The following is a 57187-nucleotide window of genomic DNA, read 5'->3' as shown; positions in this document are numbered from 1 at the left end:
GATGCGGCCCGGTGCCGCGAGCGGCAGCACGTCGGCCTCGTTGCGCAGCAGGACGATGGACTCCTCGGCCACGCGCCGGGCGAGATCGCGGTTCTCCGCGGGGTCCAGGTCGATGGCCTCGCCGGTGGTGGCGGGGTCGAACTCGGGGTCCAGCAGGCCCAGCTCGACCTTCTGGCGCAGCACACGGCGCACGGCGGTGTCGAGCACCTCGACCTCGAGCTCGCCGGCCTCGATGGCGTCCAGCAGCTCGGGGAAGGTGTTGGTCTCGGGCAGCTCGACGTCCATCCCGGCGCGCAGGGTGGTCACGGCGGCGTCGCGGGTGGTCTCCACGACGCGGTGCATGGACTGCAGGAAGTTCACGGCCCAGTAGTCGGAGACCACGGTGCCCTCGAAGCCCCAGGTGTCCCGCAGCAGCTCGGTCATCAGCCAGCGGCTGGCGGCGGGGGCGATGCCGTCGATGTCGGCATAGGAGTTCATCACGGAGCGGACCTCGCCCAGGCGCACGGCCATCTCGAAGGGCACCAGGTCGATCTCGTGCAGCTCGCGCAGGCCGATCGAGACGGGCGCATGGTTGCGGCCCGCGCGGGAGGCGGCATGGCCGGCGAAGTGCTTCAGGGTCGCGATGACCCCGGAGTTCTGCAGACCCTTCACGTACTCGGTGGCCAGGATGCCGGTGAGATACGGGTCCTCGCCCATCGTCTCCTCGATGCGGCCCCAGCGGTAGTCGCGCACGATGTCCAGCACAGGGGACAGGCCGTGATGGGTGCCGATCGCGCGCATGTCCGACCCGATCCGTGCGGCCATCTCGCCGATCAGCTCGGGGGCGAAGGAGGCTCCCCAGGCGATCGCGGCGGGGTAGGTGGTGGCCTCATGGGCCATGACGCCGGTCAGGCATTCCTCGTGCGCGATCGCCGGGATGCCGTGCGGGGAGCCGGCGGTGACGGCGCTCTGCAGGCGGCGCAGGTTCTCCACGCCCTCCTGCGAGGTGAGGGGTGCGCTGCCGTAGGCACGGGTGATGTGCCCGAGGCCGTTCTGGACGGCGTCCTCGAAGGGATCACGGCCTTCGTCGAAGGTGGACTGCATGGGCGCGAAGCCCTCGGCGTCCCCGATCTCGGGCCGCTTCCAGTAGCTGCCGAGCTGGGCGATCTTCTCCTCGGGGCTGAGATCGGCCAGCAGCGACTCCACGCGCTGCTCGACGCTCACAGAGGGGTCTCTCCACGGGGCAACGGTCATGAGGTGCTCCTTCGCACGGCCGACGAGGTGGCGGACATCCGCACATCTCGAGTTTCAGGCAGTTTTTGAAAGCTTTCTGTCCACTTTCGGTTCTCCTCAGGCTAGAGCAGGCACCAGGGCGTGGTCAATGCCCGGTCACCGGGCGTTGTCGTGACTGTACGACGAAGCACCCCACCTGAAAGTTTCAGATGGGGTGCTCTGCATCGTGTCGTCGTCTCGGCGCGCTGTCGCTCCTTTGGGCAACCGCCGGACCGCGTGGACGGGGCCCGCGATGGAGGACCGGCGGCGCCTTCTCGGGATCAGCCCTTGGCGGCCCAGTCCGCGGTGCGCTCCTTGAGCTCGCGGTAGGCGCCGAGCACCTCGGGGGTGGGCTCCGCCTCGACGGTGCGGCTGCCGGTGAGCTCCCAGGCCGGCGGCTCCTGCTCGCCGGAGAGGGCCCAGGCGGCCTGGCGGGCGGCCCCGAGGGCCACATATTCCGCGGCCGGGGCGATGGTCACCGCACGCCCGAAGATGGCCGGGGCGATCTGCTGCACGGCCTGGCTGCGGGCCGCGCCGCCGATCAGGGTGATCCCAGCGGCGGCGGTGCCGGTGATGTCCTCGAGCGCCGAGATGCCGTCGGCCAGGGAGCACAGCAGACCCTCGACGTAGGCGCGGGCCACGTCCTCCCGGGTGGTGGCGGTGCTCATGCCGGTGAGGGTCGCGCGGGCCTCGGGACGGTTCGGGGTGCGCTCGCCGTCGAAGTAGGGCAGCAGCGTCACTCCGTGCGCACCGGGTGCGCTGGCCAGGGCGAGCTCGGCCATCTCCTCGTGGCTCACGCCGAGCAGAGCGCGGCCGGCCTCGAGGATGCGGGCGGCGTTGATCGTGGTGGCCATCGGCAGGAAGCGACCGGTGGCGTCCGCGAAGCCGGTGACCGAGCCGGTGGCGTCGTTCGGGCGGGTGGGGCTGACCATCGCGCACACGCCGGAGGTCCCGATCGAGACGGAGACGTCGCCCTCGCTCTGCGAGAGGCCCAGTGCCGCCCCCATGTTGTCGCCGGTGCCGGCGGCGATCGCGGCGCCCGCGGGCGTGCGGGCCATGATCTCCTGCGGCGAGCCGGGCAGGCGCGGCAGCTCGAGGGAGCGGCCCAGGGCCAGCTCGACCAGCTCGGGCTTCCACTCCTCCGTGCGGGTGGAGTAGTACGCGGTGCCGGAGGCGTCGCCGCGGTCGGTGAAGGCCTCTCCCCCGCCGGCCAGATGACGGGAGACGTAGTCGTGGGGCAGCAGCACGCTCGCGGCCCGCTGCGCGTTCTCGCTCTCGTGATCGCGCACCCAGCGCAGCTTGGAGGCGGTGAAGGAGGCGACCATCAGGCTGCCGATCTCCTCGACCGACGCCTCGGCGCCGCCCATCTCCTCGATCAGGGCCTCGGCCTGCGGGGCGGAGCGGGTGTCGTTCCACAGCAGCGCGTCACGCACCACCTCGCCCTGCGCATCCAGCAGCACCATGCCGTGCTGCTGGCCGCCCACGGACACGGCGTCGGCCCGCTCGAGCAGCGGCCCGGCCGCCTCGTCGACCGCCGCGAGCCAGGCGCGCGGATCCACCTCGGTGCCGTCGGGATGCGCGGCGCGGCGCTCCTCGAGCACCTGCCCCGTCTCCGCGTCGACGAGGAGGGCCTTCGTGGCCTGGGTGGAGGAGTCGATTCCGAGAACCGTGGGTGCCATCAGGAGGTCCTTTGCGTCGGGAGCGGGTGGGCCGTGCGGGCGAGTGGCGTCGTGGATACCGGGTGCGCCGTGCGTGCACGCGGTGTCATGGTTGCCGAGTGGTCGTCTGCGTCGTGGTCATGCGGAAGGTCGCGGGTGCTGGGCCGTCCGACGGCGGACGACGTTTTCGGGAGGCGCATTGCGGCTGCCCCACCAGGCTATGACACCCGCCGCGCGCCACTCGAGGAACGACAGGATCGGCGGGAACTGCGGGAACTGTGTGCCGGGTGGACAGGCCAGGTGGGCTGGCCACGCGCAGGCCGAGCGGGCAGGCCACCCTCGCATCGACTGGCGGCATCCGCGCAAGCAGTCCCCTGTACGGGCAGCGTGCACACATACCGCCACCGGATGCGACGGCCACGCCACGCGGGCCACGCGGAGCCAGGACCGCGCGCGCCCGAACGGAACGGGCACGAGCGGAGCGCGGCCGAGCGGGATAGCAGAGCGGGTCGGGGCTGGCCAGGCTGATGCGCCCGACCGGCCCCGCCCCCACCGGATCAGGCGCGGAAGCCGAGCAGGTGCTGCATGGCCAGCTGCTGCAGGCGCACGAAGCCGAAGTTGCGCTCGCCGGCCTTATCCGCGTCGAACTCCTCGAAGGTGGAGCGATCCGCGAGCAGGTCCGCGAGGGACTCGCCCTCGGCGAGGGTCGGCTGCGCGAGCTCGTCGATGCCGGAGTACGACAGCGCCTCCTGGACCTCGGAGTCCTGACGGAACGCGAGGGCGCGCTCCTTGAGCATCAGGTACATCTCCATGTTGGCCGCGGCGGAGTCGTACTGACCCGTCTCGTGCTCGGTGCGCGAGGGCTTGAAGTCGAAGTGACGGGCACCCACGTAGGCGCCGGGCTTGGACGGGAAGCCGTTCTCGAGCAGGTCGACGGTGAAGAAGGCGCTGATCAGGTCGCCGTGGCCGAACACGAGGTCCTGGTCGTACATCGGGCCGTGCTGGCCGTTGAGGTCGATGTGGAAGAGCTTCTCGCTCCACAGCGCCTGGGCGAGGCCGTGGGTGTAGTTCAGGGTCGCCATCTGCTCGTGGCCGGTCTCGGGGTTGATGCCCACGATGTCGCCGTGCTCGAGCTGCTCGATGAAGGCCAGCGCGTGGCCCACGGTGGGCAGGAAGATGTTGCCGCGGGGCTCGTTCGGCTTCGGCTCGAGGCCGATGCGCATGTCGTAGCCCTTGTCCTTGATGTAGCCGGCCACGGTGTCCAGGCCTTCGCGGTAGCGCTCGAGCGCGGCGAAGAGGTCCTTCGACCCGTCGTACTCCGCGCCCTCACGGCCGCCCCACATGACGAAGGTGGTCGCGCCGAGCTCGGCGGCGAGGTCCACGTTGGCCAGGACCTTGCGCAGGCCGAAGCGGCGCACGTCGCGGTCGTTGGAGGTGAACGCGCCGTCCTTGAACACGGGGTGGGCGAAGGTGTCGGTGGTGACCATCTCGATGACCAGGCCGGTCTCGTCGGTGACGGACTTCAGCTGGTCGATGATCTTCTGGCGCTCCGCGGGGGTCGCGTCGAAGGGCACCACGTCGTTGTCGTGGAAGGTGAAGCCCCAGGCGCCGAGCTCGGAGAGCTTGCGGATGTGCGCGCTCAGCTCGAGCGGCGGGCGGGTGGCGGAGCCGAACTGGTCCTGAGCCTGCCAGCCCGTGGTCCACAGGCCGAAGGAGAACTTGTCGTCGCGGGTGGGGGTGGGTGCAGTCATGGTCGAACTCCTCTGTACGGACAGCAGTCTGTGATCCCTCGCGGTACGAGATGACGCACTACGATGCCCTGAACCGATCCAGCAGTTCTGCGGAACGGGCATCCTCGAGCCGCTTAGTATGTTTGAGTTACTAACATACGACGATTCGCCGCCCGATCACAAGGCGGCACCGCGGATTCGTCCGACGGAAGGGCCTTCTCCATGCAATCGACGCACCTGCGCGAGCACAACCTCTCGCTCGTCATGCGCGCCGTCATGAACGCGGCCGATCCCGTCTCCCGAGCCACCCTCGCCCGCTCCACGCAGCTCACCAAGCCCACCGTCTCCAAGCTCGTGGAGGAGCTGATCACGGCCGGTCTCGTGGAGGAGCATGCCCCGGTCTCCCAGGGCAGCGGCCGACCGATGGTGCCCCTGCAGCCCGCCCAGCACACGGTGCTCGGCATCGGGCTCGAGATCGCCGCCGAGCACATCTCCTGCCTCGGCATCGATCTGGCCGGCGGCGAGCTCAGCTCCCGCACCGAGTACCTTGAGGTCACGGCCGACAACGTCCCCGAGGCCGTCCAGGCCTGCGCGCGACTGCTCGACCAGGTCCGCGCCGAAGCGGGCGAGGCGACGCTGGTCGGGGTCTGCGTCGCCGTGCCCGGGCGCATCTCGCCCGACGGGGAGAGCGTGCTCTCCGCCCCCAACCTGGACTGGGACGACGTCCCCCTCATGCGTGAGCTCCAGGCCATGCCCGCCCTCGAGGGCGTGCCGGTCCTGGTGCAGAACGACATCCGGCTGTCGGTCCTCACCGAGATCGCCCGTCGGCCCGACGAATCGTTCATGTACGTGCGCGGAAGCACCGGCGTGGGCGGGGCGATCGTGCTGGAGGGCAAGGTGCTCGAGGGCGTCCACGGCTGGGCCGGGGAGTTCGGGCACACCGTGGTCGAGCCGGGCGGCGCGCTCTGCCGCTGCGGCCGTCGCGGCTGCCTCGAGGCGTACGTCTCGTACCACGCGCTGCGAGAGCGCGCCGGGCTGCGCCGGGACGTGCTCATCGACGAGCTGGTCGAGGAGCTCTCCCGCAGCACCGACCGAGCAGAGGTGATCGGCACGATCGGCCGCTCCCTGGGCCTCGCGGTCGCGAACGCCCTGAACATCCTGGATCTGTCCACGGTGGTGCTCTCGGGCTACCTGGGCCCGATCGCCGAGGAGATCGCCCCGTTCATCCGCGAGACCGTGGACCTCCACGCCCTGGCCGCCGAGGTCGACGAGATCGTCATCGAACGCTCGGACGACCTCGCGGCACCCGCCCTGTGGGGTGCGGCGCGGGCAGCGGTCTCCCCGCTCCTGGATCACCCCGGCGACTGGATCGCCCGGTCGGCGAGCCTGTCCGACTGACCGGGCCACCCGAGGCCCGTCGGCCCACGGGTCGCCGACACGCATATCGATTGCGCATCCTGTCTTGACCCGACGCACCCCGGTTTGTAAGTTAACGACACTTACCCGGGTGAGTTCCGTCACACCCACTGGCCGCTGCACCCCGTCACCGTCGACATCAGGAGTAGGTCATGAAGAACATCCAGCTTTCTCGCCGGTCCGCCTTGGGCGCCGCCGCCGGGCTCTCCGCGCTCAGCCTCGCCGCCTGCGGGACCTCCGGCCCCGGAGGCTCCGGAAGCGGGGGCGCCGACTCCGCCGGCTACTGGGCTCTCAGCGGTGAGCCGAACGAGACCATCACCGAGGACACCGTCACCGCGTTCAACGAGCTCGGCAAGGGCTCGATCGAGCTGACGTTCTTCCAGAACGACGCCTACAAGCAGAAGATCCGCACCGCCATCGGCGCCGGCGAGGCGCCCGCCGTCATCACCGGCTGGGGCGGCGGCGGCCTGCGCACCTATGCCGAGGAGGAGCAGGTCGACGATCTCACCGACTGGCTCGGCGAGAACACCGACGTCAAGGACAGGTTCATCGAGTCGGTCTGGGCCGCGGCCACCGTCGACGAGCAGGTCTACGCGATGCCCACGGGCGCCGCCCAGCCGATCATCCTGTTCCACAACAAGACCGTGCCCGAGAACATCGGCGCCGAGGCCCCCGAGAGCTGGGAGGATCTCCTGGGCGCCATCGAGAAGGCGCACTCCGCAGGCGTCGCCCCCATCTCGCTGGCCGGCCAGTCGCGGTGGACCTCGATGATGTGGCTCGAGTACCTCCTGGACCGCGTGGGCGGCCCGGACGTGTTCGCGAGGATCGCCGCCGGGGAGCCGGATTCCTGGCTCGACGACGCCGTGGTCGAGATGGGCAAGAAGGTCGAGGAGCTCCTGGAGGCGAAGGCCTTCGTGGAGGGCTTCGAGTCCATGGCCGCCGACTCCAACACCGACCAGGCGCTCATGTGGTCCGACAAGGCCGCGCTGATGCTCCATGGCGGCTGGACCTACGGCGGCATGAAGTCCGGGGGCGGCTCGTTCGTCCAGGACGGCCGTCTCGGCTACGGGCCCTTCCCCACCATCGAGGGCGGCAAGGGCGAGCTCGCGAACCTCGTGGGCAACCCCGCCGGCTACGTCTCGCTGTCCGCCTCCGCGAGCGACGAGCAGAAGACGGTCGCGAAGGCCTTCTTCGCCGAGGGGCTCATGACCGACGCCGTCTCGGAGGCGCTCATCGAGTCCGGCTCGGTGCCCATCGTGAAGGGCCAGGACGAGGCCCTCGCCGCGAGCGACGACGCCGACTACCTGCAGTGGGTCTACACCTCGATGCAGGACGCCCCGTCCTTCACCCAGTCCTGGGACCAGGCCCTGCAGCCCACCGCGGCCGAGGAGCTCCTGGTCAACACCGAACAGCTGTTCCTCGGAAAGCTCAGTCCCGAGCAGTTCGCCGAGAACATGAACGCCACCCTGGAGGCCTGAGCATGGTGTCCTCCGTCGACCCGACGGCGGTCACGTCGATGCCCGGGCGCCGCCGCGCGCCCGGGCAGGACGCCGCCGAGAGCTCCCCGGGAGCCGTGCGATCGCAGCGGGAGCGGCTGATGACCTCCCACGTGCTCTTCGCCCTCCCCGCCCTGCTCTTCTTCCTGGTCTTCGCGGTGCTGCCGCTGCTGGGCGTGGTGGTGCTGTCCTTCACGTCATGGAACGGCATCGGGGCGATCGAGTTCACGGGGCTCGTCAGCTGGAAGGACGCGCTGACGCGAGAGACCACCTGGCACGGCCTGCTGCTGGTGCTCTTCATGATCGCGGCCACCTGGTTGCTGCAGACCCCGCTGAGCATCCTGCTGGGCACCTTCCTCGCCGGGCAGCAGAAGTACCGCAACGTCCTCGCGGTGATGTACTTCCTGCCCATGCTGCTCTCCTCCGCAGCCATCGCGATCACCTTCAAATCGCTGCTGGACCCGAACTTCGGCATCCCCAGCGGACTGAACCTGGCCTTCCTCAAGCAGAACTGGCTCGGCGACTCCTTCCTCGTCTGGGTGGTGCTCCTGGCGATCATCGCGTGGCAGTTCATCCCCTTCCACACGCTGATCTACCAGGGCGCCGTGCGACAGATCCCGCAGACGATGTACGAGGCGGCGCAGATCGACGGCGCCGGCCGGGTGCGGCAGTTCTTCTCGATCACCCTGCCCCAGCTCAAGTACACGCTGATCACCAGCTCGACGCTGATGGTGGTGGGCGCCCTGACCTACTTCGACATCATCTTCGTGCTCACCCAGGGCGGGCCCGGCAAGTCCACCCGGATCCTGCCGCTGGACATGTACCTCACCGGATTCCGCGGCAACGAGATGGGCGTCGCGAGCAGCCTGGCCGTGATCCTCGTGGTCCTCGGGCTGGGCCTGGCGCTCGCGGTGCAGCGGCTCGGCGGCAAGGATGCCTCCGCGAGCCAGATGGAAGGAGCCTGAGATGAGAAGGAACTGGATCGGAGGCGCCTTCGGCTGGGTCTGGCTGGTCATCGCCATCCTGCCGCTCTACTTCGTCGCGATCACGAGCCTGAAGTCGATCAACACGTACTTCGGCTCGAACCCGGTGATGCCCTCCCCGAAGCTCGCGTTCGAGAACTTCACCGCGGTGCTCGAAGCCGACTTCGCGATGTACCTGCTCAACAGCGTGCTCGTCGCGCTCGGCACGGTGATCCCCCTGGTCGGGATGGCGTTCATGGCGTCGTTCTCGATCGTGCGCAGCGGGCATCGCTTCTTCAGCCCCGTGCGCAGCCTGTTCCTGCTGGGTCTGGCGATCCCGGTGCAGGCCACGATCGTCCCGATCTATCTGCTGATCATCCGGATGCACATGTACGACTCCCTCGTCGCGCTCATGCTGCCGGGCATCGCCTTCGGCCTGCCGCTGAGCGTCCTGATCATCTCCAACGCGCTCCGGGACGTGCCGCGCGAGCTGTTCGAGGCGATGGACATCGACGGCTGCACCGAATGGCAGAAGATGTGGCGCCTCGCGCTGCCCATCTGCCAGCCGGCGATCGTCACGGTGGCCGTCTACCAGGCGCTCATGTCGTGGAACGGCTTCCTGTTCCCCCTGATCCTCACCCAGAGCCCCGACAAGCGCACGCTGCCCCTGGCGCTGTGGAGCTTCCAGGGCGAGTACGCCACGAACGTCCCGGTGGTCATGGCCGCCGTGATCCTCTCGTCCATTCCGATCATCCTGCTCTACGCCTTCGGTCGCCGGTACCTGGTCAGCGGCATGACGGCCGGCTCCAGCAAATGACCTGACTCCCGCCGACGACGGGCCCGGTCCCGGCCGCGCCATGGCGCGAGCCGCTCTTGACCCGCCGCCGTTCCCTTTATAAGTTAAAGACCCTTACCAGGGCCGGTCCGCCTCGTCCCGAGGCCTCTCCGAGTCACCGTCGACACCGAGCGCAGACCACCACCACGACCCTGCGCCACCTGCTCGTCGGCCGCCAGGAGTGCCCGGAGCACCCGTTCCGGACGGCCCCGGTCCCGCCCCACCATCCGCTCTTCGAGGAGTCGTGACACCAGCAGTGACCGCCCCATCCCCTTCCCCCCGACCGCTGCGCGTCGGCATGGTCGGCTACGGCTTCATGGGTGCCGCCCATTCCCACGCCTGGCGCACCGCCCACCGTTTCTTCGACCTCCCGCTGACCCCCGTGCTGCGCACCCTCGCCGGGCGCACCGAGAGCGCCCTGGTCGCAGCGGCCGAGCGCTACGGCTTCGAGCAGACCACCACCCGGTGGCAGGACCTCGTCGAGGATCCCGAGATCGACGTCATCGACATCTGCACCCCTGGTGACACGCACTTCGAGATCGCGATGGCCGCGCTCGCCGCCGGCAAGCACGTGCTGTGCGAGAAGCCGCTCGCGAACTCGGTCGAGGAATCGGCGGAGATGGCCGCCGCCGCGAGCGAGGCGAGCAACCGCGGCGTCCGCAGCATCTGCGGCTTCTCCTACCGCCGCACCCCGGCGCTGGCCTACGCGCGCCAGCTCGTCGACGAGGGCGCGGTGGGCGAGATCCGCCAGGTCCGTGCCCAGTACCTGCAGGACTGGCTCTCCGACGCCGACGCGCCGATGACCTGGCGCCTGGACAAGGACAAGGCCGGCTCCGGCGCTCTCGGCGACATCGGTGCCCACATCATCGACCTCGCCCAGTGGATCTCCGGGCAGGACATCACCGCGGTCTCCGGCATCCTCGAGACCGTCGTCCCCACCCGTCCCGCGGCCGGGGACATGCAGGGCCTCGGCGGCAAGGGCGACCTCTCCGGCGAGCGTCAGCAGGTCACCGTCGACGACGTCGCCCTGTTCACCGCCCGCTTCGACAGCGGGGTGCTCGGCTCCTTCGAGGCGACCCGCATGGCGCAGGGCCGCAAGAACGCCATGCGCGTGGAGATCAACGGCTCGACGGGATCGATCGCCTTCGACTTCGAGCGCATGAACGAGCTGGAGATCTACGACGCCACGGCCGGCGCCGGCCGGCAGGGCTTCACCCGCGTGCTCACCACCGAGCCGGAGCATCCCTATGCCGCGGCCTGGTGGCCCACGGGCCACGGCCTGGGCTACGAGCACACCTTCACGCACGAGATCGCGGACCTCGTGCGGGCGATCGGCGAGGGCACCGACCCCTCCCCCTCCTTCCAGGAGGCGCTGCAGGTGCAGCGCGTCCTCGCCGCCGTCGAGGCCAGCTCGGCCGACGGCTCCCGCTGGCGGGGTGTCGACCCGTCGGCCCCCGACACCACCGCACAGACCTCACAGACCTCACAGACCTCACAGACCTCACAGACCACCACGTCGCAGGAGCGCACCCGATGACAGACCCCCAGACGACCGCCTCGACCAGCACCTTCGTCGTCGCCCCGCCGAGCGACCGCACGGCCCTCGTGGTCCGCGGCGGCTGGGACGGGCACCAGCCGGTCGAGGCGACCGACCTGTTCATCCCCTTCCTCGAGGAGAACGGCTTCACAGTGCGGATCGAGGACTCCCCCGCGATCTACGCCGACGCCGAGTACATGGCCACGGTCGATCTCATCCTCCAGTGCAACACCATGAACACCATCGAGAAGGAGGAGTTCGAGGGGCTGCGCGCGGCCGTCGAGGCGGGCACGGGCCTGGCCGGCTGGCACGGCGGCATCGCCGACAGCTACCGCAACAACTCCGACTACCTCACCCTGATCGGCGGCCAGTTCGGCTGCCACCCCGGCAAGCACCCCGATGAGCGCACGGGCGAGCAGGCCGACAACTACGTGCCCTACACGGTGAACATGCTGCCGGCCGCCGCCGAGCACCCGATCACCCGGGGCATCAGCGACTTCGACCTGGTCACCGAGCAGTACTGGGTGCTCAGCGACGACTACATCGACGTGCTCGCGACCACCACGCAGAAGGTGCGCGAGTGGGACCCGTGGGACCGCCCGCTCACCTCCCCGGCGCTCTGGACGCGCCAGTGGGGCGAGGGCCGGATCTTCGTCTCCACCCCCGGGCACCGGGTCGAGGTGCTCGAGGACGAGAACGTGCGCACGGTGATCGAGCGCGGCCTGCTGTGGGCGGCGCGCGGCAGCGAGCAGCCCTATGGCGAGCACCGCACCGGCGGACACGCCGCGACCGCACAGGGCGGCGAGCGCTCGGACGATGCGCACGGAGCCACCCGATGAGCGCGGCGGCAGCGCCGATGCGGATCGGCATGATCGGCTGCGGGGTCATCTCGCGGCAGTACCTGGCGAGCTTCGACGAGCTGCCGGACGTGCAGCTCGTCGCGGTCGCGGATCTCGATCCCGCCCGCGCCGAGGCCGCCGCCGAGGGGCGGGAGGGTGTGCGCGTGCTGAGCGTCGATGAGCTCCTCGCCGACCCCGAGGTGGACACCGTCCTGAACCTCACCATCCCCGCGGCGCACGCCGACGTGGACCTGCGGGCGATCGCCGGCGGGAAGAACGTCTACTCGGAGAAGCCGTTCGCGGTGACCACCGAGGAGGGCGCCGAGGTTCTCGCTGCGGCGCGCCAGGCCGGGGTGCTCACCGGGAGCGCGCCGGACACCGTGCTCGGCACCGGCACCCAGACCGCCCGGGTCGCGATCGACGCCGGCGAGATTGGCACCCCGATCGCGGCCGTGGCCACCATGGTCACGCCGGGCCACGAGCGCTGGCACCCTCAGCCGGACTTCTACTACGTGCCCGGCGGCGGCCCCCTGCTGGACATGGGTCCGTACTACATCCACTCCCTGGTCACCCTGCTGGGTCCGGTCGCCGAGGTGATCGGGGCGGGCAGCCGCCTGCGCACCGAGCGCACCATCGGCTCGGGCCCCCGCGAGGGCGAGATCATCCCCGTCACCACGGAAACGCACGTCACCGGCGTGCTGGTCCATGAGAGCGGCGCGCTCACCACGCTCATCATGAGCTTCGACGGCGTCGCGACCGCGGCCCATCCGATCGAGGTCCACGGCACCACCGGGACGCTCGCCGTGCCGGATCCCAACCGCTTCGACGGCGACGTCGAGGTCAAGCGGCTGGGCGGCGAGGACTGGGAGACCCTGCCCGTAGCTGGCGGCTACCAGGGCGTCGCACGCGGCATCGGCCTGCAGGACATGGCCGTGCGCGGCGAGGCGCTGCGGGCCAGCGGCGAGCTCGGCCAGCACGTGCTCGAGGTGATGAACGCGGTGCTCGAATCCGCTCGCAACGGCACCCGCGTCGAGGTGGCCAGCACCGTGGCCCGCCCCGAGGCGGTCGAGCTGCAGGACGTCCGCGTCACCGCCTGAGCACCTGGTCCATCAGCGGCACGGCCTGTGTGCCAGGCCGTGCCGCTGCGACCGCTCAGAGGTTCCAGATCACCGGGACCAGCACGATCTTCACCACGATGGAGAAGGCGAAGAGCGTGGCGTAGGCCGTCTCGATGCGCTCGTCGGCCCTCTTGGAGTTCGCGGCATCGAGCACCGCAGGCTGGCCGAGGAAGCCGGCGACGGCGCCGGCCGCACGCGGGGCGGAGAGGTCCAGGATCCAGCGGGCAGCGACCAGCAGCACCACACAGCTCAGCACGGCGACGATCGCCGAGAGCACGGCGGCCCGCCACGCATCGGGCGAGGTGAGCACCGCGGCGACGTCGGGCCCCGCGGTCAGGCCCAGGCCGGCGAGGAAGAGCAGCAGGCCCAGCTGACGCAGCGTGATGTTGGCGCTGCCCGGCAGGGCCCACACCACGGGGCCGGTGCGGCGCAGGGCGCCCAGCACCATGCCCACCAGGAGCGGCCCGGCAGCGGGCCCCAGGGAGAAGCTGCCCCCGCCGGGCATCGGCAAGGTGACCAGGCCCAGTGCGAAGCCGAGCACCAGGCCGAGGCCCAGGGAGAGCACGTCGAGCTCGCTGGCCTTGCGGTCGGAGTCCCCGAGCAGTGCGTGGACGTCGTCGAGCTTGGAGCGGTCCACGACCACGGCAATGCGGTCCCCGGGCTCGAGCACCAGGTCGTCGCGGGCCAGCAGCTCGAGGTCGCCGCGCCGCACCCGGGTGACCACGGCCCCGAAGCGCACCGGCAGGTTCAACTCGGCGATCGACCGCGAGGCCAGATCGGGGTTGGAGACGGTGAGGCGGGTGAACTCCACGAGCGAGCGGTCATGGGCGACGTGGCGGTCGCTGCGCTCCCCGAGCACCTCGGTGACGGCACCGACCGCCTCGGGCATGCCCACGGCGACCACCTCGTCTCCCGCCAGGAGGTCCTCCCCCGGCACGATCACCCGTACGCGGCCGTCGCGGCGCAGGTAGGAGAAGCGCACCTGCTGCTCATGCCACTGCGGGACGTCGCGCAGGTTCACCGGGTGCAGCACCTTCACGGTCGTGGAGTCCAGGCTGGTCCCGGCGAGGGCCGGGGTGTCCTTACGGCCCGGCCAGCTGCGGGAGACGACGGTGGAGACCAGCACGATCCCCACGATCACGCCGATCGGGTAGCCGAAGGCGTAGCCGACCGACGGGGCCGACGTGCCGGTCACGCGGCCGGCGGCGTCCAGGGCCGGGGCCGCGGTGAGCGCGCCGGTGAACAGGCCCAGCGAGAGATCCTGGGCCAGGCCCAGCACGCGCCCCAGCACGATCGTGGCGACGGCGGCGAGGACGGTGCTGGCGGTGGCCGCGGCCAGCAGCGGCAGCTGCTTGTTCAGCGAGCTGAAGAAGGCGGCGCCGGCAGCGATCCCGACGGTGTACACGAACAGGGCCAGGCCCAGGGACTGCACGATGTCCATCCCGGCGCCGAGATGCGGGGCGGCCGCCGAGAGGGCGAGACCGGTGAACAGGGCGCCGGCGGCGCCGAAGCGCACGCGGCCGAAGGGGATCGCTCCCAGCACGGCTCCCGAGGCGACGACCAGGAACAGCGTGAGGAGCGGGCTCCCCTCGAGGACGTCGATCACGGTGAGCCTTTCCAGGGCCCGGCAGGGCGCACCGGACCGGTGCGCGTCGAGCGCGGGCTCCGCAGTGTGGAGTGGCCTCCCACGATAGTCGCGGCCTGCCTGCCCGGGAATCGGAGTTGTCCGAGGTCACGACAGGAAGAGGTGACCGATCCGAGCGGCGGACCGCGAGGTGGCCGGCGAGGGCTGCGACGGCACGTGCCGCTGGGGACGGGCCGCCGGGGGCCGGAAGGGCGCGCCCTCAGCCGAAGGACAGCGGCAGCATCTGGCCGCGCGCCCCGAGGGCGTCCAGCTCCGCGCGCTCCTCGGCCGTGGCGTGCCGACGTCCGGTCGCGACGCGGAGCGCGTCGGCGTCTTCCCAGCTCGCGGGCAGCCGGACCCGCAGGCGACGCTCGACCATCTCGCGGGCTTCCGCGAGGCTCTCCGGGTGCGGGAGGTCGACGGACGGACGGCTGCCGGAGGGGAGTCGCGCGGAGGGGAGATGCGCGCCCAGGTCCAGATGATGCAGCGCCGCCTCCAGCACGTAGGCCCCGAGGTAGTCCCGCACGGTGAGCGTCTTCCCCTGGGTGCTCACCGGCAGCTCGGGATGGGCGAGCATCGCGGCCCGGCCGGCGGCCGCACCGAGGTCCTCGAAGTGGGCGCGCAGCACGGCGGGGTCCTCGTACGCCGTGGCGAGCCGCACGGTGAGCGCATCGGTGGGCGAGGTGCTATCGGGCGAGGTGGGCGAGGGCGTCCAGTAGCTCAGGGAGTCGTGGCTGGGGGCGGTGTCCGCCGGAGTGGAGAGCGTGATCAGCAGATCCTGCGCGTCGAGGACCAGGTGGGAGACGAGGTCGCGCACCCGCCAGCCGCGACAGCCCGACGGCTCGTCGAACGCCTCGTCCGGGAGAGCGGCGACCGCCGCGCACAGAGCCGACCAGGTCTGGGGGAAGATGTCCACGTCAGCACGGTAGCAAGCGCGTTCCCCAGGGCGCTCCGCGAGCCGTGGCAACATCCGGCACATGCCTGCCACCCGGGGCGTGGTGCAGGACACTTCACCCCATGCCCCCTGCCGGAAAGGCATCACCCATGCTCAATGTCGCAGTCATCGGGACTGGCTCCATCGCCGACGCCCACCTCCGCGCCTACCTCGACGCCGCCGACCACGTGCGCGTCGTGGCGCTGGCCGATCTCACCGTCGAGAAGGCGGAGGAGGCGCGCGAGCGCTTCGGTCTCACCGACGCCCGCACCTACGCCGATGTCGGCGAGCTGCTCGCGTCCGAGGATCTCGATCTCGTCTCCGTGACGACTCCCCCGTCGGCCCATCGCCCGGTGGCGGTGCAGGCGCTCGAGGCCGGCGTGCACGTGATCGTCGAGAAGCCGATGGCGCCCTCGCTCGAGGACTGCGATGCGATGCTCGAGGCGCAGCGACGCAGCGGGAAGCTGCTCTCGGCCATCGCGCAGAACCGGTTCCGCACCGAGATGATGCGGCTGAAGGCGGTGCTCGACAGCGGGAAGATCGGCCCCGTCGCCCACACCCGGATCGCCTCGGAGTGGTGGCGCGGCACCTCCTACTACGACCTGTGGTGGCGGGGCACCTGGGCCTCCGAGGGCGGCGGCTGCACCCTGAACCACGCGATCCACCACATCGACCTCGCCCTGTGGCTGCTGGGGACCCCGCAGGCGGTGGTCGCGATGATGACCAACGCCGCCCACGCCAACGCCGAGGTCGAGGACCTCTCCGTCGCGATCCTGCAGTACGAGCGCGGCCTGGCGGAGCTGACCAGCTCGGTCGTGCACCACGGGCAGCGCCAGGAGATCGTGGTCCAGGGCGAGCGGGCGCGTGTCTCCCAGCCGTGGGAGGTGGTCGCCGAGACCGCCCAGCCCAACGGCTTCCCCACGCCGGACGGGAATCCCCCGCTCACCGATGAGCTCGAGGCTTTCGCGGCCTCGGTCCCGCCGCTCGAGCACACCGGGCACGCCGCCCAGCTGCGCGACGTGATGACCGCGATCGAGGCCGGCACGGAGCCGATGATCACCGGCGAGGACGGCCGACGGGCGGTCGAGCTGGTCACCGCGATCTACGCCTCCGCCATCGAGCGCCGCACCATCGACCTGCCGCTCGCCCCGGAGGACCCCTACTACCGCTCCGGCACCCTCGTGGAGCGGGCCCCGCACTTCTTCGAGAAGAGCGCCTCGGTGGGCGCGCTGGACGGCGACATCACCGTGGGCGGCTCCTCCTAGCGGCGGCTCCCGGCCGCGCCTCCGGACGTCGGCCCCGGCGTCAGCCCTCGCACCGCCTGCCAGGACCGCCGAGCATCCCATCACCGACCACCACTCTCCCTGACCACCCCGTTGAAAGGACCCCCATGGCTGTCTCCGAAGGAGCCAACTACGCCCCCGCCGCGATGCCGAAGCCTGTCGTCGAACCCGGCGAGTTCGTCTTCGCCGTCATGCACCTCGACCATGGCCACATCTTCGGCATGACGCAGGGCCTCATCGGCGCCGGCGGCTCCCCGAAGTGGGTCTACGACACCGACGCCGAACGCGCCGCAGCCTTCCAGGAGAAGTTCCCGGAGGTGAGGATCGCCGGCAGCGAGGAGGAGATCTTCGCCGATGACGAGGTGCTGCTGGTCGCCGCCGCGGCCGTCCCCGCGGACCGTGCGGCGCTGGGCATCCGCGTGATGGAGGCCGGCAAGGACTACTTCACCGACAAGACCCCGCTGACCACGCTCGACCAGCTGGCCGAGGCCAGGGCCGCCGTGGAGCGCACCGGCAGGAAGTACATGGTGTATTACTCCGAGCGCCTGCACGTCGAGGCCGCGGTGCTCGCCGGCCAGTACATCGACCGCGGGGCGATCGGTGAGGTCATCCAGGTCCAGGGCATGGGCCCGCACCGTATGGGCGACCCCTCGACCCGGCCGGACTGGTTCTTCGAGCGTGCCCGCTACGGCGGCATCCTCACCGACATCGGCTCGCACAACTTCGAGCAGATGCTCACCTTCACCGGCTCCGACGACGCCGAGATCCTCTCGAGCTCGATCGGCAACTTCGGCCACCCCGACCACCCGGAGCTCGACGACTACGGCGACGCCCACATCGCGCTGTCCTCCGGAGCCTCCGGCTTCGTGCGCGTGGACTGGTTCACCCCGGCCGGCCTGCGCACCTGGGGCGACGGGCGCACCTTCATCCTCGGCACCGAGGGCTACATGGAGCTGCGCAAGTACGTCGACGTCACCACCGACAACGGCGGCGGCCAGGTGATCCTGGTCGACGGCGAGGGCGAGCACCGCATCGACGCCACCGGCAAGGTGGGCTACCCGTACTTCGGCGAGCTCATCCTCGATGTCCTGAACCGCACCGACAACGCCATGACGCAGGACCACGCCTTCAAGGCCGTGGAGCTGGCGCTCATCGCCCAGCAGCAGGCCCGCGTGCTGCGCGCGCCCGGCGCCTGACCCCGCGCGGCCCCGCGCCGCACCCAGCACCTGCCGACGGTCGCTGTCCCCTCCGGGACAGCGACCGTCGGCTTTTTCGTGCCGCCATACTCTCGACGTGTTTTCATTCAGCTTTCGGAGTTCGATTAGTGCCTGAGCTTGGCTTGACCTACAGGTAGGACCAGGCATACCGTGACACCATCGACAGAAGTTTCCGAAATCTTTTCGGCGTTGTCGCCGAACTTGCGAACTGGAGCAGCAATGAAGCCTGTCACCCGCCGTGCAACCCTCGCCGGCCTCGGTATCGCCGTACCCTCCCTCGTCACCCTCAGCGCCTGCAGCGGCGGCAAGAAGCCCGCCGGTGGCGGCGGCTCGCCGTCGAGCCTGTCCGTCTGGGCCCTGACCGGGGCCAAGGAGGACACCTACCAGGGGTCCTTCGACGCCTGGGACGAGGCGAACCCCGACAACCCCTTCGCCGTGGAGTTCTTCGCCAACGACTCCTACAAGGAGAAGATCCGCACCTCGATCGGCTCCGGCAATGCGCCGACCCTGATCTTCAACTGGGCCGGCGGCACGCTGGAGGACTACGTCGGCAACGAATCGGTCGTGGACCTCACCGGCAAGGTCGACGACATCCTCTCGCACTCGATCGAGTCGATCGCGAAGGTCGGCGAGGTCGACGGGAAGCAGTACGGCGTCCCGAACAACGACACCCAGCCGGTGGTCCTGTACTACAGCACCGAGCTCTTCGAGGAGCACGGCGTCACCCCTCCCACCACCTGGGCCGAGCTGATGACCGCCGTGGAGGCCTTCGTCGCGGCAGACATCACCCCGATCGCCCTGGCCGGTCAGAGCGTGTGGCCCGAGCTGATGTACATCCAGTACCTCACCGACCGCATCGGCGGCGAAGGGGTCTTCGAGAAGATCCTGACGGGCGAGGCCGACGCCTGGTCCGATCCGGCCATCACCTCCGCTCTGGAGTCGATCGTGCAGCTGGTGGACGCCGGCGCCTTCGGCTCGAGCTTCGGCTCGGTGGCCGCGGATGCGGGCGCCGACGCCGCCCTGGTCCACACCGGCCAGGCCGCGATGCTCCTGCAGGGCAGCTGGGTCTATGGGACGTTCAAGCAGGACGCCCCCGACTTCGTCGCCGGCGACAAGCTCGGCTTCCTGAACTTCCCCGCGGCCGACGGCGGCGCCGGCGACCCGGCCAACGTCGTCGGCAACCCGGCCAACTTCTGGTCCGTCTCCGCAGACGCGGACCCGGAGGTGCAGGAGCTCGCCATCAAGTACCTCAACGAGTTCAACCTCAACGAGGACATGGTGGACAGCTTCCTGGGCATGGGCGCGATCCCCGCCGTCAAGGATCTCGAGGACAAGCTCCCCGATCTCGACGACGGGAAGTTCCTGTCCTTCGCCTACGACATGGTGATCAACGCTCCGCACTTCCAGCTGTCGTGGGATCAGGCGCTTCCGGCGGCCCCGGCCCAGGAGCTGCTCACGAACCTCTCGCAGATCTTCCTCGGGGAGAAGAAGCCGGCCGACTTCGTGAGCGCGATGAACGCGACCCTGGACTCATGACCGCGGCGCAGTCCCCAGCACCACAGCCCGCCGCCTCGCAGCCCGCCGCACCGTCCGCTCCTGGAGAGGGCCGCGCGCCCTCCCCAGGGGCACCCCGATCCCGCGCCCGGAAGAGCCTGCGCACCGCGCCGAGCAACTGGATGCTGGCGCCGGCCCTGGCGTTCTTCGGCGTCTTCGCCCTGCTGCCGCTCGCGGGCGTGGTCGTGCTGTCGTTCTTCGCGTGGGACGGACTCGGAACCCCGTCGTTCGCCGGGCTCGACGCCTGGGTCGCGGTCTTCCAGAACCCGGTCACCCTGAACGCGATGAAGCTGACCTTCCTGATGACGGCGCTGAGCTTCGTCGTGCAGTTCCCCCTCAGCCTGCTGCTGGGGACCTTCATGGCCGGTCACCAGCGCTACCGCGAAGCCTTCTCGGTGCTCTACTTCCTGCCCCTGCTGTTCTCGGCAGCGGCGACCGGCATCGCCTTCAAGGCCCTGCTGGACCCGAACTTCGGTCTGTCCCGCGCCTTCAACGCGGACTTCCTGAAGCAGGACTGGCTGGGCTCGCCGAACCTGGCGTTCTACACGCTGATCATGGTGATCTCCTGGTCCTTCGTGCCCTTCCACTCCCTGCTCTACCAGGCCGGGGTGCGACAGATCCCGAAGTCGATGTACGAAGCGGCCACGTTGGACGGCGCCGGGCGCACCCGGCAGTTCTTCAACGTCACCCTGCCCCAGCTGAAGTACACGATCGTCACCAGCTCCACGCTGATGCTGGTGGGCTCGCTGACCTACTTCGACCTGATCTTCATCCTCACCGGCGGCGGGCCCGGCAATGCGACGCGGGTGCTCCCCCTGGACATGTACCTGACCGGCTTCCGCTCCTACCAGATGGGACCCGCGAGCGTCATCGCCGTGATCCTGATCGTCGTGGGGCTGCTGCTGTCCCTCGGACTGAACAAGGTCTCGGGCGCCGACAAGATGGAAAGCCAGATGGAGGGCGCCTGAGATGAGAACCCGTAATCCGAACGTCCTCGGCGGCGTCCTGGGCTTCGCCTGGCTCCTGGTCATCATGGTGCCGATCTACTACATCGTGATCACCAGCATCCGCCCGCGCGAGGACTACTTCAGCTCCAACCCGCTGTCGCTGCCCAGCGAGTTCACCCTCGAGCCGTTCCGCTACGTGCTCGAGAACGATTTCCTGCGGTACTTCACCAACAGCGTCATCGTGACCGTGGTGACCGTCGTGGCCGTGGTCGTGTCCTCCCTGATGGCCAGCTACGTGATCGTGCGCAGCCGTACCCGGATGGCCCGCTTCAGCCAGAGGCTGTTCCTCATGGGCATCGCGATCCCGCTGCAGGCCACGATCATCCCGATCTACTACCTGATCGTGCAGCTGGGCCTGTACGACACCCTCTGGGCGCTGATCCTGCCCAGCGTCGCGTTCGCCATCCCGATCACCGTGCTGATCCTGACGAACTTCCTGCGCGACGTGCCCAAGGAGCTGTACGAGTCCATGACGGTCGACGGCGCCTCGGACATGCAGATGTTCCGCCGCCTGGTGCTGCCGCTCGCGAAGCCCGCGATCGTCACCGTCGGCATCTACGACGCACTGCAGGTGTGGAACGGCTTCCTGTTCCCGCTGGTGCTCACGCAGAGCTCGGAGATGCGGGTGCTGCCGCTGTCGCTGTGGGCCTACCAGGGCGAGTTCACCACGAACATCCCGGCCGTGCTCGCGGCCGTGATGCTCTCGGCGCTGCCGATCCTGGTGCTCTACATCGCCGGCCGTCGCCAGCTGATCAGCGGCCTCACCGCCGGCTTCAGCAAGTGATCGAACCGGGCGGCGCCGTCGCCTGATCCCGGACGCCGACGAGGCCCCGGCCCCTTCTCCTCCGCGGAGCGGGAGCCGGGGCCTCGGCAGCTCCGATCACCTGGTCAGACGGGCATAGTCCTCCGCGAGGGTCATATAGCGGGAGTCCCAGACGTCCATCCCGGGGATCTCTCCGCCGGTCACGGCGCCGGTGAGCCGGTCGAGGTACCACTCCCAGCCGGGGCCGATGTGCTGCACCATGTCGGCGGGCACCGCATGGTGGCGGAGCGAGACCACGGTTACCGCGCCATCGGCCGCATCCCCACGATCGGGTGCTCCGGCGCTGTCGGACGCCTCCGCACCGCCGGCGTCGGCAAGCTCGACGGAGAGGCACCAGGTGTCCTCCCCCATCGCTGAGCTCACGGTGAGCAGGGCGCCCTGCTCGCAGGCGTGGATCGTGTACTCGACTGCTGAGGAATCGCCCGGCTCGGCGGTCATCGTGACCTGCACCTGCCCCGATCCCGGGTCCCCCTCGAAGGTGCCGAACCAGGTCTCGAGCAGGGCCGAGGTGCTCAGGTGCGCCCAGATCCGGTCGCGCGGCGCCGCGAGGGTGCGGGTGAGGACGAGGTCCTGTCCGTCGGCGTCGAGATCTCCGGTGATCGTCATCTGCACTCCTGATGGTCGGGCGCGGTCGCTTCCGCGGATGCGGCCTACGGTAGACGGGGATCGCCGGTGCGGCACCTGCGAGCCGCGCTGCGCCCCGTCCCGCTTGCTAGACTGTTACGAGTTGCGAAACTGCCGTTTCATATCATGGAACGCCACGTCCGGGGAGACCTCCTCGGACCAGTCCGGTACCGTCGCGGGAGCGCGCCCGGGCACCGACCAGGAGGTTCACGTGTCGTCTTCCAGCACCATCCCGGACCTGGGCCGCGGGACCCTCGCGGGCCTTCCCGCCCTCGGCGCCTCCGCGCCCCGGGACCCCGCCCGGGCCGGCATCATCCATCTCGGGCTCGGCGCCTTCCACCGCGCCCACGGCGCCGTGCACACCGCCCGCGCCCTCGAGGCCGAGGAGGGCGACTGGGGCATCGTCGGCTTCGCGAACCGCTCCCGTTCCGTCGTGGATCCGATGGCCGCGCAGGACGGCCTGTACAGCGTGCTCGAGCTCGCGGACACCGGCACCCGCGCCGATGTGGTCGATGTGCACCGCGGCTTCGGCGTGATGGCCGAGGATCCCGGCGCCGTGGTGGCCGAGATCGCGACCGCCGCGCGCCGCATCCTCACCCTGACCGTGTCCGAGGGCGGCTACTCCGTCTCCCCGCGCACCGGCAGCCTCGACGTCGACACCGCCGGGATCCGCGCGGACCTCGCGACCCCGGCCGCTCCCCGCACCGTGATCGGCCTGCTCGCCCGCGGCCTCACCGAGCGTGCCTCCAGCGGCGAGCCGTTCACCGTGCTGCCCTGCGACAACCTCTCCTCCGCGGGGCAGACGGCCCGCCGCATGGTCACCGAGTTCCTCGAGCACTCCGGCGCCACCGAGGACGTCCTGGCCTACGTGCGCGAGCAGGTCGCCTTCCCCGACGCGATGGTAGACCGCATCGTCCCGGCCACCACGGCAGGGACCAGCGATCAGGTCGCCGAGCTGCTGGGCGTGCGCGACGGCGCCCCGGTGCGGGCCGAGAAGTTCTCCATGTGGGTGATGGAGGACCACTTCCCGGCAGGTCGTCCGGCTTGGGACCTGGGCGGCGCGATCATGTCCGACGAGGTCGGCAAGTACGAGCAGGTCAAGCTGCGGATCCTCAACGGCCCGCACTCGCTGATCGCCTACCTCGGCGCACTCGACGGCCGTGCCACGATCCCTGCGAGCTTCGAGCAGGACTGGATCGCGGAGTCCACGCTCGCGCTGATCCGCGGCGAGAACCTGCCCACGATCGACCTCCCCTCGGGCTTCGACGTCGAGGAGTACATCGAGGACCTCACGCACCGCTGGCACAACCATGACCTGGGCCATCGCACCCGTCAGGTGGGATCGGACGGATCCATGCGGCTGCCGCAGCGGATCCCGACCCCGGCCCTGTTCCACCTCGAGCAGGGGCGGATGCCGGCGCTGCTCGCGCTCACCGTCGCCGCCTGGTTCGCCTGCGTCGTCCCGCCCCGCGGCTTCGAGCCCGGCGAGCAGGCCCGGGCGATGAGCGACCCGGACCAGGACCGCCTGCAGGGGATCGCGGAGCGCGCCACCACCCCGGCCGAGCATGCCCGCGCCCTGCTCGAGAGCGGGTGCCTGTCCGAGCAGCTCGCCGAGCGCGAGGACTTCGTCGTCGCCGTCGGCGAGCTGCTGACCACGATCGTCACGTCGGGACCGCGCGCCGCGGCCGCCGACGCCCTTGCCGCGTCCCTGAAGGAGAACCGCTGATGAAGGCCCTGACCATCCATGCCGCCGAGGACATCCGCTGGGCGGACGCCCCCGACGTCGAGCCGAGCGGGGACGAGGTGCGCCTGCGCATCGCCTACGTCGGCATCTGCGGCTCCGACCTGCACTACTACTTCCACGGCGCGAACGGCGCATTCGTGATCACCGAGCCGCTGATCCCCGGTCACGAGCTCTCCGCCGTGGTCGATCTCGACCCCCGCGGCGAGTTCGCGCCCGGCACCCCGGTGACCGTGCACCCGGCCCGGTACGGAGCCAGCGCGCCGGGCATCGAGGACCGTCCGCACCTGTGGCCCGGCGGCGACTACCTGGGCAGCGCGAGCGTCACCCCGCATCGCCAGGGCGCCGCGGCCCAGTACATGGTCATCGACCGTGCGAACCTGCGCCGGCTGCCGGAGTCGCTGCCCCTGCGTCGGGGGGCGCTCGCGGAGCCGCTCGCCGTCGCCCTGCACGCCGTGACCATCGCCGGTGATGTGACGGGCAAGAAGTGCCTGGTCCTGGGCTCCGGCCCGATCGGTCTGCTGGCCGTCGCCTCCCTCCTGCACCGCGGGGCGGCCTCCGTCGACGTGACCGACGTGCGCCCCGAGCCGCTCGAGCGGGCGAAGGCTCTCGGCGCCTCGCAGGCGATCCTGGTGACCGAGGCGAGCCCCGAGGACAACGCCTACGACGTGGTGCTCGAGTGCTCCTCGGCCCCCGTCTCGCTCTCCTCCGGGGTGCGCGCCGTGCGCCCCGCGGGGATCATCGTGCAGGTCGCGATCCTGCCGAACACGGACATCCCCGTGAACCTCGCCGCGCTCGTGGCCAAGGAGGTCCAGCTGCGCGGCACCCAGCGCTTCGACACCGAGATCGACGAGGCCATCGAGGTGCTCGCGGCCGACGACCGCTTCGACGCCGTGGTCACCCAGGTCATCCCCGCTGCGGACGCCGTCGAGGCGTTCGCGACCGCGAAGGATGCCTCCCGTTCCGCCAAGGTGCTGCTCGAGCTGTGAGGATCGCCGTGCCGGCGCCGCGCGCGTCGGCCCTGCGTCCCCGCAGTTCCCGCCGTCTCCACAGTTCCCGCAGTCTCCGTCGCCTCTGTCGTCTGCCCGTTCCGTCCGTACCGACCTCTCCGAGGAGCCCGCCATGACCAGCATCGAACGCCCCACGCTTCCCGAGCGCACCGCGGCCGCCCGCCTCATCGTCGTGATCCGCGGCGAGCGCGCCGACCAGTACGCGCCCGTCCTGGAGACCCTCGCCGGCGCCGGCATCCGCTCCGTCGAGCTGACGCTCTCCACGCCCGGGACTCTCGACGAGCTGCCCGGCCTGCTGGAGCGCTTCGGCGACCGGCTCGACATCGGCATCGGCACCGTCACCGACCCCGACGACCTGCGGCGTGCCGCCGAGCTCGGCGCCCACTACATCGTCACCCCCATCACCCGGGCGGACCTGCTCGACGCGGCGACCGAGGCCGGCATCGCGATCGTGCCCGGCGGCCTCACCCCGAGCGAGCTGCACACGGGCTGGGCCGCGGGCGCGGCGGCGGTCAAGGTGTTCCCGGCGAGCGTGGTGGGCCCCGGCTATCTCAAGGACCTGCGCGGGCCGTTCCCCGGCATCCGCGTGATCCCCTCCGGCGGCGTGGACCTCGAGGCGGCGGGTGCCTGGCTGCAGGCCGGGGCCGACGCCGTCTCCGTGGGCGGCCCGCTGCTCGGCGATGCGCTCAAGGGCGGCGACCTCGGCGCCCTCGCCGACCGCGCCGCCCAGTTCGTGGGCGTGACCACCCGCGAGGCCGGGGCATGAGCGGGGCCCCGTCGGCCGCGTCGTCCGCCGCGTCGGCATCTGCCCCGTCGGCCGCGCGCGTGGTCGCCGTCGGCGAGACGATGGCGATGATGCGCAGCGGCACCATCGGCTCGCTCGCCCACCTGCCCTCGGTGGACATCTCCCTGGGCGGCGCCGAGTCGAACCTCGCGATCGGCCTGCGCCGCCTCGACGTCCCCGTGGCCTGGGTGAGCCGGGTGGGCGACGACCCGCTGGGCACGCGGGTGATGCGCGAGATCCGCGCCGAAGGGGTCGAGGTGCACTGCACCGTCGATCCGACACGGCCGACGGGCCTCATGCTCAAGTCCCGACCCAGCGGCACCACCACGCGCGTGGACTACTACCGCGCCGGGTCCGCCGCCTCCGCGCTCACGCCGGACGACCTCCCGGCCGGGCTCATCGAGCAGGCGCGGATCCTGCACCTCAGCGGCATCACCCCGCTGCTGTCGGAGACCGCGCACGCCACCAACGTCGCCGCCGTGCAGCGCGCCGTCGCGGCGGGCGTGCAGATCAGCCTCGACGTGAACTACCGCTCCCGCCTCGGCTCGCAGGAGCTGCTCGCGGAGCGCCTGGGCGAAATCCTCGAGCACGTCGACATCGTGTTCGGCGGGCCGGAGGAGCTCTCGATCCTCGCCCCCACCGCAGGCGGGGCCGGCGCAGACGGCGCTGACGGGGCAGGTGCTGCCGCCGCCGCTGCCGACGAGCTCGACCACCAGACCCTGCTGCGCGCACTCGAGGCCGACGGCCGCCAGGTGGTCGTGAAGCTCGGGGCCGACGGCGGTGCGGCGCTCGCGGATGGCCAGATCCAGGAGGCTCCCGGGCACCGGGTCGACGTGGTCGACACCGTCGGCGCCGGGGATGCCTTCGTGGCCGGATATCTCAGCGCTCAGCTCGACGGACTGGACGTGGCCGCACGCCTGGCCCGCGCGAACGCCTGCGGGGCGCTGGCCTGCACCACCCCCGGGGACTGGGAAGGCGCACCGCGACGGAGCGACCTCGACGCACTGCTCTCCGGCGGCGCCGCGGATCCTGTGATCCGCTGACACCCGGCCTTCCACGCTCCCCCACGAACGTGGAGCCTCTCCTCACCTGCAAACATGGCAGATTGGTTTTGCCAGCGATACCATTCTGCCATGTTGAGTATTCAGGAGTACGCGGAGCGGGCCGGCATCTCCTCGCAAGCCGTGCGGAAGCGAATCCTCACCGGACGTCTCCCCGCCCGCAAGGTCGGGCGGGAGTGGGTCATCGCCGACGACGTCGACACCCCTAGGCCGCAACGTCCCGGCCGAAAGCTCTCCACTGCCACGTTCGACGAACTCGCCGCGTACCTCGACGGCGACACGACCGGACTCCATCCGGACAGACTGCGGCGAGCGCGAGAACGGGCGTCGCTGATCACCCGACTCGGGCTACCCCAGATCGCGGAGTATGCGCGTCGACCCGACCTCCACGTCCATCGTTTTCGGGCAGGCGATGCAGACGTCGCCGAACTCCGCATCGACCCCCGTCTCGCGCTCACCGGCATCTCGCACCCCGACGCCGAGGTGTACGGCGCCTCCGTCGACGCGTACGTCTCGTCGGCGACCCTCGACGACATCGAACTGTTCCACATGCTCGACCCGGCGAGCCGACGCGAAGCGAATGTCGTTTTGCGAGCACAGGACCCGCCGCCCCGAACCCGCAGACTGCACATCATCGCGGACCTTCTGGATGACCACCGCGCGCGCAGCACCGCCGAAGCCGAGCGACTCCTCGACCAGTTGATCGAGGAGCGCGGCCGATGAACAACGCCCCGGTCGCGCACCTCCTCACCGCGGACCACCGAGAGCACGCCTCCTGGGAAGGCATGGCGGATGTCGCCCGCCGGATGCCCTCGGGATGGTCTCTCGCCGGGGGTAGCCTCGTCCGCCTCCACCTGGCAGAGCGCCACTACGATTCAACCCGCTCAACTCGCGACATCGACGTGATCCTGGACGTACGCGCCGAGCCCCGCGCGATCGATCGCATAGTCGCTGCGCTGCGCGCCGCCGGATTCGCGCCGGACGGCTTGAACCCGTCCGGTCAGGACCACAGGTGGGCACGGGGCGACGCCCAGATCGACGTCCTGACCCCCGACTTCCTCGGCGCACGGATCCTTGACAGGAAGCACCCAGGGATCGGAAGGCCTCTGGCGACCCGCGGAGCCCAATTCGGACTGGACCGAACCGAGCGCGTCCGTGTGCACGTCGACGACCTCGAGCTCGATGTGAATCGTCCCAACCTCGTCGGCGCCTTGTACGAAAAAAGCTCGGCTCTACTGATCCCTCTCGACGCCAACAAGACCAGGCATCTGGAGGACATCGCAGCACTGGCAGACATCCTCGGACCGGGTGACCGGCGCGAACTCCTCCAACTACGTCGCCGCCAAAGGGCGCGCGTCATCTTCGGATTGCGCAAGACATTAGATCAGGTCGACCTCGATGCCCGAGGCTTGCATCGCCTTGCGAGGCTGATAGAGCTCCTGGCGTCCACCTGACGCCCGGTCGAGCTGGCCTGACGATCGCGTCCGGGACGAAGCCGCCACGGCGTCCCGCCTTCACCCGCAGGCCCCCGGGCCCACCCGCCCCGTGAGACGCACACAACCAGTTCGCATCCCTCACTTGTTTTAGTTTGCATTGCGAACTACCCTGTCTCCTCGTGATGACTTCTGTTGATGCACCCGGTGACCTCCCGCAGCACCTCGCGCTGGTCTGCAGCCAGTTCTCCCGACTCGCAGCACGCCGCTCCGAAGTCGGCGTCGGGACCGTCTCCTGGCGCGTGGTCGCCACGATCGAGCGGCACGGCCCCCTGCGGCTGAGCGAGATCGCCGACCGCGAGCGGGTCTCCCGCCCCACGGCGACCACCGTCATCAAGCGGCTCGAGGAGGAGGGGCTGGTGCGCCGGGAACCCGACCCGACGGACTCCCGCTCCTCGCTCGTCAGCACCACCGAGCAGGGCACGGGACAGCTCACCGCCTGGCGCTCCCAGCTCGCGACGGGCGTCGGCGGACTCCTGGAGCCGCTCCCCGCCGAGGACATCGCGACCCTCGAGCGCGCCGCCGAGATCCTCGCCGGACTCGTCGACTCCCACGACGGATGACCTCTCCCCACCGCTCCGCCCTCACTCCCCCAGCCCGTCCTCACCCCACCCCTTTTCCGACCTAAGGACCCCCACGCATGACCGCACGACCCACCGAGGCCACGGCCTCCACCCCTGCGGGCACTCCGACTGCTGCTGCCCAGAACGCCGCCCCCACCCTGCGCGAGGCGTTCCGCCAGCCCAAGTCCGTCTGGGCGATCGCCTTCGCCGCGACCGTGTCCTTCATGGGCATCGGCCTGGTGGACCCGATCCTCCCCGCGATCAGCACCCAGCTGGAGGCCACCCCGTCGCAGGCGATGCTGCTGTTCACCAGCTACCTCTTCATCACCGCGATCGCCATGTTCTTCACCAGCTAGTTCGCCTCGAAGATCGGGGTGAAGCGCACCCTGCTCATCGGCCTCGTGCTGGTGGTGCTCTTCGCGGCGCTCGCCGCGGGCGCGGGCGGCGTCTGGGAGATCATCGGCCTGCGCGCCGGCTGGGGCCTCGGCAACGCCCTCTTCATCTCCACGGCCCTGGCCGCGATCGTCGGCGCCACCGCCGGCCCCAGCGCCGGCGCGATCATCCTGTACGAGACCGCGCTCGGCATCGGCATGGCGCTCGGCCCGCTGCTCGGCGGACTGCTCGGCAACGTCTCCTGGCGCGCCCCCTTCGCCGGCACCGCCGTGCTGATGGCCGTCGGCTTCCTCGCGATCGTGGTGCTGCTGAAGAAGGAGGCCAAGCCCGCGCACGTCGCGCCGCTGGCCTCGCTGCGCGCCCTGTCCCATCCCGCGCTGCGCACCCTCGCCCTCACCGCGATCTTCTACAACTTCGCATTCTTCACGCTGCTGGCCTACTCGCCCTTCCCGCTCGAGGCGGCCGCCGCCGAACACGGCATGGAGTTCGGTGCCCTCGGCATCGGCGGCGTGTTCTTCGGCTGGGGCCTGGGCCTCGCGATCACCTCGGTGTTCGTCGCCCCGATCCTCACCCGGAAGCTCGGGCTGATCCCCACGCTGCTGACCGTGCTCGGCCTGCTCGCCGTGCTGATGGTCGTCATGAGCATCTTCCACACCTCCATGGCCGGGCTGATCGCCCTGATCGTGATCGGCGGACTGCTGCTGGGCATCATGAACACGGCGCTGACTGAGACCGTCATGGAAGCCACCGACCTGCCCCGCGGAGTCGCCAGCTCCGCATACTCCGGCGTGCGCTTCCTCGGCGGCGCGATCGCACCCGCCATCGCCGGCCCGCTCGCCGCCGCGACCGCCGCCGGTGCCCCGTACCTGCTCGCCGCCGGGGCGCTCGTGGTCTCGATGATCATGCTCGTGCTCGGCCGACGCCACCTCGCCGCCGTCGGCACGCACCACCAGCTCACCCCCGTCGAGGAGGCCGAGGCGATCTCCGTCGGCGACGGGGCCTGATCGCCGCTGGACCCAGGGGCGGGCTGCGTCGGCCCTGCCGAGCCCGGGCCAGGACACGCCCAACCTCAGCTATAGAAACTCTCGAAATGTGCCATCAACGGCACGAATCGGGGGAATCGGCGCACGTCGGGCAGGGGTCGGCCACGCCGGGCACAGTCCGGCCGGGTCGTCAGAGCCCCAGCACGGCCGTCGCGATCGTGAAGTAGATGATCAGGCCGGTGGCGTCGCAGAAGGTGGAGATGAAGGGGTTGGAGAACACCGCCGGATCCGCCCCCACCCGCTTCGCGACCAGAGGCATCAGGCCGCCGACGATCGCGGCCATGGTGCAGATCGACAGCAGGGTCAGCCCCATCACCGTGCCGATCGCCCATCCGTAGACCAGGCCGGAGACGAGGAACCCGAGGGCTCCCAGCACGGCGCCGAGGGTCGCGCCCACGCGCAGCTCCTGCCAGACCACGCGCGGCAGGTCCCTCACCCTCACCTCGCCCACGGCGAGCGCACGGGTCACGGTGGTCGCGGCCTGGTTGCCGGTGTTGCCACCGGTGCCGGTCAGGAGCGGGATGAACAGGGCCAGGATCACCACCTGGTCGAGACGGTCCTCGAACACCTCGAGCACCTGCACGGTGAGGATCGCGGAGATGGCCAGCACGAGCAGCCAGACGATACGGCTCCGCACGATCCCGATGATCGGGGTGGACAGGTACGCCCGTCGCAGGGGCTCGGAGCCGCTGGTGCGCGCGGAGTCCTCGGTGTTCTCCTGCTCGAGGATGTCGATGGCGTCGTCGACGGTCACGATCCCCACCAGACGGTCCTCGCTGTCCACGATCGGCATGGCCAGGAGCTTCGCGCCGAAGAAGCGCCGGGCGGCATCCTCGCGGTCGTCCGTGGCTCTCGCCCGGACCGCCTCGTGCGCGATGTCGCCCACGAGCGCCTCCTCGTCGGCGACCAGCAGGCGGCGCAGTCCCACCACCCCGAGCAGCGTCCGGCTCCCGTCGACCACGGGGAGGAGGTAGACGGTCTCGGGCTCCTCCGCGTGGGCCCGCACGTGGGCCATCGCCTCGCGGACCGTGAGCGTGGGGAGCAGGGTGAGCACCTCGGGTGACATGTACCGGCCGATGGCATGGCGCGGATAGCCCAGCACCGTGGTGGTCATGGCGCGCTCGTCCGCATCGAGACCATGCATCAGCCGCTCGGCGACAGAGGCCGGCAGCTCGTCCAGCAGGGCGGCACGGTCGTCGGGGTCGAGGTCGCCGATGATCTCGGCGACCTGCGGGGTGCGCAGAGCCGAGATCAGCTCGGCCTGGTGATGGGAGGGCAGCGACTCGAAGACTCCCAGAGCCCGGTCCTTGTCGAGCACCCGGAACAGCACGGCCGCCTCGGTCTCAGGACGGGACTCGAGCAGATAGACGAGTTCCCCGACCGGCAGCAGATGCGCCTCGAGGGCGAGCTGTTCCAGCTGTTCCTCGTCGTGCGGCTGTGCGCGCAGCATCGCGAGGACGGAATCGACGGTCGCCTGGGTCTCTGTCACGTCTCCATTGTGTCCGAGTCCGCAGGCCGCAGGGGCGAGCAGTGAGCGGCGAGCAGTGGGCGGCGAGCGGCGAGCGGCGAGCGGCGAGCGGCGAGCGGCGAGCGGCGAGCGGCGAGCGGCGAGCGGCGAGCGGCGAGCGGCGAGCGGCAGGCTGCACGGGCAGGCCGTATGTGGCAAGGGGTAGGCACCGCGCGAGTCCCGCCTCAGGTCAGACCTTCCTCCTGAGGCGGGACCCACCGGTCGATACGCTCTGCCGACCTCACCGTGCCGGATTCCCTCGATATGCCCCACCAGCGGCATGAATCGAGGGAATCGAGGGGTCAAGAAGGTGTCGGAGAGAGAACGGGGCGATCGGGGGTCGAGTGGCTCGCAGCGCCCGGGTCAGCGGCCGGCAGCGTAGCCCTGGGAGCCGCGGGAGTTCGCCGCGGCGCGAAGGATCCCGGTGCGCGGATCGCGCATCACGCAGGACAGACGACCGAGGGACCAGTCGCCGGCGCGGATCACGTCGTGCCCGCGCGCTGCGAGGCCGGCGAGGAGGTCCTCCCCGAGCCGATCCTCGACGACCGCTCGGCCCGGCGACCAGGTGCGGGGCCAGAAAGAGCCCGGCATCGAGAGCGTGTGCAGGGCCGGGGCGTCGATCGCCTGCTGGAGGTCGAGCCCGCCCACGAGCACGCGCAGCAGGAACAGCAGCTGCCACTGGTCCTGCTGGTCACCGCCCGGAGACCCACAGGCGAGCACGGCGGCGCCGTCGCGCAGCACCAGCGTCGGGGTGAGCGTGGTGCGCGGGCGCCGGCCGGGGCGCAGGGCCGACGGGAGGTCCTCGTCAAGCCACATCATCTGCAGCCGGGTGCCCAGGCAGAACCCGAGGCCGGGGATCGTGGGCGAGGACTGGAGCCAACCGCCGGACGGGGTGGCGCTGATGATGTTCCCCCACCGGTCGACCACGTCGAGGTGGCAGGTGTCCCCGCGGGCCTCCCCCGTCGCGCGGACCGTCGGCTCGCCCGTGCCGCGGTCGACGGGCTGGCCCGTGCGTTGCGCGAGCTCGTCCTCGGTGAGCAGCGGGGGCCGGGCCGACGGGGAGTCGCCGAGCGCGCCCGGACGGAACTCGTGCGACGCCGCCTCGGTGATCAGGGCGCGACGGGCGGCGAGGTAGTCCGGGGAGAGCAGCCGCTCCAGGTCGACATCACCATCTCCGAAGTGCGCGTCGCGGTCGGCGAGGGCCAGCTTGAGTGCCTCCAGGATCGTGTGGGCGCCCTGCTCGGTCGAGGGGTCGAGATGGTCGTCGTCGTACCCCTCCAGGATGCCGAGGGCTTCCAGCAGAGCGGGTCCCTGCCCCCAGGCGCCGGTCTTGGCGACCGTCCAGCCGCGGAAGGTGGAGGTCGCGGCGGGTTCGACGCGTGCCTCGATCGCGGCGAAGTCCCCGAGGGTCATCACGCCGGCGTGGTCGGCGCCGTCGGAATGGCGGTGCGGGGTGCGCAGGAACTCGGTGACGGCCTGGGCCACCGGACCGGTGCGCCAGCGTTCCCGAGCGGCGGCGATCCTGGCCTCACGTCCACTCGGGGCCTCCGGCTCGATGCCGATGCCCCCACCCGCGGCGTGCGGCTCGATCCCCCCGCCTGCGGCGACAAGGTCCCGGAGCACGGCCGCGTACTCGGGGTTGCGGATCAGCTCGCCGGCCACCGGTGGCGTCCCCTCGGGCATCCACAGAGCCGCTGAGCTGGGCCAGTGCTCGGTGAAGGTCTGCGAGACCGTCGCGATCTGGGTGCTGACGGAGGCCAGCACGGGGTGGCCGTTCTCCGCGCAGTCGATCGCGTAGGACAGGACGTCCTCGAGCTCCCAGGTGCCCCTCTCCTCCAGGAGCAGCAGCCAGGCGTCGACCGCGTACGGGACCGCGGCGGCGAGGGCGCCCGTGCCCGGCACGGCCGTGAGCCCCTCGGAGCGGTAGTGCTCGATGGTCGCCCCGGCGGGCGCGGGCCCCTGGCCCATGAGCACGACGGGGGTGGGGTCCTCGGCGGTTGCGAGGATCGCGGTCATGTCGCCGCCGGGGCCGTTGAGGTGGGGTTCGACCACGTGCAGCACGAAGGCTCCCGCGGCGGCGGCGTCGAAGGCGTTCCCGCCGCGCTCGAGCACGCTCTGCATGCAGGCCGTCGCGATCCAGTGGGTCGAGGCGGACATCCCGAAGGTCCCCTGGAGCGTGGGGCGAGTGGTCGGGCCGGGCGGCGTCACGAACGAGTGAGTGGTGGGCGTGCGGCGGTCGGCCGACGAGCGGTCTGCGGGAGAGTGCTCGGCGGACGGGCCGTCGGTCTGGGCGGCGGGCGGAGCAGGGGTCACCGGTGGTCTTCCCTTCGAGAGGTCGAGATCGGCCGCCCCGGGGCAGGCGGGCGGGGTGGACGCCCTCGTGACTCCGGGCGATCTGCTGCGGGGTCCGACCCCATGGTGCCCCCTGCGGTGACCGCGGCAACAGGACGTTCCACAGCCGCGCCCGCCCGCACGCACGCAGGCACGCACGGCACGGCACGGCACGGCACGGCACGGCACGGCACGGCACCAGTCACCGCACCGATCACTGTCCGCTGAACCAGAACCCGTCGAACGGATCCTTGTAGACCCGGTAGCCGTGGCTGGCGGAGTCGTAGCGATAGGTGGCCAGCACCGTCCCGTCGGCCGCCCGCTCGGAGAACTCGTTCGCGCGCCCGGAGTTCGCGATCATCGGCTGGTCGATGCCGCCGTCGCCGAGGCGGTCCACGTTGGAGACCACCGAGGAGTAGGGCAGCTCGACGACCTCGTCCTGCGCGAAGGTGCCGGCGTTCTCGTCGACCAGGTAGCGCAGGGCGTGGCTGACCCCGTCGTGCTCCTCCAGGGAGGCGTCCTGGGGGCCGTTGTCCTTCCAGTCGGCGTCGTCGCGGGTGCTCATCCGCCAGTAGTTGTTGTTGAACATCTCGAGGTAGAACTGGCCCTCGTCCAAGGCATCGTCGTCGAGGCGTCGCACGCTGTGCTGGCCGGCGTTGCCGATCACCGTGCCCTCGGCGGCCAGGAACTTCTCCTCGTAGCCGGTGCCCTCCCAGAGCGCCTCCACCCCGATCATCCAACGCACCGTGGGCTCGGAGCCGGGGTCGAGGGCGTCGTCCAGGGCGATGATCGTGGAGGTCTCGCGGGCGGAGAGGTACATGACGCCCTCGCGGACGTCGATGGAGTTGATGTGGATCCAGTCCTTGCCCTGGACCTCGGACCCGCCGGCCTCCCCCTCCTGAGCGTGGGCGAGCTTCTCGTACTCCGGGAAGAGCTCCTGCAGGTCGACCACCTGGGCGACGTCCCCGGAGGCGAGATCAACCCGGATCACGCGGTCCTCGACCCGCTCCGAGGTCGCGTCCGACGTGAGCACGTAGGCGATGCCGTCCACCACGGCGAGGTCGTGGTGGACGCTGTGGTCGCCGAGATCGATGAGGGTGCGGGCGTGCCCGAGCGGATCGAGCATGCCGATCTGCCGGGACCCGGTGGTGATCACGAGCTTCCCGTCCTCGACGACGAAGTGGTGCGCGGCGGAGTCGCCCGAGATCACCTCGGCGCGCATCGTGCCGGTGTTGTCGACCAGGTAGGTGTTGTTGCTCTGGGCGGTGACGCCGCTGAGGGCGAACAGTCCCGGGGTGAGGGCACCCGGGTCGGCGATATCGGCGGTCACGGCCGTGCCGTAGCCGGACTCCGTGGTGGGTGCCTTGATCCGCAGCTCTCCGGCGGTTCCGCTGCCGCTCTCGGGGGTCCAGGTCAGCGTCAGCGTGTTGTGGGCGCCGGGGATCAGGCCTATGACCAGGCCCTCGAAGCCGGTTTCCGCCGCATGGTTGGCGGCCGTGTGCGCGAAGTCGCCCGTGGCGGCGGCCTTCGAGACGACCTCGAGCTGTCCGCTCGCGGCGTCCTCGAAGTAGACGTACAGCCCGGTGCGGGTGCTGCCGTAGGGGTCGAGCACCAGCAGCGGGTCCTCGCGGGTCCAGTCCTTCTCGGCCTTCTTCGCCTGCAGCGCCTCGTGCCGCGCCTGCTGGGTGGTGGCGTCGTACAGCGGCGGGGCGTCCTGGTCCTCGGCGAGGTCGTAGCCGACGGACCAGACGGTCCAGTCGCCGCGCGCGGCCGGGTTCTCGCTGTAGACGACGCTCAGCTCGGCGACCTTCTCGGCGTCCGGCTCCTGCGGACCGGGCCCAGGGTCCTCGTCGCTGCAGGCGGCCAGGGCGAGCAGGGCCAGCGAGGTGCCGGCAGCGCCGGCCAGGAGCGTCCGCCGACGGACCGGGGAGCGTCCCCGGGTCACGCCTCCCCCGGTCGCACCATTCCGGGGCGTGCCTCTCCCTGTCGTCACGGCAGGCAGGAGACCGAGCTCAACGTCGAGGGCGGATACGGGATCAGGATCGACGCGCATGGACCCCACCCTAAGCATCCGGATCCGGCATCGCGCGCGGCAGCACCCAGTACGAACTCCGGGCACGGCAGCGCTACGCAGTCGCTCCTGGCACACCGTTAGTCGCCCTTTGGTCGTCCTGGATCACCCCGGGCCACCTCAGGTCGTCCCAGGTCGCCCCGGGTCGCCCCGTGCGGTCCTGGCTCATCCAGTGCGACCTTACGAACCCGATGCCACCCTCATGCCAGCGCTAACGTCGCACTCGTCGCGGAAAGCAGCCGACGACAGCGGGCCCGGCTCGGCTGTGCCCGGCAGCGCGCCAGGTCCACCCGGGCACACTGCCCACGTCCCGCAGCAGATGGCACACGGCCCGCGGCACGCGGCGCGCGACGCTCCTCGGCTCACCAGTCGTGCACGGACCCGTCGCGCAGGCGGTTCACCGGCAGGTACGCGGGCACGTACTCGTGGGCTGCAGCGGCCTCTTCATCGAGCTCGACGCCGAGACCCGGGGCCTCCCCCGGGTGCAGCAGACCGTTCTCGAAGCGGTAGCTGGTGCGGAACACCGACAGGGTGGTCTCGGAGTGCGGCATGTACTCCTGGATCCCGAAGTTGTGGATCGCGAGGCCCAGGTGGAGGTTCGCGGCCATGCCCACCGGGGAGACGTCCGTGGGCCCGTGGAATCCGGAGCGGATCCCGTAGACCGCCGCGAAAGCCATAATCTGGCGCAGGCCGGTGATGCCGCCGGCGTGGGTGGCCGAGGAGCGCACGTAGTCGATGAGGCGCTCGGTGATGAGGGTCTGGTAGTCGTGCACCGAGTTGAAGACCTCGCCGATGGCCAGGGGCGTCACCGAATGCTGGCGAACCAGGCGCAGCACGGCCTGGTCCTCGCCGGGCGTGCAGTCCTCGAGCCAGAACGGGTCGTAGGGCTCCAGGGACTTCGCGAGCTTCGCGGCCTCGATCGGGCTCATGCGGTGGTGGCCGTCGTGCAGGAGCCGCAGCTCGGGGCCGAACTCCTCGCGCACGCCCTCGAACACGGTGGGTAGGTGGCGGAGGTAGGCGCGGGTATCCCAGGTCTCCTCCGTCGGCCGCATCGCCGCGCCGGCGTCAGCCCGGCCTGCGGGCTCGTACTCGTACTTCCCGCCGGGCTCGGAGTCGTGCACCCCGTAGATCTGGTCCAGCCCGGGCACCCCCGCCTGGATCCGCACCGCGCCGAAGCCCTGCTCGACATAGCCGTGGATGGCCTCGTTGAGCTTCTCGATCGTGGTGCCGGAGGCGTGCGCGTAGGTGAGCAGGCCGGTGCGGGAAGCGCCGCCGAGCAGCTTGTACAGCGGCTCGCCGGCCTTCTTCGCGGCGATGTCCCACAGCGCCATGTCGATCGCGGCGACGGCGGCCATCGTGACCGGACCGCGGCGCCAGTAGGGGCTGCGGTAGAGGTACTGCCAGGTCTGCTCGATGGCCGATTCGTCGCGGCCGATCAGGGTGGGTGCGACGTGATCGCGCAGGTAGGAGACGACGGCGAGCTCACGGCCGTTGAGCGTGCCGTCGCCGAGTCCCACGATGCCGTCGCTCGTGGTGACCTTCACGGTCACGAAGTTGCGGCCGGGGCTGGTGACGTTGACGTCGATGCGTTCGATGCTCATCGGGTGCTCTCCTGGGAAACGGCGGGGTGGGTATCAGTGTGGTCGATGGCGGTGAGGGCCGTGCGAGCGCGCGGCCTCACATGGCGGGGCGGGGGTCCGTGAGGTCGCGCCCGGCGACCTCCTTCATCCAGATCGCGGCGAACAGGGCACAGCCGCTGAAGAACATGATGATCACGGCGACGGGGATCCAGGAGCCGGTGGCGCTGACGATCGCGGCCGCGATCACCGGGGTCGCGCCGGTGGCGACGATGGCGGCGACCTCGCGCACCACGCCGGTGGCCTGGTAGCGGTTCTTCGCGCCGAAGATCTCGGGCAGGGTCAGGTTCTCCATCGACGCCAGGGACATCACGCCGAGGTTGTGGAGGACCACGTATCCCACGATGACCTGCCAGGTCTGCCCGGAGACGATCAGCAGCACGCAGGGCAGGGCCGCGACCAGGCCGGCGGCGCTCATGATCGTGTACATCGTCTTGCGCCCGTACTTGTCGCCGAGCAGGCCGACCACGGGAACGGTCACGAAGGCGACCAGCGAGGAGATGATGACGACCTCGGTGGAGAGCTGCTTGTCCAGCAGCAGGAACACCGTCATGAAGGTGATGAGGTAGGTCTGGATCATGCCGGAGTTGCCGGCCTGGCCGAAGCGCAGCAGGAAGGCGACCGCGACGGACTTGACCGTCAGCGACGGGGCCTGCTTGAACTCCGCGGCCTCGGAGGGCGCCTCGCCGGCGGCGATCTCCTCATGCCCGACGGACTCGCCGTCGACCACGTCGCCGCGGGCCTCGAAGACGGGGCTCTCCTTGAGGTTCAGGCGCACCCACACGGCGAACACCATCACCAGGGCGCTGGCGATGAAGGGGATCCGCCAGGCCCAGTCGAGCAGCTGCTGCTCGGTGACGACCACCAGCAGCACCGCCCAGATCGCGGAGGCGAACAGGGTTCCGCAGTTGGTGCCGAGCGCGACCAGGGAGGCGACGAGCCCGCGGCGCTTGACCGGGGCGTATTCGGAGAGCATCACGCCGGCGCCGGAGATCTCCGCGCCCGCGCCGAAGCCCTGCAGCAGGCGCAGCAGCACCAGCAGCGCCGGGGCCAGGAGCCCGACCTGGCTGTAGGTGGGCAGCACGCCGATCAGGGTGGTCGCCGTGCCCATGAGCACGATCGTGTAGAAGAGGACCTTCTTGCGGCCGATGCGGTCGCCCATGCGCCCGAAGTACCAGGCGCCGACGGGGCGGGCGACGTAGCCGACGCCGTAGGTGGCCATCGCGCCGATCACGGCCATGCCCGGATCCGAGGAGGCGAAGAACAGCTGGCTGAACACCAGGGCGGCGGCCAGGGAGTACAGCTGGAAGTCCATGAACTCCAGGGCGGTGCCGAGCCAGCCGGAGACGGCGGCGCGCACGAGGTCGCCTACGGAGCGGACGGGCTGGGCGGGGCTCGCCGCCGGGTCACCGGGCGTGCTGGGCCCGCCCTCCGAGGCGGTGGTGGGGGTGCTGCTCATCGTGCTCCTTCGCGCGGCCCGCACACGGCGGGCGAGCTGATGCCGACGGGCTGACAGAGCGCGCCGGATCACATATCGTTTCGGTATGCAAAACATCCGTTTCAAGATGCGCGATAAGCATAGGGCTCCGGTCCAGGGTCGGCAACGCCGTCCCAGCGCGGCACGTCGAGGGGACAATGAGGCTCATGACGTCGACCTCTGAACCCACCGCCTCCCCTGTCGGCAGCGTGGACAAGGCGCTGATCCTGCTCGAGATCCTCGCCGGCGCCGGCCCGGACGGCATGACCCTGCGGGCCATCGCTGCGCAGAGCGGCCTGAACAAGGCCTCCGTGCACCGGCTGCTGCGCGCCCTGATCCACCGGGACTTCGCCGAGCAGGCGGATGCGGACCAGAGCTACCGCCTGGGCAGCGCCGTGCCGCTGCTGGCCGCGCACTTCGAGCGCGGGGAGAACCTGCCGACGCTCTTCGCGCCGGCGCTCGCGGCGATCTCCCATCACACCCAAGAGCTCGTGCACCTGGGGCGGCTCGACGGCGCCAACGTGCTCTACCTGGACAAGGTCGAACCCGAGCGCACGGTGCGCGTCTGGTCCAGCATCGGCAAGCGCGCCCCGGCGGCCCGCACCGCCATGGGCCGGGCGGTGCTCGCGGCCGACGGGGTCCGCGGCGCCGCCCTGGAGGCGTACGCGCAGGCCACCGCGGTGAACACCGGGGAGCCGGGCCAGCTCGTCGACGTCGCACGGCTCTCCGACATCATCGACGAGACCGCGCAGCGCGGCTGGTCCACCGAGGTCGAGGAGAACGAGCAGGGCATCGCCTGCGTGGGCGTCGCCCTCGTGCGGCCCGGCAGCCGGTCCCTGGCGGTCAGCGTCACCGGCCCGATCGAACGGATGGGCGCGCGCCGCCGCACCGAGGTCGCGGAGCTGCTGCGCACCGAGCTCTCACGACTGGCCCCCGCCGGCTTCGAGGTCGCCCCGTCGGCCTGAGAATCGCTCGAGCACCGCCCCGCCGACGGTGCCGATCACGAGCACCACCACGATCACGACCAGCTGCGTGACGATCGGGACCCCGCCCGCCTCGAGCTCGATGCGTCCGCGCAGCAGATGCAGGGTCACCGAGATGCCGATCATCACCGCGGCCACGGCCCCGGCAGCGGCGATGCCGATCTGCAGGGCCCGCACCCGCCCGGCCGCGGCGACCAGGGCACCGACCACCACCACGATCACGACGGCCTCGATCACGATTCCGGCGCCCACCACGATCACCGACTGCGACAGCCCGAACAGTGCCGGGAGGGCCTGACTGGGCTCCCCCAGCCCGATCACGGCACAGGCCAGGATGCCGATGAGCGCGGTCACCCAGGACCCGTCGGAGCGGATCACGATGACGACGCTCGCGACGACCGCGAGGGACAGGCCCAGCAGATGCCCGAGCGAGGACACCACCAGGGCCGTTCCGTGCAGGTGGAGGAAGTGTCCCGCGATGGCGGCGATGACGCCGAACAGGATCCCGAGACCCAGGGCGAGCCCCGCCCCGTTCCACAGCCGGCGCGGGGCGGCGATGGCGGCCACCGCGAGGGGAAAGGCGATCGGCAGAGCGAGCATCGCGGCGGTCAGCGCGACCGCGAGCAGCTCGAGGGGATCCAGATCGAGGGACATGCCCACATCGTCCCCCCGATCCGGGCGTTGCGGGGGCGGAGTACGCGAAACCGTGACCTGCGGGAGCCCTGCGCGATCCCGACGAGCCCCGGCGCCGCACCATCTGCCGGCGCCCCACGACCTCCCGGCGCCACGCAGGCGGGGCCTGCCGTCAGGCCCCGTCGGCCGCAGCCCTCCCGGTGTGGGACTCTGATCCCGCCTTCCACCCACCGGCCCGTTCACGGCCCGCCCACGTCGTGCCCACGCCCCGCCCCGAGGAGACCCGCTGTGTTCGACATGGAGATGTTCAACGCCCTGAGGTACGGGGTGCCCATCGTGCTGGGCATCGCCCTGCTCGGCGTCGCCGTCACGGTGCTCAGCTCCCTGATCCGGGGGATGGTGGGCGCGATCGCGCTGGTGCGCTCCTACCGCCTGGTGAGCAGGACGGGCCTCGCCGCCCAGGGCACTGTGGTCAGGAGCACCGAGCACCGCACCCGCCTCCCGGGCGGCTTCGAGCGCCGCATGGTCGAGACGATCGCCTTCACCACGCAGTCCGGGGAGGCGGTGCAGGGCGAGGCGGGCACCTCCGACATCGGCATGGAGGACCGCACCGGGCAGGCGGTCGAGGTGCGGTACGACGAGCAGGACCCGACGCGCTTCGTCGCGCCGTCCGACATCGCCGACGCCGTCGACATGCTCGGGGGCCCGCGCGCCAAGGAGGTCGGCAAGCAGCTCGCCGTCGGCGGCATCGGGCTGCTGGCCGTGGTGTGGGCCGCGCGCGTGCTGCTGGGCTGGTTCTAGGGACGCATCCAGGGCCTGCCCCGAAACTCTCTCCAGCCCCTCGACACTCATCTGCATGCACGCTCCTGCAGGACGAAGCGGTTAAGTCTTTGGCAAAAAAGGTGGCCGCAGGTGTGCGCGACCGCGAAATCTCTGTAGGCTGAGTCACAGCCATCACGCGGCTGTAAGTCCTGCGGGCACGTCGCTCCCCCAACCCTGGATCGTGAGGATTCGTGTCCGCACCGCTGCGCATTGCTGCCCTGTCCGCTTGGCATGTCCATGCTGAGGAATACGCCCGAGAAGCCCAGAACCACCCCGAGACCGAGCTCGTCGCGGTCTGGGACGACGACGCCGAACGCGGCAAGGCCCTCGCCGAGACCGTGGGCGTCGAGTTCGTCGGCGATCTCGACGAGCTGCTGGCCCGCGAGGATCTCGACGGCGTCACCATCACCACCGCCACCACCGTGCACCGCGAGGTGATCGGGAAGGTCATCGCCGCCGGCAAGCATGTCTTCACCGAGAAGCTGCTGGCTCCCACCCTGGCCGAGTGCGACGAGCTGCTCGAGGCCGCTCGCGCGGCCGGCGTGCAGGTCACCGTGTCCCTGCCGCGCCTCGCCCACGGGTACACCGTGGCCCTGCGCGAGGTGCTCGACGGCGGCTCGCTGGGCCGCCTGAGCTATTCCCGCGTGCGCCTGGCGCACAACGGCTCGACGGCCGACTGGCTGCCTCCGCGCTTCTACGACCCGGCCGAGGCCATCGGCGGGGCGTTCAGCGACCTCGCGGCCCACCCGTCGTACCTGACCCAGCTGATCCTGGGCACCGACGTGACCGTCGCCTCGGCCACCTACACCGATATGACCGGTCGTGGCGTCGAGGACAACGCGGTGGTCACCGTGACCAGCCCCGACGGCGCCATCGGCGTGGTCGAGACCGGCTTCGTGACGCCGTTCAGCCCCTTCTCCATCGAGGTCCAGGGCACCACCGGGACCCTCACCTACGGGCTCGGGGCCGACGGCGCCATGGTCCTGGACACCGGGGACGGGCCCACGGTCATCGAGGTCCCCGAGGACATCCCGAACCCCTTCGCCCAGTGGGTCCAGGCGATCCGCACCGGCGAGGAGACCACCGAGAACCTCGATCGCGCTCGGGCTCTGACCGAGCTGGTCGTCGCGGCCAACGCCGCCGCGGCCGCCTGAGACCGGTCGGGCGAGCTCGTCCAGCGTGTCCACGGCCCCGCGTCGCCCGGCACTTCCCACGTGCCAGACGACGCGGCCCCAGAACCACAGCAGCACCAGCATCACCCCGCAGCACCCATCACCCTCTTGAGGAGAACCCCATGACCAGCACCGTCCAGTCCCCCGTCCGCATCGGCCTCATCGGCGGCGGCGGCATCGCCAACGCCCACCTGAAGGGCTACGCCCAGATCCCCGACCGCGTGAAGATCACGGCGATCGCGGACGCCAGCGAGGAAGCTCTCGCCAAGCGCGTCGAGGAGACCGGCGCGACCGGGTACAGCGACTTCACCGAGATGGTGAAGGACCCCAACATCGACGCCGTCGACATCTGCCTCCCCCACCACCTCCACACCCCCGCGATCATCGCGGCGGCCGAGGCCGGCAAGCACATCCTGTGCGAGAAGCCGCTGTGCCTCACCCCGGAGGAGGCCACCACGGTCAGCCAGGTCATCGAGAAGACCGGTGTGACCCTCATGTGCGCCCACAACCAGCTGTTCATGCCGGCCGTGGCCAAGGCCAAGGAGGTCATCGACTCCGGTGCCCTCGGCCAGGTCTACGAGGTGCGCACCACCGACTCCTTCTTCAACGACTTCGACCCGGAGTCGATGGGCTGGCGCGGGCACGCGGCCACCTCCGGCGGCGGCGAGCTCATCGACACCGGCTACCACCCCACCTACCTGATGCTGCACCTGGCCGGGGCCACCCCGGTCAGCGCCTTCGCGATGCTCTCCACCCACCGCCTGAAGTTCATGGAGGGCGAGGACTCCGCCCAGGTGCTGGTGCGCTTCGACAACGGCGCCGTGGGCCAGCTCGTGACCTCCTGGGCCTACGCCGCCGCGCCCGGCACCGATCGCTTCTCCGCCGTGGGCGAGAAGGGTTCGCTGAGCTCGGACGGCTCGACCCTGCGCGTGCAGCTGCGCGGCGAGGAGGCCCAGGTCTTCGAGCACGAGGACGTCGACACCTTCGCGGCGGAGATCTCCCACTTCGTGGACGTGCTCACCACCGGCAAGCGCCCGATCAACAACCAGGTCGAGGGTGTCAGCGTGCTCGGCGTGATCCTCGCGGCCTACGAGTCCTCCAAGACCGGCCAGGTCGCGGACGTCATCAGCCTCTGACCCGACGGGCGGGCCCGGCAGGACCACCGGGCCCGCTAGCCCGACGGGCCCGCACCCCGGTAATGCGGCTCCAGGACCGATGTTTCGCGCATCATCGGTCTTGGAGCCGCATTTCTGACTCTCCTGCGCCCCGCGCGTCCGCACCCGGCTCGTCCGTGCACGGTTCGCCTGCACGCCGTTTGTCCGCACACCGTTCCCCTGCCACCCCTCTCCTGGCACCGACCGATAGAGAGGCACCCGCCTCGTGAGCACCCCCGAAGGCCCCGCCATGTCAGGTCCTGCGTCCACGAGCCCGACGGGCGTCCCGTACAGCACGCTGATCTGGCTCGCCGTGGCCACCTTCACCACCGGCATCGACGGCTACGTCCTTGCCGGCCTGCTGCCGGACGTCGCCGCCGACCTCGATGTCACCCCGGCCCTCACCGGGCAGCTCGTCTCCGTCTTCGCGCTGACCTCCGCGGTGGCCGGGCCGATCCTCGGGGCCACCACCAGCGGCTGGGAGCAGCGCCGCGTGATCATGGCGGCCCTGTCGACCTTCATCGTCGGCAACCTGCTCAACGCGATCGCCCCCACGTACTCGCTCGCCCTCGGCGGACGCGTCATCGCTGCGCTCGGCGGGTGCCTGCTGGGCGCCGCCGTGACCGGGTACGTCGTGCACCTGGTGGCGGAGCGGCATCGGGGCCGGGCGCTGTCCTTCGTGCTCGGCGGCTGGATGACCGCCACCGCGCTCGGGGTGCCCGTGGGCCTGATCCTCGGGCAGACGAGCTGGCGATTCCCGCTGATCCTGGTCTCCGCGGTCGGGGTCATCGCCCTGATCGGGATCGGGCTGCGCCTGCCCCCGCTGCGCTACCCCTCCTCGACGCTGGCGGCCCGGCTGAAGCCCCTGGCCCAGCCTCGCCTCGTGGCCGGGCTGCTGGTCTCCACGGGGGTGCTGTGCGCGAGCTATACCTGCTTCACCTATGCGGTGCTGATCCTGGAGCCGACGCACCCGGCCGGCTGGATGATGATCGTGATCATGTGCGCGCACGGCGTGGCCAGCATGGTCGGCAACGCGATCACGGGCCGGCTCGTGGACCGCTTCTCCCCGGTGCGGGTGCTCACCGTCATCCTCTGCGGACTGCTCGTGAACGCCCTGTTCGGAGCCCTCGCCTTCGAGCTCGCGGCGCCGGTCGCCTTCGCGGTGCTCAGCCTGGTCTGGTTCGTGCTCGCCGGCATCGGCAACGGCGGCCACGCCGTGCCCCAGCAGGCCCGCCTGGCGGCGATGGCCCCGGGAACCGTCGCCGTGGTCATGGCCCTGAACGCCAGCGCCGTCTCGCTCGGCGGCGCGCTGGGCGGGGGCGTGGGCGGGATCGCGCTGACGACGGGTCTCGTGCCCGGGCATCTGCCGCTCGTCGCGGCCGCCGTTCTCGCCATCACACTGCCGCTGCACCTGCTGGTGGCCCGGTGGTCACGCGCAGGGTCAGCGGCAGCGATCGACCCATCTCCCGCGGGCTGAGCCGCCGCACCTTCCCTGCAGCTCTCAGCCCCTCACCCTCACCCCTCACCCCTCAGTCGCGGTGCGCCCAGAGGTCCCGCAGCAGCGCGATCTCGGCGAGGTGGTGGATGAGCTCGCGATTGATGTGGGCGACGAGGGTGGCGCGGGAGTACTCGGCCCACGGCCCTTCCGCCTCCCCCACAGCGACCTGGAGGTCCTCCGTGCTCCAGGAGCGGACGCCCGTGATCCAGCGGTCGTACCCGGCGTCGAACTGGGCCAGCGCCTCCTGGGCTGTCGCCGCGTACTCCCAGGTCATGTAGTCCGCCGGCGGCCCGTCGAAGTGGGCGTTGGTGCGTGCTCCGAGCACACCGACGATGATGTGCCCGAGGCGCCACGCGATCGTGGTCAGCGGTGTGGGTTCGGGCTCGGGGAACTCGAAGTCGATGACCATGTCCCCGCTGCCGCCCTGGATGGACGTGGGCGGCGCCAGGCCCTCGGGTGTGCGCGGGTGAACGGTCCAGGCGGTCCCGTCGGCCGTGGCGTCAAAGAAGTACTCCTCGTCGCTCAGCCCTTCGAGCCGTGGCCGCAGGAACTCGCGGACATGGAACTCGATCTGATCGATCAGGACGGTGGGCAGGTCCCCGTCTTTTCCCGGGACCGGGTCGCCGCTCTCGGTGGGTGCGTCGCTGCTGGTCATCGTGCTCTCCTCCTGGGCATCAGTCGTCGGCCGTCAGTCGTCGGCCATCGATCCTCGGCGGTCGCGATCCCGTCCCTCGGGCCCGGGCTCACCAGCCCTCGGGCGGCCAGGTCTGCCCGGCGGCGAGGGCGTTGAGCTCGTAAGTGGTCCTGCCGTCGATGCTCTCGCGGAGGATGTCCGCGTGGCCGGCGTGGCGGGCATTCTCCTCGACCAGGTGCAGGGCGTACCACCGCATGCTCCAGCTCGTGCGGCCCTCGAACCAGGGCTGGTCGGGCATCGGGCCCCGGGTCTCGGGATCGGTGCCGCGGATGGCGTCCGCGAGGTCCTGGCCCGCCGCCTGGAGCAGCTCGGTCAGCGACTCCGCGGTGTCCTCCTCACGGGCGGCCTCCGGGGCGAGGCCGCCTTCGGCCTGGTACCGCTCCGGCGCGCGGTCGGGGGCCGATCCTGCCTCGGGGGCCGCGGCGATGGTCCGCGCCGCGGTCTCCGCCATGAGGAGGACGTGCCGGGACAGCGCACCGAGGCTCATCCCCGAGGCGCTCGGGACCTGGCGGAGCTGCTCGGGGCTCAGGCCATGGAGGGTGGTGGCGACCTGCTCGACCTGCTGCTGGGCGAAGGTCGCGAGGTTGTCGAGCTCGTCGGTCGTCTCTGCGGTGAGAAACGGCATGGGTCTGTTCTCCTTCGGTGCGGGCTGCGGGTGTCCGCGATGCCCTCCTGTGCGGTCGAGAACCACCTTCCTCCCCGAAGCGGACAGCTTCTGTCCGCAAAGACGGGCAGACTCGTCCCATGAGCAACGTGACCACCAGAGCCCTGCGACTGCTCGCCCTGCTGCAGTCCCGCACCGTGTGGACCGGCCCGGAGCTGGCCGGCGAGCTCGACGTGACCGAGCGAACCGTGCGCCGGGACGTGGACCGGCTGCGCTCGATGGGCTACCCGGTGCTCACCTCGGCCGGGCACGGCGGCGGCTATCAGCTCGGCGCCGGGCGGGAGCTGCCGCCGCTGCTGCTGGGCTCCCAGGAGGCGGTGGCGGTCGCCGTGGGACTGCGGCTCGCCGCCGCCTCGGGCCTCGAGGGGCTGGACGCCGAGGCGCTGCGGGCGCTCGCAGCCCTGGACCGCATCCTGCCGCCGACGGTCCGCTCGGAGGTCTCCGCCGTCACCGACGCCCTGGGCGTGGTGGCCCGGCCCGTCCCCGCCGCGAGCGCCGCCGTGCTGATCGCCCTGGCCACCGCGGTGCGGGACGGGCTGCGGGTGCGCCTGGACTACGAGAAGGGGAACGGCGAGCGCGGGGAGCGCCGCATCGAGCCGCGGCGAGTGCTCTCGGTCGACGGGCGCTGGTACCTGTTCGCCTGGGACCTGGACCGCGAGGACTGGCGCACCTTCCGCCTGGACCGCATGCACACCGTGCATCCCAGCACCTTCCCGATCACGCCGCGGCCCACGCCGGACATCGAGGCCACCGTGCGCGAGTCGATCACCGTGGGCGGGTACACGACGGCGGTGGTCGCCCGCATCCGTCGGCCGCTCCACGAGGTCGAGAAGCTCACCCCGGTGCGGGCGGCGACGGTCACGGCCGACGGCGAGCACGCGTGCATCGTGCGCGCCGGATCCGACAGCGGAGATCTGCGCTGGGTGGCCATGCACCTGATCAGCCTGGGCGGACCGATCGAGGTGATCCAGCCGCCCGAGCTGCTCACCGTGCTCCAGGAGATCAGCACCTGGTCGGGCGCCGCCACTCTGGCGGCTGACGCCCGCTGAGCCGCGTTCCTCGGGGCAGAGGCTCGTCTGGACCGGAGCTCAGAGGACGAGCAGTGCCAATGCCGAGACGACGGTGAGCACCAGGATCAGCTTCTCGAAGACCGCCTGCGGGATCCGCCGCGCGATCTTCGCCCCGCAGTACGCGCCGATCAGCACGAGCGGCACCAGCATCAGGTCCATGACCAGGGTCTCGCGCGTGATGAGGCCGAGGCCGGCGGAGAAGGGCAGCTTGATGACGTTGACGATCGCGAAGAACCAGGCGGAGGTGCCCAGGAACGTCAGCACCGGCATCCGCATCGCGTAGAAGTACATCGACATCACCGGGCCGCCGGCGTTGGCGACCATCGTGGTGAAGCCGCCCAGCACCCCGTACCCGGCGCGGCTGAGCGCGACCCCGGCGCCCGACGGGGCGACTGCCGGATCGGTCGCGTCGCCGGCGTCCGCGGCCGCGGACGGATCCGCCGACTTCTTCACGCGAGCCGAGCGCCGCCGCCACACGGTCACCGCGATCAGCACCAGCAGGATCACGCCGATCGTGGTGCGCACGGTGTCCCCGCCCACGGTCGCGAAGAAGATCGTGCCGAGCACGATGCCGATGAGCACGCTGGGGATCAGTCGCACCAGCGTGCGCACGTCGGGCTCGCGCCGATAGACCCATAGCGCGGTCGCGTCGCCGACCATGAGCAGGAGCAGCAGCGCGGCGGTGGATTCCTTCGCCGGCAGGGCGAGCGCGAAGAGGCCGACGGCGATGGTGCCGCCGCCGGGCATGGCGGTCTTGGACAGGCCCACGACGAGCGCACCGATCATCACCAGCACCCAGGTGGCGGCGCCGAGGGTGGGGATCAGGGCAGCGAGGTCGGACACGAGAACTGAAGCTACCAGTGCAGAACATCGCGCCCCGCGCCCGTCCGCGACCCGGGTGCCGACGACCAGATCCAGCGAGCCAGAGGACTGCCGCGTTCTGCCACGGCCGCAAGCGGCCCGAATGGGCGCAGAACAGTGGCATTTGCGTGGCATAGGGGTAGCCATGCGGGGACAAGTCCGAGTATCGTAGAGGGCATAGACCTCAGAACGGAGGCACCCATGGTCCCCACGACATCCTCTGCCGCACCCTCGACCGGTGCTGGTGCGATCCATGACTCGGCCTACCGTCGTGCGATCGCCCTGGACATCCGGGAGCTCACCCGGCGCCTGAACGCCTCGCTGGGTGGAACGCTGGTCTCGGCTCTGGCCGGCTCCTCCGATACGAAGTCCTCCCATAGGTGGGCGAAGGCAACAGGTCCTCAGCCGCGACCGGAGACCATCAAGCGCCTCGTCTTCGCCTACGAACAGTGGCAGAAGGTGGCCGAGGCGGAGGGGGAGCACGTCGCTCGGGTGTGGTTCATCGGAGCGAACCCCTGGCTGGGCTATGACACTCCGGTGAATGCAATCCGCGAAGGTCGCCTCCCGGAGGTGGCGACGGCCGCTGAGGCGCTGGTCGACGACACGTTCAGCGGCTGACGCGCGCTCATGCCCGCACCAGATGAGCGGATCTGTTCGCGGACCGGGCTCGCCCTCGTGGCGAGCCCGGTCTCCGCTCTGCGCATCGCCCGCGAGTCCTACGGCCCTCTCGACCCCGTTGCTCGAGCTTCGAACAGCGGCCCTGAGGCGTGGAGCCGGTACGACACACCCGGGCGGACGATCTACGCGTGCGCTGACCGGGTCACCGCCTATATGGAGCTGCTGGCGCCGTACCGTACCGACGTCAGCAGAGAGCGCCGCGCTCTCCAGCCGATCGCGGACGCCCTCGGGAAGAATCTCGACGAGCTCTGGCGCGACATCGTCGCCGAGTGGGACGAGACCGGGTCGATGAAGGCCAGCTGGCTCCCCCGCACCTTCCGGGAAGGGAGGCGGGTCTATGCCCTCGCATTTCCGGCTGGCTCGTGGATCGACATCACGGCCACCGAGACGATCACCGCCCTCGAGGACTTGCACGAACATCCCTGGCCGACGGCCGACGGCGAACTCGAGGAACCTCTGACGCTCGCTCACCTCACCGGGGACGACCGGACACTGACAACTGCGATCGCCCGCGTGCTTCGTGATGAGGTCACTCTCGACGACGGAACGCGCCCCCTGGGGGTCAGGTTCCTGTCCAAGCACGGACACCCGGCCACGGGCACGGGGCTCTGCTGGGCGTACTGGATGCGCGATGTCGACAGCGGGGTGCCGGAGCCTACAACCATCACGCACCACGCCTCGATCGGGGAGCACGACCCCGATCTCGCAGCAGTACAGGCCTACTGCAGGATCAGGGCTCGCTGAGCTCGCCGATCGGGACGAGGCAGGGCCTCCATGCATCGCCGCAGGGCACCAGGACCTGTGCCCTGCTCCTCGGCATCCGGGACGGCAGGTGCCCTCAGGCGATCCAGCCGAAGTGGGCGACGCCGGAGCCGTCGGCGCCGGCACGAGCGGAGCTGATCACGATGGCCATGGCGGCGGAGCCGGGGTCGATGACGCCCTTCGAGGCGTCGCCGACGTAGCTCGCACGGCCACGGCGGGCGGTGGTCTGCGCGGTGGCGGTGGCCCCCGCGACAGCGGCATCCTCGGCGGCGAACAGGGCCTCGACGGCGCTGGTCTCGGGATCTGCCTCGAGGGCCGCGCGGAGGGCGGCGACGGCCGGGTCGAGGGAGTCGATCATCGTCTTGTCGCCCACCTTTGCCTCGCCGTAGCGCTGCACGGTGGCCTGGCCGGCGGCGAGCGCATCGGCGAACTGTGCCGCGGTGGGCACACCGGCGTCTGCGGCGCCCGCGTCGCCCTCGGCGCCGGATTCCTCCCCCGCCTTCGCCAGGTCGCGGAAGAACATGCCGAAGAGGGGCCCGCTGGTGCCGCCCACGCCGAGCCACGCCATGTACAGCGCGGTCAGGTACTCGCGGTAGCTGCTGGGCTCGTCAGCCTCGAGGTTCGCATCGAGGTGCTTCATCGCGGTGCGCACGTTGGTGCCGAAGTCGCCGTCGCCGGCGCGGCGGTCGAGGTCGCCGAGGTCGTCCGCGGCGCCCTCGAGGGCTTCGCGCAGGGTGAGCACGAACGCGCGGCCGAAGCCTGCGGGGAGGGTCCTGCTGGGGGTCTGTTCAGTCATGAGTGTGTTCCTTACCAGGTCAGGGCGGGGGTGTGGACGGGGGCGTCCCAGAGGCGGCGCAGCTCGTCGTCCAGCGGCATGAGGGTGATCGAGACGCCGTGCATGTCCAGGCTGGTCACATAGGAGCCGACGAGGGAGCGGCCGATCTCGATGCCCGCCTCGCCGAGGCGGTGGTGCAGGGCGCGGGCCACGAGCTGCAGCTCGAGGGGGTAGGTGGAGCCCAGGCCGTTGACGATCGCGAGGACCTGGTCGCCGCGGTGCAGGTCGAGCTCGGCCAGCAGCGGCTCGAGCAGCAGGTCGGTGAGCCCGTTCGCGTCGGTGAAGGCGGCGCGCTTCGCGGCGCGCTCCCCGTGGATGCCCACGCCGAGCTCGATCTCGTCGTCCTCGAGGTCGAACTGGGGGCGGTCATCGCCCGGGTGGGTGCCGGCGGCGAGCGCCAGGGACATGGTGCGGGCCGACGCGGCGGCACGGCGTCCGATCGCAGCGACCTCGGCGAGGCTCGCGCCCTCCTCGGCGGCCGCTCCGCACACCTTCTCGACGATCACGGTGGCGGCGGTGCCGCGCCGGCCGGGGCCGTCGCCCCCGCTGTCGGTGGCGACGTCGTCGTCCACCAGCACGATCTCGGTATCGATCGCGTCGTCGCCGCTGATCTCTCCCGCGATGCGGAAGTTCAGCACGTCGCCGGTGTAGTTCTTGACGATCTGGACCACGCCGCGGCCCGCGTCGGCCGCCTTCGTGGCCGCCAGGACCTGCAGCGCGGTGGGGCTGGCGAACACGGCGCCGGCGACCGCGACGTCGAGCATCCCGGTGCCCACGAACCCGGCGTGCAGCGGCTCGTGGCCGGATCCGCCGCCGCTGACCAGGCCCACCTTGTCGCGGGCGGGCTGCTTGCGGCTGAGGAAGCGGTGCTCGGCGTGGAGCTCGAGCTGCGTGGGGTGGGTGAGGGCGAGGCCTTCGAGGGCCTCCGGGATCAGATCGTCCGGGTCATTGAGGATGCTGCGACGCATGGGCGCTCCTTGGCTGGGCACGGGGTCATGGCCAGGCTACGCCGGGACCTGTGATCGCTTCTCATGGTTCCGTGCACATCGAACTCCGTGCACACCGACGACCGGCCCGTCCCGACTTCCGAGGCTCGTGGCCTAAGGTCCGGGATATGCGACTTCTCCTCATCCGCCATGGCCAGACCCCGAACAACATCCTCGGGGCGCTCGACACCGGGCGCCCCGGTGCCGGGCTGACGGATCTGGGCCGTGAGCAGGCTCGGGCGGTCCCCGCCGCCCTCGCCGCGGAGAGCATCGCCGGCCTGTACGTGTCCCCGCTGGTGCGCACCCATGAGACGGCCGCGCCGCTGGCCGAGGCGCTCGGTCTCGAGGCCCGCGTCACCGAGGGGCTCGAGGAGATCCTCGCCGGCGACGTCGAGATGTGCCGGGACGCCGAGGCCGTCGAGGCCTACCAGCAGACCCAGGCGATCTGGGGCGGTCGCGACTTCGACCATGCCCTGGCCGGCGGCGAGGACGGGCACACGTTCTGGGCCCGCTATTCGGGGGCGCTGCGCGAGATCGCCGCGCGCCATCCGGAGGAGGCGACGGTCGCGGTGGTCAGCCACGGGGCGGCGATCCGGGTGTTCGCGACGCTCGCCGCGGACCTCGAGCCGTCCACCCGCGACGGACGCCCCCTGCACAACACGGGCATGGTCGCGCTCGAGGGCCATCCGGACCAGGGATGGCGGCTCATCGACTGGATCAATGGTCCGCTGGGCGGCGCGCACCTGCTCGGCGACATCCGCCATGACGTGACGGCCGACGAGAACGCCGACGCCGCCGTCTGACGCACGCCGCGGAACCCCGAAGGCCGCCGCAGCCCCGTCATATGCGGGGTCTCGGCGGCCTCTGTCACGGCTGGCCCAGTCACTGCAGGCCCTGTCCCGGCAGGCCCTGTCGCGGCAGGCCCTGGCCCGGCAGGCCCTGACCCGGCGGACTCTGCCGGGTCAAGGTCACCAGCGCGGGTGGATCGCCTCGCGCAGCAGCTCGTCGTAGGTCTCCCGCACGGCGGCGTCGAACGTCTCGAGCACGGTCTGCTGCTCGGCGGTCGGCTCGCTGCCGGCGGCGGCGTTGCGCTGCGCCTGCGTGGCGCTGCTGGCGCCGGGGATCGCGGCGGTGACGCCGTCCTGGGCGATGATCCAGCGCAGGGAGGCTTCGGGCAGCGGCATCGCACCGTCGAGCGCCTTCTCGAGGCGGGCCACGGCCTGCAGCCCCACCTCGTAGTCGACGCCGGAGAAGGTCTCGCCCTGGTCGAAGGCCTCGCCGCCGCGGTTGAAGTGGCGGTGGTCGTTGGCGGCGAAGGTGGTGGACGGGGAGAACTTGCCCGTGAGCAGGCCGGAGGCGAGGGGGACGCGCGCGATGATCGCAACGCCCTTCTCGCGGGCCTGGGGCACGACCTCGTCCAGCGGCTTGAGGCGGAACGGGTTCAGGATGATCTGGATCGAGGCGAGGTGCTCGCGCTCGAGGCTGATCAGCGCCTCTTCGCAAGTCTCGACGCTGACGCCCCACGCGGCGATCTTCTTCTCCTCGGCCAGGGTGTCGAGCACGTCGAACACCTGGTCATCGCGGTAGATCGCGGGCGGCGGGCAGTGCAGCTGCACAAGATCAAGGGTGTCGGTGGCGAGGTTCTGCCGCGAGCGCTCCACCCATGCCCGGAGGTTCTCCTCGGTGAAGGACTCCGGGGCGAAGGGATCCGCCCGACGTGACGCCTTGGTGGCCACGAACAGCGGGGCCGACGGGCCCTCGGCACTCGCCGCGCGCTGACGCATCTGGCCCACCAGACGCTCGCTGCGGCCGTCCCCGTAGACGTCGGCGGTGTCGAAGAAGGTCACGCCGGCCTCGCGGGCCGCGTCGAGCACGGCGTTCGCGGACTCGTCGGAGACGTCGCCCCAGTCGGCGCCGATCTGCCAGCAGCCCTGCCCGATCACGGACAGCGGTCGGCCCAGGCGGGAGGGGGTGCGGTACTGCAGGGACATCATCGACCTCAGTTCGTCAGGGCGCCGCTGAGCAGCGACGCCAGGTGCACGTCCCAGTCTTCCAGACGGCGACCGAGCGCGGGAACTGCTCCGCGGCCGGGGGTAGCCTGCAAATATGGATATTGACCAGGCGATCGTGCAGTGCAGCAAGGGCGCCTACTACGAGACCGTGTGGTTCCCGCTCGTATCGTTCACAGCCATCCGCCTCGGCAACCGCCGCTTCCAGAAGTGCCCGGTGCACCAGCGCTGGGAGCTCGCGCGGATGGTGCCCGAGGAGGAGTGGACCGACGAGGTCGTCGCCGAGGCCGCCAAGCACCACGACTCGAACATCGCCTGACACCTGCGGGCCCTGGCCGTCCACCCAGCGCCTATCCGCCGGGGCTTCTAGGATCGATGCATGCAGTCGACGCTCTCTGTGGTTCCACGGACCCATTGGATCAACGGGTGGTTTCTCCGGGTCTTCGCTCGCCCGGCTGCCCTCGTCGATGGGACCGAGCACTCCGGCCGATGGGGGCGGCCGACGGACGTTCACGTCGAGCCCGGACTCCATACAGTCGCCGGCGGTGCCCGCTACCGCGGGACGACCGGACTGCTCGGGCTCGATGAGACGGAGGTCGAGGTGACCTCGGGCCGACGACAGCTCGTCATCGCGAGGAACGGGTTCCTCAACCACCAGCCCTTCACGGTGGATGTCCCTCACCAGACGTAGGCCCGCCAGGCATCACACGAGGGCCCCTATCCATCGTGTCTCCCCATCGACGACAACGTCCGACGGCATCATGCCGAGGCGCTCGGCGACCCGCTGAGACGCCTCGTGGTCTGGATGAATGTGAGCGATGACCCGCGTGACTCCTCGAGTTCGAAGGCCGTCCGCGAGAAGCTGCACGTCGCGACCTGCATATCCGAGCCGTTGCCACGGGTGACCTATCACCCAGGAGATCTCTATCGGCTGATATTCGACCGGGATGGTCGCCTGCACGAAGCTGACAGCTCGTTCGCTCTACCCGACGACGATGTCGTCGAGCCACTCCTCGGTCCCGTTGGCAGACCCGCCGAGCGTCTGGATTGCATACAGCCTTTCGAGGCTGAGATCCTGAAACGCTGCCCCCACTGGACCGCAGCACTCTCCAGCGAAACTCGAGGGCACGAGCGCCAGATCCATGGATAATAGCTGCATGCAAACCGACCCAGTCTCCTCGCTCCCCTTGGAGCAAGATAATGTCAATGAAGTTCGCGTCCCTCGCTTTCTCTGGCAATACGCAAACGACCACTCCCTCTTGAGCGAAGCCGCCGATGATTTGCGGAGATATCTTTTAGAACTGGCCAGCTCCGCCAGTATATCCATCCACACCATTGAAGCTCGCGCGAAGAGCCTTGTTTCCTACAAAGAAAAATCCCAAAAGACCAACGACCAGGACGAATACAAATACTCCGATCCGGGAGCTCAGATAACCGACTGCATTGCCGCTCGAGCCATTCTCTTTACCTCTCGCGCCCGGGCAGATTTAGCAGGCCTTATCAGTGAGCGGACGGTGGTCAATCAACGCCATAACCCAGGCGACGAAAAATACAACGGCTACGATAGTGAGCATTTTATAATAACGTCGCTCGACGATCACGGCGATCGTTCGCGTTTCGCCGCATTGTCGACGTTTCTCGACCAGTATCCGGGGCTCGAGATACAGCTTAGGAGCGTGGCCGGCCACGCCTGGGCGGAGTACGAGCACGACGTGCGGTACAAACCAGGCGCCTATGCCGAATTGCCGAGCAGCAAGAAGCGGCAGATCGACCAAAAATTCATCGAAGCTGGCGGCATGCGGCGCGTTATGGACTCCCTCTTCAACGACATTCAGGAGATTCTATATCCCTTTGAGCCCGAAGATGCCGTTGAGAGCGACCCTGCGAGACTAACGGAAGACCTCGAAGGCGAGGAGAGCCAGGTCACTACTGATGCGCTTACGACTGAAGCGCTTCTTGATTTTGCGATGGAGCGATTCCCTAACTCAAAACCCGGCCCTGCTTCGTATTTTGAACGCATGCATTCGCAGCTCGATCGACTCGAGGTGAACACCATTGCAGACCTCAGTTCCGCGCTTTCAGCAGTGGAGTCCGAAGAGGTATTTAGCTTTATGGACTATCCTAGGCCGCCCACTTGTGCGCGACGCCTAGACGACGAACTCTTGGCTGCCTTCGGCGCCCGTTACGCCGACCAAGCGACGGAAGAGGATCGATCACAATTGCTGCGCCTTCGCCTGCGTCGCGTCCGCGGCAAGTTCGCGATCTATTCCATCATTGAAAACGACACGGCCTCCCGGGCGGTCCCTGCGGCTCGAGCAGTTCGTGATTTGGCGGCCATTGTTGCAAGAGAGGCAGGTATTGAAGCGGCCACCATTGCAGATGCAATTAGTCCGCAGCGAGATGACTTGCGGCCTTCTTCGCATCCGCGCCCGGTCAAGACTCCCCAAGGAGTGCTGTTTGTGGCCACGAACCTGAGCCGAAGGTGGGCCGAAAACATAATGCGACAACTTGTCGACGCCGCCAACGGCTACAATGTGGCGATCGACCGCGCTGGAGACAAACTCTTTTAAGTCGTCGCACGAAGCTTGCCCGCGCGCCCTGAAACCGGCGAAACGTAAACGCACGGCTATTTGTGACCAGTCCCAGGGAGCGCGCCTTAACGCGCCTAAAGTCGGTGAACGGCTTGACATCTTGGACGCTACGGCCCGAGCAGCTCGGCTGCGGGGAAGTAAGTCGCCGCCGGGGGCGTTGTCCCAACAGGTGCTTCGCCGTCCGGCGCCACCTCCTGACGAAAGGTGCCTCATGCCCATCCCGCTCTCGATCCTCGACCTCGCCACCGCCGCCCGCGACCAGACCGTGGCGCAGGCCCTGAAGGGCACGGTCGCCCTGGCCCAGAAAGCGGAGGAGACCGGATATGAGCGGGTCTGGTACGCCGAGCACCACAACATGCGGTCGATCGCGTCCTCAGCCACCTCGGTGCTGATCGCCCACGTCGCGGCGCACACCAGGACCGTCAGGCTCGGCGCGGGCGGCATCTGTCAAGCCCCGGTTTTGGTGGAGGGTCGGTTATCTGGCGTTGAGGGTCTCGGGGAGCGGTTCGGGAACGGTCGTGGAGGAGGCGTCGCGGAAGGCCTGCGGTGTGAGACCGCCGAGCGAGAGATGGGGCCGGAAGGTGTTGAACCAGTGGACCCATTCCGCGGTCGCGATCTCGACGTCGTCGATGCCCTTCCAAGGACCGAGGTTCCGGATGACCTCGGCTTTGAACAGCGAGTTCAGGGCCTCGGCCAGCGCATTGACGCTCCTATAGTTGTCAACTCGCGATTTCGCCGGTGCGGGGGTTGACCTTG

Annotated in this window: 50 protein-coding genes and 2 pseudogenes (1 of these 52 cut by a window edge); 32 read left to right on the top strand and 20 right to left on the bottom strand. The window is 70.3% G+C overall.

Annotation, left to right across the window (positions count from 1 at the left end):
• From INT49_RS15715 to xylA, 3 genes are all read right to left on the bottom strand, one after another.
• On the bottom strand, positions 1–1233 hold the 5' portion of the coding sequence (locus tag INT49_RS15715) for a glycoside hydrolase family 3 N-terminal domain-containing protein (protein WP_193118693.1). It extends 1170 nt beyond the left edge of the window; only the first 1233 of its 2403 coding nucleotides appear in the window; it begins with the start codon at positions 1231–1233; the stop codon falls past the left edge of the window.
• Between the two features lie 299 nt (positions 1234–1532).
• Complete coding sequence (gene xylB, locus INT49_RS15710; RefSeq protein ID WP_193118692.1) at positions 1533–2930, bottom strand: xylulokinase; 1398 nt, start codon at positions 2928–2930, stop codon at positions 1533–1535.
• Positions 2931–3466: 536 nt separating this feature from the next.
• The gene (gene xylA / locus INT49_RS15705; RefSeq protein WP_193118691.1) at positions 3467–4660 is read right to left on the bottom strand and encodes a xylose isomerase; all 1194 of its coding nucleotides are present in this window, start codon (positions 4658–4660) and stop codon (positions 3467–3469) included.
• A 201-nt stretch (positions 4661–4861) separates the two neighbouring features.
• Here xylA and INT49_RS15700 point away from each other — a divergent pair, with 201 nt between their 5' ends.
• The 7 genes from INT49_RS15700 to INT49_RS15670 all read left to right on the top strand — a co-directional run bounded on the left by INT49_RS15700 (position 4862) and on the right by INT49_RS15670 (position 12821).
• Entirely contained in the window at positions 4862–6037 is a 1176-nt protein-coding gene (locus tag INT49_RS15700; RefSeq protein WP_193118690.1) for an ROK family transcriptional regulator, read from the top strand.
• A gap of 170 nt (positions 6038–6207) precedes the next feature.
• A complete protein-coding gene (locus INT49_RS15695; RefSeq protein ID WP_193118689.1) occupies positions 6208–7533 on the top strand; it encodes an extracellular solute-binding protein in 1326 nt (441 codons plus the stop codon).
• 119 nt (positions 7534–7652) lie between these two features.
• On the top strand, positions 7653–8516 hold the full coding sequence (locus INT49_RS15690) for a carbohydrate ABC transporter permease (RefSeq protein ID WP_226850710.1): 864 nt from the start codon (positions 7653–7655) through the stop codon (positions 8514–8516).
• Position 8517: 1 nt separating this feature from the next.
• A complete protein-coding gene (locus tag INT49_RS15685; RefSeq protein ID WP_193118688.1) occupies positions 8518–9330 on the top strand; it encodes a carbohydrate ABC transporter permease in 813 nt (270 codons plus the stop codon).
• A gap of 316 nt (positions 9331–9646) precedes the next feature.
• Positions 9647–10885 (top strand): Gfo/Idh/MocA family protein, encoded by a 1239-nt coding sequence (locus INT49_RS15680; RefSeq protein WP_193118710.1) that lies wholly within the window; start codon positions 9647–9649, stop codon positions 10883–10885.
• A complete protein-coding gene (locus tag INT49_RS15675; RefSeq protein WP_226850697.1) occupies positions 10882–11724 on the top strand; it encodes a ThuA domain-containing protein in 843 nt (280 codons plus the stop codon). The genes INT49_RS15680 and INT49_RS15675 overlap by 4 nt, the downstream gene beginning before the upstream one ends.
• Positions 11725–11741: 17 nt before the next feature.
• Positions 11742–12821 (top strand): Gfo/Idh/MocA family protein, encoded by a 1080-nt coding sequence (locus INT49_RS15670; protein WP_193118709.1) that lies wholly within the window; start codon positions 11742–11744, stop codon positions 12819–12821.
• A 55-nt stretch (positions 12822–12876) separates the two neighbouring features.
• Here the strand turns inward: INT49_RS15670 and INT49_RS15665 are convergent, their stop codons facing one another.
• Complete coding sequence (locus INT49_RS15665; protein ID WP_193118687.1) at positions 12877–14448, bottom strand: aspartate:alanine exchanger family transporter; 1572 nt, start codon at positions 14446–14448, stop codon at positions 12877–12879.
• A 238-nt stretch (positions 14449–14686) separates the two neighbouring features.
• Positions 14687–15382, bottom strand: coding sequence for a maleylpyruvate isomerase N-terminal domain-containing protein (locus tag INT49_RS15660; RefSeq protein WP_193118686.1), 696 nt, complete (start codon positions 15380–15382; stop codon positions 14687–14689).
• A gap of 128 nt (positions 15383–15510) precedes the next feature.
• Between INT49_RS15660 and INT49_RS15655 the strand changes: the two genes are divergently transcribed.
• The 5 genes from INT49_RS15655 to INT49_RS15635 all read left to right on the top strand — a co-directional run bounded on the left by INT49_RS15655 (position 15511) and on the right by INT49_RS15635 (position 21245).
• On the top strand, positions 15511–16665 hold the full coding sequence (locus INT49_RS15655; protein ID WP_193118685.1) for a Gfo/Idh/MocA family protein: 1155 nt from the start codon (positions 15511–15513) through the stop codon (positions 16663–16665).
• Between the two features lie 125 nt (positions 16666–16790).
• Positions 16791–17879, top strand: coding sequence for a Gfo/Idh/MocA family protein (locus tag INT49_RS15650; RefSeq protein ID WP_193118684.1), 1089 nt, complete (start codon positions 16791–16793; stop codon positions 17877–17879).
• Positions 17880–18119: 240 nt separating this feature from the next.
• Positions 18120–19436 carry an extracellular solute-binding protein gene (locus tag INT49_RS15645; protein ID WP_193118683.1) on the top strand — a complete coding sequence of 439 codons (1317 nt, stop codon included), beginning with the start codon at positions 18120–18122 and terminating at the stop codon, positions 19434–19436.
• Entirely contained in the window at positions 19433–20422 is a 990-nt protein-coding gene (locus INT49_RS15640; protein ID WP_193118682.1) for a carbohydrate ABC transporter permease, read from the top strand. Before INT49_RS15645 ends, INT49_RS15640 begins: the two co-directional genes overlap by 4 nt.
• Position 20423: 1 nt before the next feature.
• Positions 20424–21245 (top strand): carbohydrate ABC transporter permease, encoded by an 822-nt coding sequence (locus INT49_RS15635; RefSeq protein ID WP_193118681.1) that lies wholly within the window; start codon positions 20424–20426, stop codon positions 21243–21245.
• 96 nt (positions 21246–21341) lie between these two features.
• Here INT49_RS15635 and INT49_RS15630 read toward each other — a convergent pair whose 3' ends face one another.
• Positions 21342–21890: an SRPBCC family protein gene (locus INT49_RS15630; protein WP_193118680.1), complete on the bottom strand. Its 549-nt coding sequence runs from the start codon at positions 21888–21890 to the stop codon at positions 21342–21344.
• A 229-nt stretch (positions 21891–22119) separates the two neighbouring features.
• Here INT49_RS15630 and INT49_RS15625 point away from each other — a divergent pair, with 229 nt between their 5' ends.
• The 8 genes and pseudogenes from INT49_RS15625 to INT49_RS15590 all read left to right on the top strand — a co-directional run bounded on the left by INT49_RS15625 (position 22120) and on the right by INT49_RS15590 (position 29957).
• Positions 22120–23634 carry a mannitol dehydrogenase family protein gene (locus INT49_RS15625; protein WP_319021654.1) on the top strand — a complete coding sequence of 505 codons (1515 nt, stop codon included), beginning with the start codon at positions 22120–22122 and terminating at the stop codon, positions 23632–23634.
• A complete protein-coding gene (locus tag INT49_RS15620; RefSeq protein ID WP_193118678.1) occupies positions 23634–24638 on the top strand; it encodes an L-idonate 5-dehydrogenase in 1005 nt (334 codons plus the stop codon). Before INT49_RS15625 ends, INT49_RS15620 begins: the two co-directional genes overlap by 1 nt.
• A gap of 133 nt (positions 24639–24771) precedes the next feature.
• Positions 24772–25425: a bifunctional 4-hydroxy-2-oxoglutarate aldolase/2-dehydro-3-deoxy-phosphogluconate aldolase gene (locus INT49_RS15615; RefSeq protein WP_193118677.1), complete on the top strand. Its 654-nt coding sequence runs from the start codon at positions 24772–24774 to the stop codon at positions 25423–25425.
• On the top strand, positions 25422–26486 hold the full coding sequence (locus INT49_RS15610) for a sugar kinase (RefSeq protein WP_193118676.1): 1065 nt from the start codon (positions 25422–25424) through the stop codon (positions 26484–26486). The genes INT49_RS15615 and INT49_RS15610 overlap by 4 nt, the downstream gene beginning before the upstream one ends.
• Positions 26487–26540: 54 nt before the next feature.
• Positions 26541–27227, top strand: coding sequence for a helix-turn-helix domain-containing protein (locus INT49_RS15605; RefSeq protein ID WP_193118675.1), 687 nt, complete (start codon positions 26541–26543; stop codon positions 27225–27227).
• A 62-nt stretch (positions 27228–27289) separates the two neighbouring features.
• Complete coding sequence (locus INT49_RS15600) at positions 27290–27958, top strand: hypothetical protein (RefSeq protein WP_193118674.1); 669 nt, start codon at positions 27290–27292, stop codon at positions 27956–27958.
• Between the two features lie 164 nt (positions 27959–28122).
• On the top strand, positions 28123–28560 hold the full coding sequence (locus tag INT49_RS15595) for a MarR family winged helix-turn-helix transcriptional regulator (protein ID WP_193118673.1): 438 nt from the start codon (positions 28123–28125) through the stop codon (positions 28558–28560).
• Between the two features lie 77 nt (positions 28561–28637).
• Positions 28638–29957 (top strand): annotated as a pseudogene (locus tag INT49_RS15590) (MFS transporter).
• Positions 29958–30126: 169 nt separating this feature from the next.
• Here the strand turns inward: INT49_RS15590 and mgtE are convergent.
• The 5 genes from mgtE to INT49_RS15565 all read right to left on the bottom strand — a co-directional run bounded on the left by mgtE (position 30127) and on the right by INT49_RS15565 (position 39001).
• Entirely contained in the window at positions 30127–31485 is a 1359-nt protein-coding gene (mgtE, locus tag INT49_RS15585; protein ID WP_319021652.1) for a magnesium transporter, read from the bottom strand.
• A 381-nt stretch (positions 31486–31866) separates the two neighbouring features.
• Positions 31867–33660 carry a gamma-glutamyltransferase family protein gene (locus INT49_RS15580; protein ID WP_193118707.1) on the bottom strand — a complete coding sequence of 598 codons (1794 nt, stop codon included), beginning with the start codon at positions 33658–33660 and terminating at the stop codon, positions 31867–31869.
• 388 nt (positions 33661–34048) lie between these two features.
• Positions 34049–35779 carry an aryl-sulfate sulfotransferase gene (locus INT49_RS15575; protein WP_193118672.1) on the bottom strand — a complete coding sequence of 577 codons (1731 nt, stop codon included), beginning with the start codon at positions 35777–35779 and terminating at the stop codon, positions 34049–34051.
• Between the two features lie 488 nt (positions 35780–36267).
• A complete protein-coding gene (gene manD, locus INT49_RS15570) occupies positions 36268–37506 on the bottom strand; it encodes a D-mannonate dehydratase ManD (protein WP_193118671.1) in 1239 nt (412 codons plus the stop codon).
• A gap of 76 nt (positions 37507–37582) precedes the next feature.
• Positions 37583–39001, bottom strand: coding sequence for an MFS transporter (locus INT49_RS15565; protein ID WP_193118670.1), 1419 nt, complete (start codon positions 38999–39001; stop codon positions 37583–37585).
• Between the two features lie 185 nt (positions 39002–39186).
• On the opposite strand from INT49_RS15565, the gene INT49_RS15560 reads away from it, so the two are divergent.
• Positions 39187–39984 carry an IclR family transcriptional regulator gene (locus INT49_RS15560; protein WP_193118669.1) on the top strand — a complete coding sequence of 266 codons (798 nt, stop codon included), beginning with the start codon at positions 39187–39189 and terminating at the stop codon, positions 39982–39984.
• Here the strand turns inward: INT49_RS15560 and INT49_RS15555 are convergent.
• Positions 39940–40656 (bottom strand): hypothetical protein, encoded by a 717-nt coding sequence (locus INT49_RS15555; RefSeq protein WP_193118668.1) that lies wholly within the window; start codon positions 40654–40656, stop codon positions 39940–39942. The genes INT49_RS15560 and INT49_RS15555 overlap by 45 nt on opposite strands.
• Before the next feature lie 267 nt (positions 40657–40923).
• Here INT49_RS15555 and INT49_RS15550 point away from each other — a divergent pair, with 267 nt between their 5' ends.
• The 4 genes from INT49_RS15550 (at position 40924) to INT49_RS15535 (ending at position 45260) form a co-directional block, all read left to right on the top strand.
• A complete protein-coding gene (locus tag INT49_RS15550) occupies positions 40924–41436 on the top strand; it encodes a DUF3592 domain-containing protein (protein ID WP_193118667.1) in 513 nt (170 codons plus the stop codon).
• Positions 41437–41648: 212 nt separating this feature from the next.
• Entirely contained in the window at positions 41649–42611 is a 963-nt protein-coding gene (locus INT49_RS15545) for a Gfo/Idh/MocA family protein (RefSeq protein ID WP_193118666.1), read from the top strand.
• 140 nt (positions 42612–42751) lie between these two features.
• A complete protein-coding gene (locus tag INT49_RS15540; protein WP_193118665.1) occupies positions 42752–43765 on the top strand; it encodes a Gfo/Idh/MocA family protein in 1014 nt (337 codons plus the stop codon).
• A gap of 268 nt (positions 43766–44033) precedes the next feature.
• The gene (locus INT49_RS15535) at positions 44034–45260 is read left to right on the top strand and encodes an MFS transporter (protein WP_193118664.1); all 1227 of its coding nucleotides are present in this window, start codon (positions 44034–44036) and stop codon (positions 45258–45260) included.
• A gap of 52 nt (positions 45261–45312) precedes the next feature.
• Here INT49_RS15535 and INT49_RS15530 read toward each other — a convergent pair whose 3' ends face one another.
• Both INT49_RS15530 and INT49_RS15525 read right to left on the bottom strand, forming a co-directional pair.
• The gene (locus INT49_RS15530; protein ID WP_193118663.1) at positions 45313–45936 is read right to left on the bottom strand and encodes a DinB family protein; all 624 of its coding nucleotides are present in this window, start codon (positions 45934–45936) and stop codon (positions 45313–45315) included.
• Between the two features lie 88 nt (positions 45937–46024).
• Positions 46025–46600 (bottom strand): mycothiol transferase, encoded by a 576-nt coding sequence (locus INT49_RS15525; RefSeq protein WP_193118662.1) that lies wholly within the window; start codon positions 46598–46600, stop codon positions 46025–46027.
• A 119-nt stretch (positions 46601–46719) separates the two neighbouring features.
• On the opposite strand from INT49_RS15525, the gene INT49_RS15520 reads away from it, so the two are divergent.
• The gene (locus INT49_RS15520) at positions 46720–47688 is read left to right on the top strand and encodes a helix-turn-helix transcriptional regulator (protein WP_193118661.1); all 969 of its coding nucleotides are present in this window, start codon (positions 46720–46722) and stop codon (positions 47686–47688) included.
• A gap of 39 nt (positions 47689–47727) precedes the next feature.
• On the opposite strand, the gene INT49_RS15515 is transcribed toward INT49_RS15520, so the two are convergent.
• Entirely contained in the window at positions 47728–48552 is an 825-nt protein-coding gene (locus INT49_RS15515; RefSeq protein WP_319021651.1) for a sulfite exporter TauE/SafE family protein, read from the bottom strand.
• Positions 48553–48771: 219 nt separating this feature from the next.
• On the opposite strand from INT49_RS15515, the gene INT49_RS15510 reads away from it, so the two are divergent.
• Positions 48772–49188: a hypothetical protein gene (locus tag INT49_RS15510; RefSeq protein ID WP_226850691.1), complete on the top strand. Its 417-nt coding sequence runs from the start codon at positions 48772–48774 to the stop codon at positions 49186–49188.
• 9 nt (positions 49189–49197) lie between these two features.
• Complete coding sequence (locus tag INT49_RS15505; RefSeq protein WP_193118660.1) at positions 49198–49992, top strand: hypothetical protein; 795 nt, start codon at positions 49198–49200, stop codon at positions 49990–49992.
• A 94-nt stretch (positions 49993–50086) separates the two neighbouring features.
• On the opposite strand, the gene INT49_RS15500 is transcribed toward INT49_RS15505, so the two are convergent.
• Together INT49_RS15500 and INT49_RS15495 are read right to left on the bottom strand one after the other, a co-directional pair.
• A complete protein-coding gene (locus INT49_RS15500; RefSeq protein ID WP_193118659.1) occupies positions 50087–50806 on the bottom strand; it encodes a DAK2 domain-containing protein in 720 nt (239 codons plus the stop codon).
• A gap of 11 nt (positions 50807–50817) precedes the next feature.
• On the bottom strand, positions 50818–51813 hold the full coding sequence (locus INT49_RS15495) for a dihydroxyacetone kinase subunit DhaK (protein WP_193118658.1): 996 nt from the start codon (positions 51811–51813) through the stop codon (positions 50818–50820).
• A 146-nt stretch (positions 51814–51959) separates the two neighbouring features.
• Here INT49_RS15495 and INT49_RS15490 point away from each other — a divergent pair, with 146 nt between their 5' ends.
• The gene (locus INT49_RS15490) at positions 51960–52634 is read left to right on the top strand and encodes a histidine phosphatase family protein (RefSeq protein ID WP_193118657.1); all 675 of its coding nucleotides are present in this window, start codon (positions 51960–51962) and stop codon (positions 52632–52634) included.
• 165 nt (positions 52635–52799) lie between these two features.
• Here INT49_RS15490 and INT49_RS15485 read toward each other — a convergent pair whose 3' ends face one another.
• Positions 52800–53822: an aldo/keto reductase gene (locus tag INT49_RS15485; protein ID WP_226850699.1), complete on the bottom strand. Its 1023-nt coding sequence runs from the start codon at positions 53820–53822 to the stop codon at positions 52800–52802.
• 115 nt (positions 53823–53937) lie between these two features.
• On the opposite strand from INT49_RS15485, the gene INT49_RS15480 reads away from it, so the two are divergent.
• Entirely contained in the window at positions 53938–54159 is a 222-nt protein-coding gene (locus tag INT49_RS15480; protein ID WP_226850689.1) for a hypothetical protein, read from the top strand.
• 384 nt (positions 54160–54543) lie between these two features.
• On the opposite strand, the gene INT49_RS21655 is transcribed toward INT49_RS15480, so the two are convergent.
• Positions 54544–54801 carry a GNAT family N-acetyltransferase gene (locus INT49_RS21655; protein ID WP_193118655.1) on the bottom strand — a complete coding sequence of 86 codons (258 nt, stop codon included), beginning with the start codon at positions 54799–54801 and terminating at the stop codon, positions 54544–54546.
• A gap of 196 nt (positions 54802–54997) precedes the next feature.
• On the opposite strand from INT49_RS21655, the gene INT49_RS15470 reads away from it, so the two are divergent.
• Together INT49_RS15470 and INT49_RS15465 are read left to right on the top strand one after the other, a co-directional pair.
• The gene (locus tag INT49_RS15470; RefSeq protein ID WP_193118654.1) at positions 54998–56410 is read left to right on the top strand and encodes a nucleotidyltransferase family protein; all 1413 of its coding nucleotides are present in this window, start codon (positions 54998–55000) and stop codon (positions 56408–56410) included.
• A gap of 232 nt (positions 56411–56642) precedes the next feature.
• Positions 56643–56876 (top strand): annotated as a pseudogene (locus INT49_RS15465) (LLM class flavin-dependent oxidoreductase); the annotation flags it as partial.
• A gap of 30 nt (positions 56877–56906) precedes the next feature.
• Here INT49_RS15465 and INT49_RS21650 read toward each other — a convergent pair.
• Complete coding sequence (locus INT49_RS21650) at positions 56907–57089, bottom strand: integrase core domain-containing protein (RefSeq protein ID WP_404801952.1); 183 nt, start codon at positions 57087–57089, stop codon at positions 56907–56909.
• Positions 57090–57187 lie beyond the last annotated feature (98 nt).

Origin of the sequence: Brachybacterium tyrofermentans (assembly GCF_014897585.1) — a bacterium.
GTDB lineage: Bacteria > Actinomycetota > Actinomycetes > Actinomycetales > Dermabacteraceae > Brachybacterium > Brachybacterium tyrofermentans.
This window is presented reverse-complemented; position numbering and strand designations above follow the sequence as displayed.

Coding starts and splice junctions, on each gene's coding strand:
- INT49_RS15640 (WP_193118682.1), top strand. CDS start 19,433: ATGACCGCGGCGCAGTCCCCAGCACCACAGCCCGCCGCCTCGCAGCCC.
- INT49_RS15695 (WP_193118689.1), top strand. CDS start 6,208: ATGAAGAACATCCAGCTTTCTCGCCGGTCCGCCTTGGGCGCCGCCGCC.
- INT49_RS15655 (WP_193118685.1), top strand. CDS start 15,511: ATGCTCAATGTCGCAGTCATCGGGACTGGCTCCATCGCCGACGCCCAC.
- INT49_RS15560 (WP_193118669.1), top strand. CDS start 39,187: ATGACGTCGACCTCTGAACCCACCGCCTCCCCTGTCGGCAGCGTGGAC.
- INT49_RS15565 (WP_193118670.1), bottom strand. CDS start 39,001: ATGAGCAGCACCCCCACCACCGCCTCGGAGGGCGGGCCCAGCACGCCC.
- INT49_RS15520 (WP_193118661.1), top strand. CDS start 46,720: ATGAGCAACGTGACCACCAGAGCCCTGCGACTGCTCGCCCTGCTGCAG.
- INT49_RS15620 (WP_193118678.1), top strand. CDS start 23,634: ATGAAGGCCCTGACCATCCATGCCGCCGAGGACATCCGCTGGGCGGAC.
- INT49_RS15615 (WP_193118677.1), top strand. CDS start 24,772: ATGACCAGCATCGAACGCCCCACGCTTCCCGAGCGCACCGCGGCCGCC.
- INT49_RS15535 (WP_193118664.1), top strand. CDS start 44,034: ATGTCAGGTCCTGCGTCCACGAGCCCGACGGGCGTCCCGTACAGCACG.
- INT49_RS15595 (WP_193118673.1), top strand. CDS start 28,123: ATGACTTCTGTTGATGCACCCGGTGACCTCCCGCAGCACCTCGCGCTG.
- INT49_RS15635 (WP_193118681.1), top strand. CDS start 20,424: ATGAGAACCCGTAATCCGAACGTCCTCGGCGGCGTCCTGGGCTTCGCC.
- INT49_RS15540 (WP_193118665.1), top strand. CDS start 42,752: ATGACCAGCACCGTCCAGTCCCCCGTCCGCATCGGCCTCATCGGCGGC.
- INT49_RS15500 (WP_193118659.1), bottom strand. CDS start 50,806: ATGACTGAACAGACCCCCAGCAGGACCCTCCCCGCAGGCTTCGGCCGC.
- INT49_RS15600 (WP_193118674.1), top strand. CDS start 27,290: ATGGCGGATGTCGCCCGCCGGATGCCCTCGGGATGGTCTCTCGCCGGG.
- INT49_RS15495 (WP_193118658.1), bottom strand. CDS start 51,813: ATGCGTCGCAGCATCCTCAATGACCCGGACGATCTGATCCCGGAGGCC.
- INT49_RS15650 (WP_193118684.1), top strand. CDS start 16,791: ATGGCTGTCTCCGAAGGAGCCAACTACGCCCCCGCCGCGATGCCGAAG.
- INT49_RS15680 (WP_193118710.1), top strand. CDS start 9,647: ATGGTCGGCTACGGCTTCATGGGTGCCGCCCATTCCCACGCCTGGCGC.
- INT49_RS15470 (WP_193118654.1), top strand. CDS start 54,998: ATGCAAACCGACCCAGTCTCCTCGCTCCCCTTGGAGCAAGATAATGTC.
- INT49_RS15675 (WP_226850697.1), top strand. CDS start 10,882: ATGACAGACCCCCAGACGACCGCCTCGACCAGCACCTTCGTCGTCGCC.
- INT49_RS15645 (WP_193118683.1), top strand. CDS start 18,120: ATGAAGCCTGTCACCCGCCGTGCAACCCTCGCCGGCCTCGGTATCGCC.
- INT49_RS15610 (WP_193118676.1), top strand. CDS start 25,422: ATGAGCGGGGCCCCGTCGGCCGCGTCGTCCGCCGCGTCGGCATCTGCC.
- INT49_RS15630 (WP_193118680.1), bottom strand. CDS start 21,890: ATGACGATCACCGGAGATCTCGACGCCGACGGACAGGACCTCGTCCTC.
- INT49_RS15605 (WP_193118675.1), top strand. CDS start 26,541: ATGGCAGATTGGTTTTGCCAGCGATACCATTCTGCCATGTTGAGTATT.
- INT49_RS15580 (WP_193118707.1), bottom strand. CDS start 33,660: ATGTCCGCCTCGACCCACTGGATCGCGACGGCCTGCATGCAGAGCGTG.
- INT49_RS15485 (WP_226850699.1), bottom strand. CDS start 53,822: ATGTCCCTGCAGTACCGCACCCCCTCCCGCCTGGGCCGACCGCTGTCC.
- xylA (WP_193118691.1), bottom strand. CDS start 4,660: ATGACTGCACCCACCCCCACCCGCGACGACAAGTTCTCCTTCGGCCTG.
- INT49_RS15510 (WP_226850691.1), top strand. CDS start 48,772: ATGGTCCCCACGACATCCTCTGCCGCACCCTCGACCGGTGCTGGTGCG.
- INT49_RS15685 (WP_193118688.1), top strand. CDS start 8,518: ATGAGAAGGAACTGGATCGGAGGCGCCTTCGGCTGGGTCTGGCTGGTC.
- INT49_RS15505 (WP_193118660.1), top strand. CDS start 49,198: ATGCCCGCACCAGATGAGCGGATCTGTTCGCGGACCGGGCTCGCCCTC.
- INT49_RS15555 (WP_193118668.1), bottom strand. CDS start 40,656: ATGTCCCTCGATCTGGATCCCCTCGAGCTGCTCGCGGTCGCGCTGACC.
- INT49_RS15490 (WP_193118657.1), top strand. CDS start 51,960: ATGCGACTTCTCCTCATCCGCCATGGCCAGACCCCGAACAACATCCTC.
- manD (WP_193118671.1), bottom strand. CDS start 37,506: ATGAGCATCGAACGCATCGACGTCAACGTCACCAGCCCCGGCCGCAAC.
- xylB (WP_193118692.1), bottom strand. CDS start 2,930: ATGGCACCCACGGTTCTCGGAATCGACTCCTCCACCCAGGCCACGAAG.
- INT49_RS15530 (WP_193118663.1), bottom strand. CDS start 45,936: ATGACCAGCAGCGACGCACCCACCGAGAGCGGCGACCCGGTCCCGGGA.
- INT49_RS15670 (WP_193118709.1), top strand. CDS start 11,742: ATGCGGATCGGCATGATCGGCTGCGGGGTCATCTCGCGGCAGTACCTG.
- INT49_RS15525 (WP_193118662.1), bottom strand. CDS start 46,600: ATGCCGTTTCTCACCGCAGAGACGACCGACGAGCTCGACAACCTCGCG.
- INT49_RS15690 (WP_226850710.1), top strand. CDS start 7,653: ATGACCTCCCACGTGCTCTTCGCCCTCCCCGCCCTGCTCTTCTTCCTG.
- INT49_RS15700 (WP_193118690.1), top strand. CDS start 4,862: ATGCAATCGACGCACCTGCGCGAGCACAACCTCTCGCTCGTCATGCGC.
- INT49_RS15480 (WP_226850689.1), top strand. CDS start 53,938: ATGGATATTGACCAGGCGATCGTGCAGTGCAGCAAGGGCGCCTACTAC.